22 protein-coding genes and 1 pseudogene (2 of these 23 only partly in view) are annotated in these 57,671 nt (G+C 73.5%); 13 read left to right on the top strand and 10 right to left on the bottom strand.

The window, feature by feature from the left end:
• From NMK44_RS12260 to NMK44_RS12240, 5 genes are all read right to left on the bottom strand, one after another.
• Positions 1 to 19,574, bottom strand: the 5' portion of a protein-coding gene (locus NMK44_RS12260; protein WP_254741613.1) for a non-ribosomal peptide synthase/polyketide synthase. Its footprint begins 403 nt before the window's first position; only the first 19,574 of its 19,977 coding nucleotides appear in the window; it begins with the start codon at positions 19,572 to 19,574; its stop codon lies off the left edge, out of view.
• Positions 19,575 to 19,589: 15 nt separating this feature from the next.
• Entirely contained in the window at positions 19,590 to 38,255 is an 18,666-nt protein-coding gene (locus NMK44_RS12255) for a non-ribosomal peptide synthetase (protein WP_254741610.1), read from the bottom strand.
• A 143-nt stretch (positions 38,256 to 38,398) separates the two neighbouring features.
• Positions 38,399 to 39,763 carry a serine hydrolase domain-containing protein gene (locus tag NMK44_RS12250; RefSeq protein WP_254741607.1) on the bottom strand — a complete coding sequence of 455 codons (1,365 nt, stop codon included), beginning with the start codon at positions 39,761 to 39,763 and terminating at the stop codon, positions 38,399 to 38,401.
• Between the two features lie 44 nt (positions 39,764 to 39,807).
• Positions 39,808 to 41,028 carry a copper amine oxidase gene (locus tag NMK44_RS12245; protein WP_254741605.1) on the bottom strand — a complete coding sequence of 407 codons (1,221 nt, stop codon included), beginning with the start codon at positions 41,026 to 41,028 and terminating at the stop codon, positions 39,808 to 39,810.
• A 14-nt stretch (positions 41,029 to 41,042) separates the two neighbouring features.
• The gene (locus tag NMK44_RS12240; RefSeq protein ID WP_254741603.1) at positions 41,043 to 41,774 is read right to left on the bottom strand and encodes a hypothetical protein; all 732 of its coding nucleotides are present in this window, start codon (positions 41,772 to 41,774) and stop codon (positions 41,043 to 41,045) included.
• A 374-nt stretch (positions 41,775 to 42,148) separates the two neighbouring features.
• Between NMK44_RS12240 and NMK44_RS12235 the strand changes: the two genes are divergently transcribed.
• From NMK44_RS12235 to NMK44_RS12210, 6 genes are all read left to right on the top strand, one after another.
• Positions 42,149 to 42,568: a hypothetical protein gene (locus tag NMK44_RS12235; RefSeq protein ID WP_254741601.1), complete on the top strand. Its 420-nt coding sequence runs from the start codon at positions 42,149 to 42,151 to the stop codon at positions 42,566 to 42,568.
• A 38-nt stretch (positions 42,569 to 42,606) separates the two neighbouring features.
• Entirely contained in the window at positions 42,607 to 42,915 is a 309-nt protein-coding gene (locus NMK44_RS12230) for a hypothetical protein (protein ID WP_254741599.1), read from the top strand.
• Positions 42,916 to 42,976: 61 nt separating this feature from the next.
• On the top strand, positions 42,977 to 43,843 hold the full coding sequence (locus NMK44_RS12225) for a helix-turn-helix domain-containing protein (RefSeq protein ID WP_254741597.1): 867 nt from the start codon (positions 42,977 to 42,979) through the stop codon (positions 43,841 to 43,843).
• Complete coding sequence (locus tag NMK44_RS12220) at positions 43,840 to 44,292, top strand: VOC family protein (RefSeq protein ID WP_254741595.1); 453 nt, start codon at positions 43,840 to 43,842, stop codon at positions 44,290 to 44,292. Before NMK44_RS12225 ends, NMK44_RS12220 begins: the two co-directional genes overlap by 4 nt.
• Before the next feature lie 146 nt (positions 44,293 to 44,438).
• Positions 44,439 to 45,062 carry a flavin reductase family protein gene (locus NMK44_RS12215; RefSeq protein WP_254741592.1) on the top strand — a complete coding sequence of 208 codons (624 nt, stop codon included), beginning with the start codon at positions 44,439 to 44,441 and terminating at the stop codon, positions 45,060 to 45,062.
• A gap of 52 nt (positions 45,063 to 45,114) precedes the next feature.
• On the top strand, positions 45,115 to 45,750 hold the full coding sequence (locus NMK44_RS12210) for an HAD family hydrolase (RefSeq protein WP_302888122.1): 636 nt from the start codon (positions 45,115 to 45,117) through the stop codon (positions 45,748 to 45,750).
• A 322-nt stretch (positions 45,751 to 46,072) separates the two neighbouring features.
• Here NMK44_RS12210 and NMK44_RS12205 read toward each other — a convergent pair whose 3' ends face one another.
• Positions 46,073 to 46,945, bottom strand: coding sequence for an undecaprenyl-diphosphate phosphatase (locus NMK44_RS12205; RefSeq protein ID WP_254741586.1), 873 nt, complete (start codon positions 46,943 to 46,945; stop codon positions 46,073 to 46,075).
• A gap of 259 nt (positions 46,946 to 47,204) precedes the next feature.
• Here NMK44_RS12205 and NMK44_RS12200 point away from each other — a divergent pair, with 259 nt between their 5' ends.
• Positions 47,205 to 48,758, top strand: coding sequence for an MFS transporter (locus tag NMK44_RS12200; protein WP_254741583.1), 1,554 nt, complete (start codon positions 47,205 to 47,207; stop codon positions 48,756 to 48,758).
• A 10-nt stretch (positions 48,759 to 48,768) separates the two neighbouring features.
• Here NMK44_RS12200 and NMK44_RS12195 read toward each other — a convergent pair whose 3' ends face one another.
• Positions 48,769 to 49,575 carry a TVP38/TMEM64 family protein gene (locus tag NMK44_RS12195; RefSeq protein WP_254741580.1) on the bottom strand — a complete coding sequence of 269 codons (807 nt, stop codon included), beginning with the start codon at positions 49,573 to 49,575 and terminating at the stop codon, positions 48,769 to 48,771.
• A gap of 203 nt (positions 49,576 to 49,778) precedes the next feature.
• Here NMK44_RS12195 and NMK44_RS12190 point away from each other — a divergent pair, with 203 nt between their 5' ends.
• The 4 genes from NMK44_RS12190 (at position 49,779) to NMK44_RS12175 (ending at position 53,601) form a co-directional block, all read left to right on the top strand.
• Complete coding sequence (locus tag NMK44_RS12190) at positions 49,779 to 49,940, top strand: hypothetical protein (RefSeq protein WP_254741578.1); 162 nt, start codon at positions 49,779 to 49,781, stop codon at positions 49,938 to 49,940.
• Between the two features lie 96 nt (positions 49,941 to 50,036).
• A complete protein-coding gene (tuf, locus tag NMK44_RS12185; protein ID WP_254741575.1) occupies positions 50,037 to 51,218 on the top strand; it encodes an elongation factor Tu in 1,182 nt (393 codons plus the stop codon).
• Between the two features lie 168 nt (positions 51,219 to 51,386).
• Positions 51,387 to 52,232, top strand: a complete 846-nt coding sequence (locus NMK44_RS12180; RefSeq protein WP_254741573.1) for a spermidine synthase — start codon at positions 51,387 to 51,389, stop codon at positions 52,230 to 52,232.
• Between the two features lie 208 nt (positions 52,233 to 52,440).
• Entirely contained in the window at positions 52,441 to 53,601 is a 1,161-nt protein-coding gene (locus NMK44_RS12175; RefSeq protein ID WP_254741571.1) for a glycoside hydrolase family 113 protein, read from the top strand.
• Here the strand turns inward: NMK44_RS12175 and NMK44_RS12170 are convergent.
• Together NMK44_RS12170 and NMK44_RS12165 are read right to left on the bottom strand one after the other, a co-directional pair.
• Entirely contained in the window at positions 53,580 to 54,935 is a 1,356-nt protein-coding gene (locus tag NMK44_RS12170; protein WP_254741568.1) for an MFS transporter, read from the bottom strand. The two genes, NMK44_RS12175 and NMK44_RS12170, sit on opposite strands and share 22 nt — an antisense overlap.
• A 57-nt stretch (positions 54,936 to 54,992) precedes the next feature.
• Positions 54,993 to 56,108: a DUF8017 domain-containing protein gene (locus NMK44_RS12165; protein WP_254741566.1), complete on the bottom strand. Its 1,116-nt coding sequence runs from the start codon at positions 56,106 to 56,108 to the stop codon at positions 54,993 to 54,995.
• 84 nt (positions 56,109 to 56,192) lie between these two features.
• Here NMK44_RS12165 and NMK44_RS12160 point away from each other — a divergent pair, with 84 nt between their 5' ends.
• Both NMK44_RS12160 and NMK44_RS12155 read left to right on the top strand, forming a co-directional pair.
• Positions 56,193 to 56,645, top strand: a complete 453-nt coding sequence (locus NMK44_RS12160) for a DUF4442 domain-containing protein (RefSeq protein WP_254741564.1) — start codon at positions 56,193 to 56,195, stop codon at positions 56,643 to 56,645.
• Between the two features lie 145 nt (positions 56,646 to 56,790).
• A complete protein-coding gene (locus NMK44_RS12155; RefSeq protein ID WP_254741562.1) occupies positions 56,791 to 57,459 on the top strand; it encodes a DedA family protein in 669 nt (222 codons plus the stop codon).
• A gap of 10 nt (positions 57,460 to 57,469) precedes the next feature.
• On the opposite strand, the pseudogene NMK44_RS12150 reads toward NMK44_RS12155, so the two are convergent.
• Positions 57,470 to 57,671, bottom strand: a pseudogene (locus NMK44_RS12150) (gamma carbonic anhydrase family protein); its annotated part runs 182 nt beyond the window's last position; the annotation flags it as partial.

Here is a 57,671-nt window from a genome sequence, read left to right as displayed (position 1 = left end):
CCGCGCCAGTCGGTCGCGGCGAGGTCGCCGCCCTCGCCCCCGCCGGGCACCTCGAAGGAGACCGGGTACATCGTGGTGAACCAGCCGACCGTACGGGAGAGATCGGCGCCCTCGACGATGTCCTCCCGGCCGTGGCCCTCGAGTTCGACGGCCACCCGGCCCCGCCCCGTCCAGCGCGCGAGCGCCAGTGCCAGCGCGGCCAGCAGCACGTCGTTGATCCGGGTGCGGTAGGCGGTGGGAGCCGAACGCAGCAGCGCCTCGGTGTCCGTCTCACCGACCTCGACCGGCACCGTGTCCTTCGCCGCGCCCGGGGTGTCGACGGTGTGGTCGACGGGCAGCGGCCGGGCCCCCAGCGCGGCGGCCCAGTGGTCGGTCTCGTGGTCCAGGCCGCCGTCGGCGACATGGGCGGCGAGCCCGGTGGCCCAGTCGCGGAACGAGGTCGTCTTCGGGCCGAGGTCCACCGGTTCGCCCCGGAGGGCCTGCTGGTACGCGGTGTCCAGGTCGTCCAGCACGATCCGCCAGGACACCCCGTCGATCACCAGGTGATGGGCGGTCAGGAAGAGGAAGGGACGCCGGGTGTCCCCGCGCCGGAACAGCGCCGCCTTCAGCAGCGGTCCCCGGTCCAGCGCGAAGCCCGCGTGAGCCGCGTCGGCCGCCTGCTCCATCGCCGCGTCGGCCTCCGCCGGTGGCAGTGCGGACAGATCGTGCCGGATCAGCACGGTGGCGGTGGGGTCGGGCCCCGGGTTCTCCTGCCGCCACTCCTCCGCGTCCCGTACGAAGCGCATCCGCAGCGCGTCATGGTGCGTCAGCAGGGCGGTGAGGGCCCGCTCCAGCGCCGCCTCGTCCGGATACTGGTGCAGTTCCAGCAGCGCGGACTGGTTGAAGTGGTGCGGATGGACGGTGTGGGTGGTGAAGAACCAGTCCTGGATCGGGGTGAGCGGAAGGGACCCGGTGACCGGCCCCGACCGCTCCGCGGCCCGCTCGGCCGTCACCACCTCCGCCAGCGCCGCCACCGTCTGATGGGTGAACAGGTCCTTGGTGGACATGTGCAGACCGGACTGCCGGGCCCGCGAGACCACCTGGATGGAGAGGATGGAGTCCCCGCCCAGGTCGAAGAAGTTGTCGTGGGCGCCGACCCGTTCAAGACCCAGGACATCTGCCCAGATCGCCGCGATCCGGCTCTCCAGGGGAGTGCGCGGCGCGAGATGTCCGGCGCCGGAGGAGGCCGGTGCCGGATCGGGATCCGGCAGCGCCCGCCGGTCCACCTTGCCGTTCGGGGTGAGCGGCAGGGCGTCCAGGGTGGCGTACGCCGAGGGCACCAGGTGGTCCGGCAGGATCCGGCCCAGGAAGTCACGCAGGGACGCGGCGGTGGGGGTGGCGCCCGGCGCCGGGACCACATAGCCGACCAGCCGCTTCAGACCCGAAGGGGATTCCGCCGCGGCGGAGGTGTCCCGGACCGCCACGACCGCCTCGCGCACCTCGGGGCTGCGCCGCAACGCGGCCTCCACCTCGCCGGGTTCGATACGGAACCCGCGCACCTTGACCTGGTCGTCCGCCCGGCCGAGGAACCGCAGGGTCCCGTCCGCCTCCCAGCGCACCACATCGCCGGTGCGGTACATCCGCCCGCCCGCGGGGCCGAAGGGATCGGCGGTGAACCGCGCGGCGGTCAGCCCTGCCCGGCCCAGATAGCCGCGCGCCAGTCCGGGGCCCGCCACATACAGCTCCCCGGCCACTCCGACCGGCACCGGGCGCAGCGCCTCGTCCAGGACGTAGGCACGGCTGCCGGGGATCGGACGGCCGATCGGGGGCGCCGGGGAACCGGCGGTCAGCGGCCCGGACCAGGTGCTCACCACCGTGGCCTCGGTCGGGCCGTAGGAGTTGACCATCCTGCGGCCGGGCGCCCAGCGGTCCACCAGCGCGGCCGTGCACGCGTCACCGCCGACGATCAGGGTGCGCAGCCCGGGCAGGTCCGTCTCCGGAACGGTGGCCAGGGCCGCCGGGGGGATCAGGGCGTGGGTGATCCGCTGGTCCCGGAGGACCCCGGCCAGCCGGTCGCCCAGCAGCGGGCCCTCGTCCGCGACCACCAGGGTGGCCCCGCAGGTCAGCGCGGCGCACAGCTCCAGGACGGAGGCGTCGAAGCTGGGCGAGGCGAACTGGAGCACCCGGTCCCCGGCGCGGACCTCGTAGTGCGCGGTGACCGCGGCCGAGAAGTTCGCAAGACCGGTGTGGGCGACCACCACGGCCTTGGGCACCCCGGTGGATCCGGAGGTGTAGATGATGTACGCCGGGTGGTCCGGTGTCAGCTGCGCCGTGTCCGGCGGGTCCGCCGGACCCTCCTCGACCCAGACCGACGCGGGGTCGTCCAGCACCACCGCGGGTGCGGCGTCCCGGAGCATGAACGCCTTCCGCTCCTCGGGGTAGGCCGGGTCGACGGGCAGGAACGCACCGCCCGCCTTCACCACGGCAAGCTGGGCCACCACCATTTCCACCGACCGCGGCAGCACCAGCGCGACGAGCCGCTCCGGGCCCACGCCCCGCCCGGCCAGCCGGTGGGCCAGCCGGTTCGCCGCCGAGTCCAGCGCGGCGTAGCTGAGTTCACCTGCCGGGTGCCGGACGGCCGTGGCCTCCGGCGCCGCCGCCACCTGCCGTGCGAACAGCTCGGGCAGGGTGGCGGGCGGCACCGGCCGTCCGGTGTCGTTCCACTCCACCAGGGTGCGCCGCAGCTCCTCCGCGGTGGTCAGCGGCAGTGCGCCCACCGGCCGGTCTGGATTCTCGGCGATCCCGGTGAGCAGGGACGTCAGGGCGCCCGCCATCCGCTCGGCGGTCGGGGTGTCGAACAGATCGGTGTTGTACCCGATCAGTCCGCGCAGCGCGCCGTCCGCCCCCTCGGCGAACTCCAGGGTGAGGTCGAAGCTGGCGGTGTGCACATCGAGTTCGACGTCCTCCAGCGTCAGACCGGGCAGCTCCATCGCCGGGGCGGGGATGTTCTGGAGGACCACCATCGCCTGGAACAGCGGTGTCCGGCTGGTGTCCCGCGCCGGCTGCACCTCGTCCACCACCCGCTCGAACGGCACGCTCTGATGCGCGAAGGCGTCCAGGACCGTGCCGCGCACCTCGGTCAGGAAGTCGCCGTACCCACGCCGGGGGTCCACCGTGGACCGCAGCACCAGGGTGTTGACGAAGAACCCGATCAGCCGCTCCACCTCGGTGCGGTCCCGGCCCGAGGTCACCGTGCCCACGGCGATGTCCCGCTGCCCCGACAGCCGGGCCAGCAGGATCTGGGACGCCGCCACCAGGGTCATGAACAGGGTGGTGCCCCGGGCCCGGCCGTCGGCCTTCAGCCGTCCGGTCACGTCCACGGGCAGACGGAACTCCACCGTGGCGCCGTTGCGGGTCTGGACCGCCGGACGGGGCCGGTCGGTGGGCAGCTCCAGCGGTGGCACCCCGGCCAACTGATGCTTCCAGTAGGCGAGTTCCTCCTCGGCATGCGGTCCGGCCAGTTCGGCGCGCTGCCAGGACGCGTAGTCCGGGTACCCGACCGGCAGCGGCGGCAGGGCGGCGGGCTCCCCGGTCAGCTCCGCCCGGTACAGCTCCCGCAGATCGCCGGTGAGCACCCCGGTGGACCAGCCGTCCGTGATGATGTGGTGCAGCGTCAGGGCGAGGACATGGTCGTGGGCGTCCATCCGGATCAGCGCCACGCGCAGCAGCGGACCGCGCCGCAGGTCGAACGGGCGGGCCCGCTCGTACGCCAGCAGCTCCGCCAGTTCGGCCTTGCGCGCCTCGTCGGCCAGCGACGACAGATCGGTGGGGTCGAGCCGGACCTCGGCCGGCGGGTGCACGATCTGTGTGCCCCGGCCGTCCACCGCGTCGAAGGTGGTCCGCAGCGACTCGTGCCGGGCGACCAGGGCGGTCAGCGCCCGGCCCAGCGCCCCGAGGTCGAGCTCCCCGCGCATCCGCAGCGCCAGCGGGGTGATGTACTCCGCGCTGTCCGGTTCGAAGGAGTCCAGGAACCACAGACGCTGCTGGGGATACGACAGCGGCAGCTCCCCGTCCCGGCGCACCGACACCATCGGGGTGGGCCGCCGTCCGGTGCGGGCCTCGGGCGCGCCGAGGGCCGCGGCGAGCGCGGCGACGGTCGGATGCGTGAACACCATCCGGGGCGACAGTTCCCGGCCGAACGCCTCCCGCAGCCGGGAGGTGAGCCGGATGCTGAGGATCGAATCACCGCCCAGCGCGAAGAAGTCGTCCTCGGCGCCGACCCGTTCCACCCCCAGCACCTCGGCCCAGACCTCCGCCGTCACCCGCTCCGCCGCACCGCGCGGCTCCCGTGAGGGAACACCGCCCGCGGCCGGGGCCGGGGCGGGCAGCGCACCGCGGTCCACCTTGCCGTTGCGGCTCAGCGGCAGCGCTGCGAGGGTCACCACGGCCGACGGCACCATGTAGTCGGGCAGCCGCTCCGCGGCGTGGGAGCGCAGGAGCTCACCGTCCACCGCGCCGCCGTCCGGCGCCACCACATACGCCACCAGCCGCTTCGCGCCCGGCCGGTCCTCCCGGGCCACCACCGCCGCGTCGGCCACGTCCGGGCGGGCGGTCAGGACCGCCTCGATCTCACCGGGCTCGATCCGGAAACCCCGCACCTTCACCTGGTCGTCGGCGCGTCCGGCGAACTCCACCGCACCGTCCGGCCGGCGCCGCGCCAGGTCCCCGGTGCGGTACATCCGCTCGCCGGGCGGCCCGTAGGGGTCGGCCACGAACGACGCGGCGGTCGTGCCGGGCCGGTCCAGATAGCCACGGGCCACGCCCTCCCCGGCCACGTACAGCTCGCCGACCACACCGGGGGGCACGATCCGCAGCCGTGCGTCCAGTACATGGACCCGGGTGTGGTCCAGCGGACGGCCGATAGGCACGATCTCCGGCACCGTGTCCGCCCCGGACATCGCGAAGGACGTGGCGAACGTCGTGGTCTCCGTCGGCCCGTAGCCGTCCACCACGGTCAGCCCGGGGCACCGGGCCAGCACCCGGCGCACCGAGGCGGCGGGCACCACGTCACCACCGGTCCACACCTCGCGCAGCCCCGCGAAACAGTCCGGGGCGTCCTGGGCCAGCAGCCGGAACAGCCCGGCGGTCAGCCACAGACCCGTCACCCCGTGCGCGGCCACCAGCGTCCGCAAGCCCCCGGCGTCCAGTTCGCCCGGCGGTGCCACGACCACCTGTCCGCCGCGCAGCAGCGGCACCCACACCTCGTAGGTGGCGGCGTCGAACGCCACCGGCGAATGCAGCGGCACCCGCTGGTGTCCGACGCCGTCGAAACCACGGTGGCGGGCGAGCGCCACCACATCGCGGTGGCGCACCCCCACCGCCTTCGGCTCCCCGGTCGATCCGGAGGTGAACATCACGTACGCCAGCTGATCCCGGTGGGCCGGGGCGGACGGCGGGGCCGGATCGGCGTCCCGCGCCGCCGCCACCTCGGCGGCGGTCAGTGTCACCGCCGCGCCCGCGCTCTCCAGCAGCGCCCGCCGCCGCTCACCCGGGGCCCGGGTGTCCACCGGTACGTACACCCCGCCCGCCTTGACCACCGCGAGCTGTGCCACGACCAGTTCGGCCGACCGGTCCATGAGCAGCCCGACCCGCTCCTCGGTCCGCACCCCGGACCGCACCAGCACCCCCGCCAGCCGGTCCGACCAGTCCTCCAGCGCGCGGTAGTCGAGGGTGGTGGCGCCGTCGGTGACCGCCACCGCGTCCGGGGTCAGCGCGGCCTGTGCGGTGAACGCCCCGGGGAGCGAGGTGGCGGGCGGCGGCGGGGCCGAGGTGTGCCACTGCGCCGCGGCCGCCCGGCGCTCCGGCCCGGTCAGCAGCTCCAGCGCGTCCACGGTGCCACCGGCGCCGTCGGCGATACCGGTCAGCAGGGTCCGCAGATGGCCCGCCGCCCGCTCCGCCGTGGAGGCGTCGAACAGCGCCGGGTCATAGGCGATGTCGAAGCCGAGCGTCTCGCCCAGATAGGCCCGCAGACACAGCGGGAAACTGGTGGAGTCCTCGGCCCGCACCTCGTGGAGGACGATCCCGGCCCCGGCCGCGGAGGACTCGTCGAAGGGGTAGTTCTCGAAGACCACCATGCTGTCGAAGAGCGCCTCACCCGGTGGCAGCGCGCTCAGCGCCTGGATCCGCGGCAGCGATACGAAGTCGAAGCGGCGGGAGTCGCTCTGGTGCTCCTGGAGCTCCCGCAGCCACGCCGCCACCTCCCGGCCGCCCTCCACCACGGCCCTGGTCGGCACCGTGTTGATGAACATGCCGACCATCGTCTCCACACCCGGCAGTTCGGCCGGACGGCCCGAGACGGTGGTGCCGAACACCACGTCGGACACCCCGCCGTAGCGGGACAGCAGCAGCGCCCATGCGCCCTGCACCACCGTGTTGACGGTCAGCCCGTGGCGGCGCGCGGTCTCCCGCAGCCGTGCGGACACCTCGCGGCTCAGCTCCAGCCGGGTCAGCTCACCGGAGTCGGCGCGGTGCGCCCCGGCCGGCTGCCGGTCGTACGGCAGCGGGGTGCGCGCGGTGAACCCCGCCAGCGCCTCCCGCCACCAGCCCTCGGCCCGCTCCTGGTCCTGTTCGCCCAGCCAGTGCAGGAAGTCCCGGAACGGACGGCGGGCGGGCGGCTGGGGTGTGCGGCCCTCGGTGAGCGCGGCGTAGCCCTCGCACACCTCGGCGAACACCTGGCCGGTGCTCCAGCCGTCCAGCATCACATGGTGCGAGGTCCACACCAGGGTGATCTCGTCGTCGGAGAGCCTGGCCAGCGCGATCCGGCTCAGCGGAGCCGCCGTCAGCTCCATCCCGGCCGCCCGGTCCTCGGCCAGCAGCCGCCGCAGCGCCGCCTCCCGCGCCGCCGGGGACAGTTCCCGCCAGTCGTGGTGCGCCACTGGCAGCACCGCCTCGCGGTACACCACCTGCACCGGGGCGGCCAGCCCCTGCCAGCGCACCGCGCTGCGCAGCACCGGCGTCCGGTCCACCACGGCCTGCCAGGCGGCGGCGAAGGCGTGCGGATCGCTGATCCCGCCGATGCGCAGCGCCATCTGGTCGACGTAGGCGCCACCGCCCTCGCCGGTGTCCGTCTCCACCAGCCCGTGGAAGACCATCCCGGACTGCAGCGGCGTCAGCGGACAGATGTCCTCCACCGCGGCGCCGTCGCCCGCGAGCAGATCCACCTGGCGCTGGTCCAGCCCGGCGAGCGGGAAGTCGGACGGGGTGCGGCCGCCCGCACCGGGCGTGGCGCAGTGCTCCACGATCTCCCGCAGCGCGGCCATCACGCCATCGGCCAGCCCCCGCACCGTCGCCTCGTCGTACATCCGGGACGGATAGGTCCAGCCCAGCTCCAGCCGGCCGTCCTGGACCGCGCCGGTGATCTCCAGCAGACAGCCGCGGGTCTCCCCGTCCGGCGCCTCCCGGCCGGTCACCGGCAGCGTCTCGCGGCAGAGGCCGGACGCGGCGCCGCCGTCGGACACCTCCCAGCGGCCGTGGTAGTTGAAGGACACCTGTGGCTCCGGACCGGCGCGCAGCGCCCCGGCCCCGGACCCCTCCGCCGCGAGGTGGCGCAGCGCGCCGTAGCCCACACCGCGCCGCGGCACCGCCCGCAGCTGCTCCTTGACCGACCGCAGGGTGTCCCGCCAGTCGGCTTCGCCCGCCACGGTCAGCGCGAGCGGGAACTCGGCGGTGAACCAGCCGACCGCGCGCGACAGATCGATGTCGTCGAACAGATCCTCACGGCCGTGGCCCTCCATCCCGATCAGCACGGTGTCCCCACCGGTCCACCGGGCCAGGGTCCGGCCGAGGGCGCTGAGCAGCACATCGTTGATCCGGGTGTGGTACACCCCGGGGACGTCGCGCAGCAGCGCACCGGTCTCGGCCCGCCCGAGGACGGCGGTCACCGTGGCGGCGGTCTCCTGGGTGTTGACCCCGTCCCGGTCCACCGGCAGTGCGGTGGCCGGTGTCCGCGCGGTGCGCGTCCAGTACGCCCGCTCGTCGTCGAGGCTGCCGGAGCGTACGTGTTCCGCCAGCCGGGCCGCCCACTGGGCGCAGCCACTGCCCACCGGCGGGAGTCCGGGCGTGCCGCCGTCGGCCGCCTGCCGGTACGCGGTCTCCAGATCGCCCAGGAGGACGCGCCACGACACCCCGTCCACCACCAGGTGGTGGGCGGTGAGCAGCAGCTCGGGCGGCTGCTGGTGGCCGGCGGTGAACAGCAGCGCGCGCACCACCGCTCCCGCGCCGATGTCCAGACCGGTCCGGGCCCGGACGGTGGCCTCCCGCACCGCCTCCTCCCGCGCCTCGTCACCGAGTCCGGACAGGTCGTAGCGCTGGAACACCTCGTCGGGGGCCGTGGGAAGCACTTCCTGCCGCCACCGCCCGTCGGAGACGGTGAACCGGGTGCGAAGCGCGGGATGGTGGGTCACCAGGGCGTGTACCGCCCGCCGCAGCGCGGCCACATCGAGGTCATCGGTGAGCCGCAGCCGGTGGGTCATGGTGAAGTGGTGGGCCTCGCCGGGCCGCCGGTGTTCCAGATACGCCTGCTGGATCGGGGTCAGCGGTGCCGGCCCTGACGGTGCCGCGGCGGCCACGGGCCCCGGGGCGGCGAGCGCGACGGTGCCGACCGCGAGTTCCGCGACGGTCTGGTGGCGGAAGATGTCCTTGGAGGTCAGCCGCAGACCGGCCTGACGGGCCCGGGAGACGATCTGGATGCTGAGGATCGAATCGCCGCCCAGCGCGAAGAAGTTGTCCGCCACACCGACCCGGGGGACGCCCAGCACCTCGGCCCAGATCCGGGCCAGTTCGGCCTCGACCGGGGTGCGCGGCGCGGTGTACTCCCCGTCCTCGGACGGGAGCGGCGGTGCGGGCAGCGCCCGCCGGTCCACCTTCCCGCTGTCCGACCGCGGGATCCGCTCCAGGGCGACGAAGGCGGAGGGGACCATGTAGTCGGGCAGGGTCCGCTTCAGCCAGGCGCGCAAGGCCACCGGATCGCACGGAGATCCCGGCTCCCCGGCCACCAGATAGGCCACCAGCCGCCGGTGGCCGGTGTCCTCCCGGACCACCACCACGGTGTCCGCCACCGCCGGATGGTCGCGCAGCGCCGACTCGATCTCACCGGGCTCGATCCGGAAGCCACGGATCTTGACCTGCTCGTCGGTGCGGCCCAGGAACTCCAGCGTCCCGTCCGCGGTCCAGCGGGCCCGGTCGCCGGTGCGGTACATCCGGGTGCCGGGCGGACCGTACGGATCCGCCACGAACCGCTCCGCGGTGAGCCCGGGGCGGCCGTGGTAGCCACGGGCGATCTGGGCACCGGCCAGATGCAGTTCACCCGGTATCCCCGGTGGCACCGGCCGCAGCGCGCCGTCCAGGACATAGGCACGCAGATTGCGCCCGGGCCGCCCGATGAGCGGCCGGTCGCCGAGCCCGGACAGCGGTCCGTACACCGCGTCCACCGTGCACTCGGTGGGTCCGTAGAAGTTGTACGCGGCCGTCTCCGGCAGGGCGCGCAGCTCCCGCCACAGCGCCGGGTCCAGGGCCTCACCGCCCACCATCACCACGCGCGGGTGGTGATGTCCCGGAGTGAACAGTCCGGCGGCCACCAGCTCGTGCAGATAGGACGGGGTGAGGTCGAGGAAGTCCAGTTCGCGGCCGCGGATCAGCTCCACCAGCGCGGCCGGGTCGAGCCGTTCGGCATCGCCGATCAGATGCACCTCCTGGCCCAGGGCCAGCATCAGCGGGCCCTCCCAGGAGGTGTCGAAGGAGAACGCGGCGGTGAGCGCGGTACGCATCGGGCGGCCGCCCGCGGCGGTGTGCGGCTCGACCAGTGCGGTCCGGTGGTCATGGCAGAGATTGACCAGCTGGCGGTGTTCCACGGCCACGCCCTTGGGGCGGCCGGTGGAGCCCGAGGTGTAGTTGAGGTACGCGGTGTGCTCCGGGCGCAGCGGGGCCCGCCGGTCGCCGTCCGCCGGATCGGTGGCGGGCAGTCCGTCGAGGGACGCGGTGGCCAGGCTCTCCGGGGTGAGGACCACCTCCGGGCCCGCGTCCCCGAGCAGGAACCGCAGCCGCTCCTCGGGCAGTTCGGGGTCCAGATACAGATAGGTCCCGCCCGCCTTGAGGACGGCGAGCAGCGCCACCGGCAGCGCGGAGGTGCGCGGCAGCCGGACCGCGACCACCGTCTCCGGGGCGACCCCGAGGCCGATCAGATGGTGGGCCAGCCGGTTGGCGCGGGCGTTGAGCTCCGCGAAGTCGTACGCCGCGTCCTCGGCCACCAGCGCGGTGGCGTGCGGGGTCCGGGCCGCCTGCTCCTCGAACAGCCGGGGGAAGGTGGTGTCCGGCACCGGGAGCGCGGTGGCGTTCCACTCCTCCAGCACCGTGTGGCGCTCATTCTCCGAGAGCAGCGGCAGTTCGCCCACCGTGCGCTCCGGGTCCCGTGCCACCGCCGCCAGCAGCAGCCGCAGCGATGCGCACATCCGCTCCACGGTCTCCCGGTCGAACAGATCGGTGCTGTACTCCACGAACGCGGTGACGGTGTCCCCGTGCTCCACGAAGTCGATCCCGAGGTCGAACCCCGTGGTGCGGCCGGGCATCCGGACGGCCTCCACGCTCAGACCGGGCAGCCGCGGCACCTCGCCGCCCAGGTTGTGCAGGGCCACCATCACCTGGAACAGCGGGCTGCGGCTGGTGTCCCGCTCCGGCTGGAGCTCGTCCACGATCCGCTCGAACGGCACGTCCTGGTGGGCGAAGGCGTCCAGCACGGTGGCGCGCACCTCGGCCAGCAGCTCCGGGAACGGCCGGTCGGCGCGCACCCGGTTCCGCAGCACCAGGGTGTGCACGAACATGCCCACCAGGTGTTCCAGTTCGGGCCGCTCCCGGCCGGAGGTCACCGTGCCGACGGTGATGTCCTCCTGTCCCGACCAGCGGGCGAACAGCACCTGGCAGGTGGCGAGGAGAGCGGTGAACAGGGTGCCGTCCGCGCGGCGGCCGGTCTCCCGCAACCCCGCCACCAGCTCCGCGTCCAGGGCGAACTCCAGCAGCGCCCCGTTCCGGGTCTGGACCGGCGGCCTGGGGCGGTCGGTCGGCAGCTCCAGCGGGACCAGCCCTGCCAGCCGCTCCCGCCAGTGCGCCAGCTGCGGCTCCACCAGCGCGGCCCCGCCGTCCGGATCGCGCTGCCAGGCCGCGTAGTCGGCGTAACCGATGGGCAGTGCGGGCAGTGCGGCGGGCCGTCCGGCCAGCGCCGCCGCGTACAGCTCGGTCAGATCGGTGCCGATGACGGCGGTGGACCAGCCGTCCGTGACGATGTGATGCATCGTCAGGGTGAGGATGTGCTCGGTGTCCGCCAGCCGGATCAGGGATGCCCGCAGCGGGGGTCCGGTGCGCAGGTCGACAGGGGTCGTGGTCTCCCGCGCCAGCAGCTCCTCCAGCTCCCGCGCACGCCCGGCCCCGTCCCTCCCGCTCAGGTCGCGCAGCGGCAGCTCCACCCGGTAGGGCTCCCGCACCCGCTGCACACCGCGCCCGTCCACCTCGGCGAAGGTGGTGCGCAGCGGTTCGTGCCGGGCCACCAGCCCGTCCAGCGCGGCGCCCAGCGCGGTGGTGTCCAGCTCTCCGCGCAGCCGCAGTCCGAACGGGGTGAGGTACTCGGTGCCGTCGTCGTCGAAGGAGTCGAGGAACCAAAGCCGTTGCTGAGCGAAGGACAGCGGCAGATCCCCGCCGCGCGGGACGGCCGGGATGGCCCGCCCGGCCTCCGCCGCGGCGGGCGCGGTGAGCGCGGCGGCCAGGGCGGCCACCGTGGCATGGGTGAACAGGGCGCGCGGGGACACCTCGGTGCCGAAGGCCGTCCGCAGCCGGGAGGCCACCCGGATCGCCAGGATCGAATCCCCGCCCAGCGCGAAGAAGTTGTCCTCCGCGCCGACCTCCGTGACACCCAGCACCTCGGCCAGCGCCCCGGCCACCGTCCGTTCGGCCGGGGTGCGCGGGGCGATGCGCTCCCCGCTGGTGGCGAAGCCCTCCGCGCCGGGCGCGGGCAGCGCCGCCCGGTCCAGTTTGCCGTTGACGGTCAGCGGCAGCGCGTCCAGCGGGACGTACGCGGCCGGGACCATATGCGCGGGCAGGGTACGGCCGAGCGCCTCGCGCAGCTCGGCGGCGGACGGCCGGGCGGACTGCTCCGCCGCCACCGTGTACGCCACCAGCCGTCGCACCCCGGGCTGGTCCTCGCGTACGGTCACCACCGCGTCGGCCACGTCCGGACGGGCGGTCAGGGCCGCCTCGATCTCACCGGGCTCGATCCGGAAGCCACGGATCTTCACCTGGTGGTCGGCGCGGCCCAGGTACTCCAAGGTGCCGTCCGCGGTCCACCGCGCCCGGTCGCCGGTGCGGTACATCCGGGTGCCGGGCGGACCGAACGGGTCCGCGACGAAACGGGACGCGGTCAGCCCCGGGCGGCGCAGATAGCCGCGGGCCAGCCCCGCCCCGGCCACGTACAGCTCACCTGCCGCACCCGGCGGCACCGGTTCCAGACCCTCGTCGAGCACATACACCCGCAGATCGGGGATGCCGGTGCCGATCCCGCTGCCGGTGGCGCGGGCCGCGCCCGCCCGGTCCAGCGCGGTGTGGGTGACATGGACGGTGGTCTCGGTGATGCCGTACATGTTGACCAGCACCGGCGCGGTGTCGCCGTGGCGCGCGTACCAGCCCGCAAGCCGCCGGGGGTCCAGCGCCTCACCGCCGAACACCACGGTGCGCAGGGCCAGTTCGGTGCCCGGACGTTCCTCGTCGGCACGCGCCAGCGCGGCGAACGCCGAGGGTGTCTGGCTGAGGACGGTGACCCGCTCCTCGGCCAGCAGCCGCAGGAACTCCTCCGGGGAGCGCGAGACGGCGTAGGGCACCACCACGAGCCGTCCGCCGTGCAGCAGCGGGCCCCAGATCTCCCACACCGAGAAGTCGAAGGCATAGGAGTGGAACATCGTCCACACATCGTCCGGGCCGAAGCCGAACCAGGGGTCGGTGGCGGTGAACAGCCGCACCACGTTGCGGTGCGGCACCACCACGCCCTTCGGCAGTCCGGTCGAGCCGGAGGTGTAGATGGCGTAGGCGGGGCTGTCCGGCAGCGGTCCGCACCCGGCCGGGACGGTGGCGGGACGGCCCGCCAGGTCCCCGGACACCGCCGGGTCGTCCAGGCACAGCGCCGCCACCTCCCCGGCACACCGTGGCGCCAGCTCCCGGGTGGTCACCACCAGCACCGGTGCGGTGTCGGCGAGCAGATGCGCGATCCGGGCGGCGGGCAGATCGGGGTCCACCGGCAGATAGGCCGCACCCGTCTTCAGCACCGCCACGATGGTCACGACCATGTCGAGTGACCGGGGGAGCGCCAGCGCCACATACCGCTCCCGGCCGGCGCCCTCGGCGACCAGCCGGTGGGCCAGCCGTCCGGACCGCGCGTCGAGTTCGGCGTAGGACAGTGCCTCCCCGGCGCAGCCGACGGCGATGGTACCGGGGGTGCGGGCCACCTGCTCGGCGAACGCCTCCACCACGGTCCGCTCGGGTGACGGCCACCGTGCGGTGTCCCCTCCGGCCCATGCGCCCACCAGCCGGGCGCGCTCCGCGTCGGTGGTCCACGGCAGCGCCCGCAAGGGGCGGGCCGGGTCGGCCGCCATCTGCCGGAGCAGCAGACACAGCCGGTCGGCGAGGTCGGCCGCGGTCCGCTCGTCGAACAGACCGGGGTCGTAGCCCAGGTCGAAGCCGAGCCGGTCGGACAGATGGGCCCGCAGGCTCAGCGGAAAGTTGGTGGCGTCGGTCGACCGCACCTCGGCGATCCGCAGACCCGCCTCGCGCGCCGAGGAGTCGTCGAACGGGTAGTTCTCGAAGGCCACCATGCTGTCGAAGAGCGCGGTGCCCGCCGGGAGCTCGCTCCAGCCGGTGAGCTGGGCCAGCGAGACCGCCTCGTACCGCCGTGACCCGGCCTGCGCCATCTGGAGCTCCCGCAGCCACTCCACGGTGTTGCGGGTCCCGTCCACCCGGACCCGGGTGGGCAGGGTGTTGATGAACATGCCCACCATCGCCTCCACCCCGGCCAGTTCGGCCGGGCGGCCCGAGACGGTGGTGCCGAAGACCACGTCCCGCTCACCGCTGTACCGCGACAGCAGCAGCGCCCAGGCGCCCTGCACCAGGGTGTTGACGGTGAGCCCGTGGCTCTGCGCGGTACGGCGCAGCTCGTCCGAGGCGTCCTTGCCAAGTGCAACCGACAGGGTGGCGGAGGACCGGGCCCCGTGCGACTCCAGGGGACCGCGGTCCCAGGGCAGCGGGGTGGGCGCGGTGAAGCCCGCGAGCAGCGCACGCCAGTGTTCCCGCGCCTCCGCCTCGTCCTGGCCGTCCAGCCACTGGAGGTAGTCGCGGAACGGACGGCGGGAGGGCAGGACGGGGCGGTCGCCCCGGACCCCCGCGGCATACCGCTCGCACACCTCGGTGAACACCTGCGCCAGGCTCCAGCCGTCCAGGACCAGATGGTGCGAGGTCCAGATCAGTGCCACCCGGTCGTCGGTGAGCCGGGCCAGCGTCAGCCGCATCAGCGGTGGCGCGCTCAGCTCGACACCGTGCGCCAGGTCCTCGGCCCGGACCCGCTCCAGCTCCTCCTCGCGTCGCTCCCCGGACAGCGCGCGCCAGTCGGTGTGGGTCACTGGGACGTCCACCCGCCGGTGGACGACCTGCACCGGCCGTTCGACGTCCTCCCACACCACACCGCCGCGCAGCACCGGGGTGCGGTCCACCGTCTCCTGCCAGGCAGCGGCGAACGCCCGCGGGTCGGCCACCCCGTCCAGGACCAGGGTGGCCTGGTCGAGGTAGACGTCCTCGGCGCCGCCGACCAGCCGGTGGAAGAGCATGCCCTCCTGGAGGGGGGTCAGCGGATGGATGTCCTCGATCGCGCGGCCGTCCCCGGCCAGCCGGTCCACGGCCGCCTGGTCCAGCCGGGCGAGCGGGAAGTCGGAGGGGGTACGGCCGCCGGCGTCCGGCCGTCCGCAGTGCCACACGATCTCCCGCAGCGCGCCGAGCATGGCCTCGGCCAGCCGACGCACCGTGGCGGCGTGATGCACCTGGTCGGAGTAGAGCCAGGTCAGCTCCAGTTCGCCGTCGGCCACCAGACCGGACACATCGAGTGCGTAGGTGGACGGCTCCCCGGCCGCGAGGTCCGGTCCCAGGCTCTCGCCGGTGAGGGTGAACCCGTCCTCGTCCCCGGAGGACTCCCACTGGCCGTGGTAGTTGAAGCACACCTCGGGCAGCGGCAGCCCGGCCAGCGCGCGGGCGGGGGAGCCGGGCGCGCCGAGGTGGGCCAGCGCCTCGAAGCTCAGCCCCCGGTGGGGCAGGGCGCGCAACTGCTCCTTGACCGACTTCAGCACCGCGCCCCAGTCCTGGCCGGGCAGGGTGAGCGCCACCGGGTACTGGGTGGTGAACCAGCCGACGGTCCGGGACAGGTCGACCGTCTCGTCGATCTCCTCCCGGCCGTGGCCCTCCATGGCCACCAGCACCCGGTCATCGCGCGTCCAGTCGGCCAGCACCCGCCCGAGCGCGCTCAACAGCACATCGTTGACCTGGGTGCGGTACACCCCGGGCACCCGGCGCAGCAGTGCGCCGGTGGTCTCCCGGTCCAGCCGCACCCGGACGGTACGGGTGGAGCCCGCGGTCGCCCGGCCCGGGAGGTCCACCGGGAGCGGGGCGCCGCCGGTACGGCCGACGCCCTCCCAGTACGGCAGCGCGCCGTCCAGTGCGCCACCGCGCACCTGGGCGGTGAGCCGGTGCGCCCAGCGGGTGAAGGGGGTTCCGGCCGCTTCGAGCCGTATCGGCTCCCCGGCGGCCGCCTGGCGGTAGGCGCCCTCCAGATCGCCGAGCAGGATGCGCCAGGAGACGCTGTCCACGGCGAGGTGGTGCGCGGTCAGGAACAGCCGCGGCCGGGCCCCGGCACCGCGCAGCAGCAGCGCGGCGCGCAGCAAGGAGCCGCTCGCCAGGTCGAGTCCGGCACGGGCGGCCCCGGCCGCCGCCTCCGCGGCGGTGTGCTCCTCCTCGCCGTCCAGCGCCGACAGGTCGTGGCGGCGCAGCAGGGGGCCGGACGCGGCGCCGTCGGTCCGCTGCCACCAGGTGTCCTCGGCGGCGGTGAACCGGGTGCGCAGGGCCGGATGGTGGGCCACCACGGCGTCCAGGGCAGCGGCGAGCGCGGTCTCGTCCAGGTCATGGGGCAGATCGGCCACCATGGACATGGTGAAGTGGCGCAGCGGACCGTGGGTGGCGAAGAACCAGTGCTGGATCGGGGTCAGCGGTGCGGGCCCGGTGTCGTCGGTGGGTCCGGTGTCCGTGGTGTCCGGCGCGCTGCGCTCGGCCACCGCGGCGGCGAGCTCGGCCACGGTCTGATGGAGGAAGACATCGCGTGAGGTGAGCCGCAGCCCGGCCTGGCGGGCCCGGGAGACGGTCTGGATGCTGAGGATCGAATCCCCGCCGAGCTCGAAGAAGTTGTCGGTGGCGCCCACCGGCCCGGCGCCGAGCACCTCGGCCCAGATCCGCGCGAGCTCCTTCTCCACCGGTGTGCGCGGCGGTACGTAGCCGTGCTCCCGCCGGTCCGCCTCGGCGCGGGGGGCGGGCAGGGCCCGCCGGTCCAGTTTGCCGCTGGTGGTCAGCGGCATGGTGGCCAGCGCGGTGAAGACCGCCGGGACCATATGGCCCGGCAGGGTCCGCCCCAGGGCGGCCCGCAACTCGGCGGCGGCCGGGGGCTCCCCGCCGGGCGACGGGACGTAGTACGCGGCCAGCCGGGCGTGGCCCCGGTCGTCGGCCACGGCGATGACGGCCGCCTCGGCCACGGACGGTACATCGAGCAACGCGGCCTCGATCTCGCCCGGTTCGATCCGGTGGCCGCGGATCTTCACCTGGTCGTCCACCCGGCCGAGGTAGTCCAGTTCCCCGTCGGCGGTCCAGCGGGCCAGATCGCCGGTGCGGTACATCCGGCTGCCGGGCGGCCCCCAGGGGTCGGCCATGAAGCGCTCCGCGGTCAGTCCGGGGCGGCGCACATAGCCGCGGGCGAGCTGCTCACCGGACAGATACAGCTCACCCGCCACGCCCACCGGCACCGGGCGGAGCCGGGCGTCCAGCACCTGCGCGCGCAGATTGCCCAGCGGCCGCCCCACCACCGGCCGCCCGGTCCCCGTGACGCGGGCGGAGAGCGCGTCGACCGCGCATTCGGTGGGGCCGTAGAAGTTGTAGGCGGTGGTGCCGTCCACCTCGGCCAGCTCGCGCCACAGCGCCTCGCCGACGGCCTCGCCGCCCAGCATCAGCACCCGCGGGCGGTGGCGGGAATCGCCGAGCAGTCCGGCCGGGAGGAGCTGGCGCAGATAGGAGGGGGTGAGATCGAGGAAGTCGACGCGGCGCTCGACGACCCGGCGGACCAGGGCGGCCGGATCCAGCCGGGTGGCCTCGTCGATCAGGTGCAGCTCATGGCCGTCGGCCATCAGCAGCAGGCCCTCCAGCGAGGTGTCGAAGGAGAACGAGGCGGTCAGCGCGGCACGCAGCCGTCCGCCACCTGCCTCGGCCACCAGTCCATGACGGTGGTTGACCAGCAGGTTCACCATCGCCCGATGGGACACCGCCACTCCCTTGGGGCGGCCGGTCGAACCGGAGGTGTAGATGATGTACGCCGCGCCGTCCGGGTGCGGGGCGGTGGTCCGGCCGGTGTCGGTCGCCGGCGCCTCGGCGGACAGCTCCCGCAGCGCGGCCTCGTCCAGCACCAGCGCCGGTTCCGCGTCGGCGACCAGGAATGCCAGGCGCTCCTCGGGGAGTTCGGGGTCGAGCGGCAGATAGACCCCGCCGGCCTTCAGGACGGCCAGGATCGCCACCACCACCTCGGCGGTGCGCGGCAGGCGCACCCCCACGACCCGCTCGGGGCCCACCCCGCGCCCGGTCAGCAGACGGGCCAGCCGGTCGGCGGCCGCGTCCAGCTCCGCGAAGGTGTACTCCGTCTCCCCGGCGACCAGGGCGATGGCCTCCGGGGTACGGGCCGCCTGTGCCGCGAACACCTCCGGGAACGTGGTCGGCCGGATCGCGCGGAGGGGACCGCGCCCGGCCTCGGTGACCCGGCGCCGCTCCTCGTCGGTCAGCAGCGGCACCTCCCGCAGCGGCCGCTCCGGCTCGGCCGTCACCCCGTCGAGCAGGGTCAGCAGATGGCCCGCCATCCGCTCGACGGTCGCCGCGTCGAACAGCTCGGTGCTGTACTCCAGCAGCCCCCGCAGCTCCCCGCCGTCCGCCCCGTCGTCCACGAACTCGACGCTGAGGTCGAAGGTCGAGGACCGCCGGGGCACCTCCACGCCCTCCGCCGTCAGCCCGGCGGGGCGGGGTGTGCTCCGCGGGGTGCTGTGCAGCAGCACCATCACATCGAACAGCGGGTTGCGGCCCGCGTCCCGGCGCGCCCCCACCGCCTCCACCAGCCGTTCGAAGGGGGTGTCGTCGTGTGCGAAGGCGTCCAGCACCAGGGCACCCGCGTCATCGAGGAGCTCCTGGAACGGGCGCGCGGTGTCCACCGCCGACCGCAGCACCACCGTGTTCACGAAGAAGCCGACGGCGCGCTCCAGTTCGGTACGGCTCCGCCCCGAGGTGACCGTGCCGATCGCGATGTCGTCCTGTCCCGACCAGCGGGCGAACAGCCCCTGGCAGACCGCCACCAGCGCGGCGAAGAGGGTGGTGCGCCGTTCGGTGGCCAGCCCCCGCAGCCGGGACGCGGTGGCCGCCGACACGGTGAAGGTGTGCACCGCGCCCGCCGAGGTGCGCACCGCGGGCCGCGGCCGGTCGGTGGGCAGCTCCAGCGGCACGGTGTCCTTCAGCCGCTCCGTCCAGTAGCCGAGCTGACGCTCCAGCGTCTCCCCGGACAGCCGGTCCCGCTGCCACACCGCGAAGTCCGGGTACTGCACCGGCACCGGCGGCAGCGGATCCGCGGACCCGGGAGTGGCCTCGGCGCCGTACAGCGCGCACAGCTCGTCGGTGAGGACCCCCATCGACCACCCGTCGGTGATGATGTGATGGGCCGTCAGCAGCAGGACGTGCGCCTCGTCGGCCACCCGGATCAGCAGCGCCCGCAGCAGCGGTCCGGTCCGCAGGTCGAACGGCCGGGAGTACTCCTGGAGCAGCAGCCGGTCCAGCTCCGCCGCGCCGTCCGCCGCACCGCCGAGGTCCGCCACCGACAGCGGCAGCGGGGCGGGTTCGGACACCACCTGTACGGGGCGGCCGCCGCTCTCCTCGAACGTGGTCCGCAGCGCCTCGTGCCGGGTCACCAGACCGTCCAGCGCCCGCGAGAGCGCCGGACGGTCCAGGACACCGGTCAGCCGCAGCGCCACCGCGCTGTTGTACCCCGCCTCGTCCGGCTGGAGGGTGTGCAGGAACCACAGGCGGGTCTGCGCGAAGGACAGCGGAAGCGGCCGGGCGCGGTCCGCGCGGGGGATCGCCTCGGCGCGTCCGGCCCTGCCCGCCAGCCGGCGCCGCAGCGCCTCCTGCAGCTCCTCCGGCAGGGCGGCGGCGCGGCTCTTCCTCGAAGACGTCATCGTCTGTTGTGTCCTCTACCGTTCGTCGTGGTCGCCGCTCACGGCGGCGTCTTCGAGTTCGCGCAGGACGTACTCCTCGACCAGATCGGCGAGGCCGCGGACGGTGCGCGCGGTCAGGATGTCCCGCGGGGTCAGCTCGACACCGAACGTCTCCTTCGCTCTGGAGGCGATCAGCAGACTGCGCACCGAGTCACCGCCCAGGGCGAAGAAGTCGTCCTCCGCGCCGACCCGTACCGCGCCCAGCACCTCGGCCCAGATCTCCGCGACCACCTCCTCGGTGGGGGTGCTCGGGGCGACGAAGCGGGCGGCGGGGGCGGTCGCGGGGGTGGGCGCGGGCAGCGCCGTCCGGTCGGTCTTCCCGTTCTCCGTGAGCGGCAGCCGGTCCAGGACGGCGAAGGCCGACGGGATCATGTGGTCCGGCAGGGTGCGGGCCAGCAGGGCGCGCAGCTCGGCTCCGTCCGGGGCGGTGGCCCCGTCGCCGGGGACCACATGGGCCACCAGACGGCGCACCCCTGGCTCGTCCTCCCGGACCGTCACCACCGCCTCCACCAGGTCCGGATGGCCGCACAGCGCGGTCTCCACCTCCCCGGCCTCGATCCGGTAACCGTGCAGTTTGAGCTGGTGGTCGGTGCGCCCCAGGTGGTGGATCCGGCCCCGGGAGTCCTGGCGGGCCAGATCGCCGGTGCGGTACATCCGGCTCCCGGGCGGTCCGTAGGGGTCCGCCACGAACCGTTCCGCGGTCAGTCCCGGACGGCCCAGATAGCCGCGGGCCAGCGACGGGCCGGAGATCCACAGCTCACCGGGGACCCCCGGGGGCACCGGCCGCAGCCGCCGGTCGAGCACCCGCGCCCGGGTGCCCGGCACCGGCCGTCCGATCGGCGGTGGGGTGCCGTCCGGCTCCAGCGGGTCGGACCAGGTGGCCACCACCGTGGCCTCGGTGGGGCCATAGGAGTTGATCATGCGGTGGTGCGGGGCCCAGCGGCCCGCCAGCTCCGCACCGCAGGCGTCCCCTCCCACGATCAGCGTGCGCAGCTCCGGCAGGTCCTCCTCGGTGCCCGGGGGCAGCGTGGCCAGGGCCGCGGGCGGAATGAGGGTGTGGGTGATCCGCCGCTCCCGCAGCACCCGGGCCAGATAACCGCCCAGCAGCGGACCGGGTTCCGGTACCACCAGGGTGGCCCCGGCCGGCAGCGACATGCACAGCTCCAGCACGGAGGCGTCGAAGCTGGGCGAGGCGAACTGCAGCACCCGGTCGCCCGGCCGCACGTGATAGTGCTCGGCCTCGGCGGCGGCGAAGCCACCGAGCCCGCGGTGGGTGACCACCACCCCCTTGGGGGTCCCGGTGGAGCCCGAGGTGTAGATGACGTACGCCGCGTCGTCCGGGCCGACGGGCCCGCGCCGGTCCGCCTCGCCGGGCCGGTGGTCCGGTCCGCCGGGCACGTCCACCGCGTCCGGGCCCTCCAGGGTGACCAGCGGTGCGGCGTCCCGGAGCATCAGGTCGATCCGCCCGGCCGGGTAGTCGGGGTCGACGGGCAGGTAGGCGCCCCCCGCCTTGGCCACCGCGAGCTGGGCCACCACGATCTCCACCGAACGCGGCAGGACCAGCGCCACGATCTCGCCCGGGCCGACCCCCCGGGCGATGAGGTGATGGGCGAGCCGGTTGGCCCGCCGCTCCAGCCCGGCGTAGGTCAGCTCGGCGCCGGGGGAGAGGACCGCGGGCGCGTCGGGATGGCGGTCCACCGCCGCCTCGAACAGTTCGGCCAGGGTGGCGAGCGGCGCCTCGGGGGCGGTGTCGTCCCCCTCGGCGAGGATCCGCCGCCGCTCGGCGGCGGGCAGGATGTCGATCCGGTCCAGGGGCAGTTCGTCGGGGGCCGCGGCGAGAGCGCCGAGCACCTGGGTGAGCTGGCCGGCCAGCCGCTCGGCGGTGATCTCGTCGAACAGCCGCGGGTCATAGCCGAGTTCCACCGCCAGCTCGGCACCGGGGGAGACCGCCACGGTCAGCGCGTAGTTGGTGCTCTCCAGGGCGTGGAGGTCGCGGACGGCGAGTCCGTGGTCCGCCGCCGCCGAGCTGTTGATGGGGTAGTTCTCGAACACCACCAGGCTCTCGAAGAGGTTGGCACCGCCCGGCACCCCGCTCCAGCCCTGGATCCGGGACAGCGGTACATGACCGAAGCCGCGCGCCTCCGCCTGCTGGGTCTGGAGCGTCCGCAGCCAGGCCGCGGTGGGGGCGTCGCCGTCCACCTCGGTCCGCACCGGCAGGGTGTTGATGAAGATGCCGGTGATGTCGTCGGCGCCGGGCAGTTCGGTCGGCCGTCCGGAGACCGTGGCCCCGAAGCACACGTCACGCTCACCGCTCCAGCGCGCCACCAGCAGCGCCCAGGCGCCCTGGACCACGGTGTTCAGGGTGAGCCGGTGGCGGCGGGCGAACTCCTGGAGCGCCGTGGTCTGCCGCTCGGCGAGCCGCTGGGAGAGCCAGCGCGAGGAGCGGGTCGGGGTGTGCGGCGCGGGCCTGCGGTCGTACGGCAGCGCGGTGGCCGCCGCGAACCCCGCCATCGCCGTCCGCCAGTGCTCCTCGGCCCGGCTGCGGTCCTGACGGCCCAGCCAGGCCACGTAGTCCGCGAACGGCCTGCGGGACGGCAGGCGGGGTGGGGTCCCCGCGGCCAGCGCGGCATGCGCGGCGAACACGTCCGACAGCACCTGGAAGACGCTCCACCCGTCGAGCAGCACATGGTGGAAGGTCCACAGCACCCGCACCTCGGTGGGCGACAGCCGGGCCAGGGCGACCCGCAGCAGCGGCGCCGCGGTGAGGTCGAGCCCGCGGGCGCGGTCCTCCTCGAGCAGCCGCTCCAGCGCGGTGGCGCGGCCGTCCTCGTCCAGCGCCGTCCAGTCGTGTTCCTCAACGGGCACGGTGGCGGCGGGCCGCACGATCTGGAGGGGTTCGGGCACCCCGCGCACCACCACCTCGCTGCGCAGCACCGGGGTGCGGTCGACCACGTGCTGCCATGCGGCGGCGAGCACGGCCATGTCCCGGACCCCGTCCAGGACGAAGGTCGCCTGCTCCACGTAGAGCCCCTGGCCCCGCTGGGCCAGTCCGTGGAAGACCAGCCCGGACTGGGTCGGGGTGAGCGGATAGATGTCCGCCACGTCCCGTCCGTCACCCGCCAGCCGGTCCACGGTCTCCTGGTCCAGGGCGGCCAGCGGGAAGTCCGACGGCGTCCGGCCGCCCGCGTCCGGAGCGGCGCACAGCGCGACGATCGACCGCAGCTCCGCGGCCATCTCCTCGGCCAGCCGCAGGACGGTGTCGCGCCGGTGCAGACTGCGCGAGTACGCCCAGGACAGCTCCAGTTCGCCACCGGTCACCCGGCCGACCACGTCGATCAGATGGGTCCGGGGCGCGTCCGCGCTCATCCCGCCGTCCAGACCGTCCCGCAGGGAGTGCAGCAGCCCGCCGTCCGGGCCCGCCCCGGGCAGCTTCCAGTCGAGCTGCCCCAGGTAGTTGAAGCTGATCCGCGGTGTCGCGGCCGGGAGGTCCGCGCCGCCGGGCAGCAGATGGCGCAGCGCGCCGTGGCCCAGTCCGCCCCGCGGCACCGCCCGCAGCCGCTCCTTGACCGCCTTCAGCGACTCCGCGAGTCCGTCCCCGCCGCAACTCTTCAGCGCGACCGGGAACATGCTGGTGAACCAGCCGACGGTACGGGAGAGGTCGACGCCTTCGAAGATCTCCTCGCGGCCGTGCGCCTCCAGGTTCACCAGCACCCGGTCCCGGCCGGTCCAGCGGCCCAGCACCCGCCCCAGCGCACACAGCAGGACGTCGTTGATCCGGGTCCGATAGACCCCGGGCACGTCCTGGAGCAGGGCACGGGTGGTGCCGGTGTCCAGCCGGACGGCCACGGACTCCTCGAAGGCCACCGTGTTGGGCCCCTCGCTGTCCGTGGGCAGTTCACCGTGGCCGTCCACCGCCGCCCAGTGGTCCCGCTCGGCGGCGAAGCCCCCGGCCGCGGTGTGGTCGCGCAGCCGCAGCGACCACTCGCGGAACGAGGTGGTCTTCGGGCCGAGTCCGGGTGTGCGGCCCTCGGACAGCGCCCGGTAGGCGGTGTCCAGGTCCTCCAGCAGGATGCGCCAGGAGACGGCGTCCACCACCAGATGGTGGGCGGTGAGCAGCAGGACGGGGCGCTCCCCGTCGCCCCGGGTGAACAGGGCGGCCCGCAGCAACGGGCCCCGGGCCAGGTCGAATCCGGCCTCGATCCGTGCCGTGGCCTCCCGCAGCGCCGCTTCCCGGTGCGCGGGCCGGTGGCCGGACAGATCGATCCGTTCGAGCACCGGCTCCGCACCGGGCGGGGCGCTGTGCTGCCGCCACGGACCGTCCCCGGTGCGCTCGAACCGCAGCCGCAGGGCGTCGTGGTGTTCCAGCAGGGCGGCCAGCGCGGCGCCGAGCGCGGTGGTGTCCACCGGCCCGGCCAGCTCGGCGGAGAGCGACTGGGTGAAGTGCCAGGGGCTCTCCGGCAGGCTCTCGAACAGCCAGTGCTGGATGGGGGTGAGCGGCACCTCGCCGAGGACCGGCCCCTGTTCCGCGGTGGCCGCGGAGGACACCGCGCCCTCCGTGGCGGCGGCCAGCGCCGCCACGGTCTGGTGGACGAAGAGATGGCGCGGTGTCAGCTCGATCCCGGCACGGCGGGCCGAGGACACGATCTGGATGCTGAGGATGGAATCGCCGCCGAGGGCGAAGTAGTTGTCCTCGGCCCCGACCGACTCCAGCCCCAGCACCTCGGCCCAGATCCCGGCCAGCGCCTTCTCGGTCTCCGTGCGCGGCGCCACGTGTCCCGCCGCGGGGGCGGCCCAGTCCGGCGCGGGCAGTGCCCGTCGGTCGAGTTTGCCGCTCGGCCCCAGCGGCAGCCGCTCCAGCGGGACCATGGCCGCCGGGACCATGTGGTCGGGCAGCGTACGGGCGAGGAACGCCCGCAGCGCCGCCGGGTCCACCGACGCGCCCGGGGCCGGGACCACATAGCCGGCCAGCCGCTTGTGGCCCGCGGTGTCCACCACCGACGCGGCCGCCTCCGCCACGTCCGGGTGGCGCGCCAGCGCCGCCTCGACCTCGCCCAGTTCGATGCGGAACCCCCGCACCTTGACCTGGTCGTCGGTCCGGCCCAGATACTCGAGCTGCCCTTCGGTGTCCCAGCGCACCAGATCGCCGGTGCGGTACATCCGGCCCCCCGCGGGGCCGAAGGGGTCGGCGGTGAACCGGTCCGCGGTCAGCCCTGGCCGTCCGGCGTAGCCGCGGGCCAGTCCGGCCCCGGCCAGGTACAGCTCCCCGGGTACGCCGACCGGCACCGGCCGCAGCCGCGCGTCCAGGACGTACGCCCGGGTGGCGGCGACCGGCGACCCGATGGGCGGGGTGCGGCCGGGGTCCGCCGGGTCACAGGTCCACGCGGTGGCGTAGACGGTGGCCTCGGTGGGCCCGTAGATATTGGCCACCCGGCAGCCCGGGATGGCCGCGCGCACCTCCTGGACGGTGCGGGCGGCGAGCCCCTCGCCCGCCAGCACCACGGTGTCGGCGGACACCGACACCGCGCCCCTGCCGAGCACCTGGCCCAGCGCGGACGGCACCGCGCTCAGCAGACTCGCCGACCACGGGCCGGTCCGCTCGGTGAGGGTGAGCAGGTCGCGGACGATCTCCAGGGAGCCCCCGGCCAGCAGCGGACAGAGGATCTCGAACACCGACACATCGAAGTTGAGCGAGGTGGAGGCCACCACATGGGAGAGCCCCTCCGCGCCGAACTCCGCCGCCGCCCAGGCCGCCAGGGCCGCCACACTGGCGTGCGTGACCACCACGCCCTTGGGGGTGCCGGTCGAGCCCGAGGTGTGGATGACGTAGGCGGGGTGGGCGGGGTCCAGCGGGCGGTGCCGCGCGGCGTCGGTGAGGTCGTGGGCGTCCTCCGCGGCCATCCGCTGCGCGCACTCCGGGCCGTCCAGCAGGAGGAGCGCGGCGCTCCCGGCCGGGATCCGCGCCGCCTGCTCCCCGGTGGTGAGCACGATGTCGGGGGCGATGTCCCCGAGCATGAAGGCGATGCGCTCCGCCGGGTACGCCGGATCCACCGGGAGGTATCCGGCCCCCGACTTCAGCACCGCCAGCACCGCCACCACCAGGTCCGGGGTGCGCGGCAGGGAGAGCGCCACGAAGCGCTCGGGTCCCGCGCCCCGCGCGATCAGCAGCCGGGCCAGCCGGTTGGCGCGCTCGTTCAGCTCCCGGTAGGTGAGGGATCCGCCCTCCCCGCGGACGGCCACCGCCTCCGGCGTCAGGGCCGCCCGCGCCTGGAACAGCTCCGGCAGCACCGCGTGCGGCGCCGGGGCCACCGGTCCGCTGAACTCCTCCAGGATCCGCCGGGTCTCCTCCGCGTCCGCCGGCGGCAGCTCCGCCACCCGGCGCGCCGGATCGGCCGCCATCTCCGCCAGCAGTCCGCGCAGCGTGGCGCCCAGCCGCTGGACCGTCGGCGCGTCGAACGCGGCCGGGTCGTAGTCCAGCGATACCGACAGCCGCTCCTCGGGCGCCACCACCACACTGAGCGCGTAGTTCGTCGGCTCCAGATCCCGTTCCTGCCGGATGCCCAGACCGTGCGCGGCGATGGCCTCGCTGTCGAAGGGGTAGTTCTCGAACACCACGATGCTGTCGAAGAGGTTGCTCCCGCCGGGCACATCGCTCCAGCTCCGAAGCTGCGCCAGGGACACGAAGTCGAAGCGGCGGGACTCCGACTGGGCGGTCTGGAGCTCCCGCAGCCAGGCCAGCAGCGGTGTGCCGCCGTCCACCCGGACCCGGGTGGGCACCGTGTTGATGAACACCCCGACCATCGACTCCACACCCGCCAGCGCCGCCGGACGCCCGGAGACCGTGGTGCCGAACACCACGTCGTCGGTGCCGCTGTAGCGCGCCAGCAGCAGCGCCCAGGCCCCCTGCACCACCGTGTTCATGGTCAGCCCGTTGCGCTGGGCCGCGGTCCGCAGCCGGGCCGACTCCTCGGCCCCGAGGGTGACCTTGTGGGTGCCCGAGGAGGCCGTGCGGTGCGCCTCCACCGCGGGCCGGTCGCGGGGCAGTCCGGTGGGCGAGGTGAAGCCCGCCAGCGCCTCCCGCCAGAACCGCTCGGCCTCCGCGGTGTCCTGTTCGGCCAGCCAGCCCAGATAGGCCCGGAAGGGCTGCCGGGACGGGACCACCGCGGCGCGTCCGGTGGTGAGTTCGGTGTACCGCTCGCAGATCTCGTCGAAGACCTGCGCCGCACTCCACCCGTCCAGCAGGACATGGTGGAAGGTCCAGATCAGCCGCACCTCGTCGGGGGACAGCCGGATCAGGGCCAGCCGCATCAGCGGGGCGGTCCCCAGGTCGATCCCCTCGGCCCGGTCCTCGGCGAGCAGCCGGTCCAGTTCGGCGTCCCGCCACCGCTCCGGCCGCTCGGTCCAGTCGTGGTGGACGATCCGCAGCGCGGCCCGCCGCCGGACGACCTGGAGCGGTTCGGGGGTGTCCGCCCACACCAGATGGGTGCGCAGGATCGGGTTGGCGTCGGCGGTCCGCTGCCAGGCGGTGGCCAGTGCACCGGGGTCGGTCACCCCGGTCATCGTGAGCTGCACCTGGTTGACGTAGGCGTCCGAGGCCGGGTCCACCAGGTGGTGGAAGAGCATGCCCGCCTGCATCGGGGTCAGCGGGTAGATGTCCGCCACCTCCCGGCCGTCGGCGGCGATCCGGTCCACCGCGCCCTGGTCCAGCCGGGCCAGCGGGAAGTCCGACGGGGTGCGCCCCCCGGCGCCGGGTCCTGCGCAGTGGCCGACGATCTCCTCCAGCGCGCGGAGGGTCTCCCGGGCCAGCCGGGAGACCGTCTCCTCGGTGTGCGTGGCCGTGCCGTAGTACCAGGTGAGTTCCAGCCGCCGCTGTTCCACCCGGCCCACCACGTCCAGCAGATGGGCGCGCGCGGACTGAGGCGCGGCGTCGCCGCCCAGCCCGCCCCGTACGCCGCGCACCAGGGACGTGCTGTCCTCCCCGGCGTCCGACCAGTCGAACTGCCCGAGGTAGTTGAAGCTGATCCGGGGCGCCGGGGCGTCCCGGAGCACCCCGGCCGCGGGATGGTCCGCCGGGGCGAGGTGGCGCAGCGCCCCGTAGCCGATACCGCGCGCGGGCACCGCCCGCAACTGCTCCTTGACGGACTTCAGCGTCTCGCCCCAGCCGCCCGCCGGAACGTCCAGGGCCACCGGGAAGATGGTGGTGAACCAGCCGACGGTGCGGGACAGGTCCGCCCCGTCGAGCAGGTGCTCCTCCCGGCCGTGGCCCTCCAGGTCGACGGCGACCCGGCGGCGCCCGGTCCAGTCGGCCAGCACCCGGCCCAGCGCCGCCAGCAGGACGTCGTCGATCCGGGTGCGGTAGACCCCGGGCACCCGCTGGAGCAGCGCGGTGGTCAGCTCACGGTCCAGCCGCACGGTGACCGTCCCCATGGCGGCCACCGTGTTCTCCCCGGCGCCGTCCACCGGGAGTTCGGTGGCGCACTCCGCCGCCACCGCCGCCCAGTGGGGCAGTTCGCTGTCGAAGCCGCCCGCGGCGGTGTGCTCGGCCAGCCGCCGGGACCAGTCCCGCAGCGAGGTGGTCCGCGCGCCGAGGGCGACCGGCTCCCCCCGGACGGTCCGGCGGTAGGCGGTGTCCAGGTCCTCCAGCAGCACCCGCCAGGAGACCCCGTCCACCACCAGGTGGTGCACGGTCAGGAAGAGCGAGAGGGGCTCACCGGGGGCGCCGCGCAGCAGCAGCGCGGCCAGCAACGGCCCCTGCTCCAGGGCGAGTCCGGCGTTTGCCGCGGCCATGGCCGCGTCCCGCGCGGCCTTTCGCTCCGCCACGTCCAGGCCGGACAGGTCCACCTCGCGCAGCGGTACCTCGGCCGCCGGGTCCGGGAGCGGGCAGTACTGCCGTACGCCGCCGTCCGCCCGCCGTTCGAAACGCATCCGCAGCGCGTCGTGGTGAACGGTCAGCGCGGCCAGGGCCGTACGCAGCGCCGGCACATCGGTGTCCGGGGTGAGTTCGGCCACCACGGACTGGTTGAAGTGGTCGGGCCGGGCGGTCTGGGTGGCGAAGAACCAGTGCTGGATCGGGGTGAGCGGAAGCTCCCCGGAGACCGGCCCGGTGTCGGCCGCGGGACGGGTGTCGCTGCGCGCCACGGCCGCCAGCGAGGCGATCGTGGGGTGCCGGAACAGCTCCCGGGGCGTCAGCGAGAGCCCCGCCTGCCGGGCCCGGGACGCCACCTGGATGCTGAGGATCGAATCCCCGCCCAGCATGAAGAAGTTGTCCTCGACCCCGATCCGCTCCCGGCCCAGCAGGGTGGCCCAGATCTCCGCGAGCACGCGTTCGGCGTCGGTGCGGGGCGCCACGTATCCGGCGCCGGCCGCCGCGGTCCAGTCCGGTGCGGGCAGCCGCCGCCGGTCCACCTTGCCGTTGCCGGTGAGCGGCAGTTCGTCCAGGGCCGTGAAGACCGCGGGCACCATGTAGTCCGGCAGGGCGGCGCCCAGGAACGCCCGCAGCTCCTCGGCGCCGGGCAGCACACCGCCGCGGACCGGGACCGCGTAGGCCACCAGCAGGGCCCGTTCACCGTCCCGGGCGAGGTTCACCACAGCCTCCGCCACGGCCTCGTGGCGGACGAGCGCGGCCTCGATCTCGCCCGGTTCGATCCGGAAGCCCCGGATCTTCAGCTGGTCGTCGGCCCGCCCCACGAAGGTCAGTTCACCGTCGTCGGTCCACGCCACGATGTCCCCGGTGCGGTACATCCGGGACCCCGGCGGACCGAACGGATCGGCCACGTACCGCTCGGCCGTGGCCCCCGGGCGGTTGCGGTAGCCGCGCGCGAGACCGGCCCCCGCGATGTACAACTCGCCCGGGATACCCGGCGGCTGGGGCTGGAGCGCGGTGTCCAGGACATGCACCCGGGTGTTGTCCAGCGGCCGTCCGATGGGCAGCGTGCGCGGCAGCTCCTCCCCGGCGCGGAAGGCCCGCCGGGTGGCGAAGGTGGTGGTCTCGGTGGGTCCGTAGCCGTCGACGACCGTCAGCTCCGGGCAGGCGTCCAGCACCCGGCGCACCGCCGCGGCGGGCACCACGTCACCGCCCGTCCACACCTCCCGGGCACCGCGCAGACACTCCGGCGCGTCCTGCGCGAGCAGCCGGAACAGCCCGGCGGTCAGCCACAGACAGCTCACCCCGTGGTCGTCGATCGCCCGGCGCACGGTGTCCGCGTCCACGTCCCCCTCGGGCGCGAGGACCGCGGTGCCGCCGCGCAGCAGCGGCACCCACACCTCGTAGGTGGAGGCGTCGAACGCCTGCGGGGAGTGCACCAGCACCCGGTCGTGCCCGGCGAAGGCGCGGTCGGCGGCGAGCGCGGCCACGTCGCGGTGGCGCACCGCGACCCCCTTGGGCCGCCCGGTGGACCCGGAGGTGAACATCAGATACGCGGCGGAGTCGGGGAAGACCGCCACCCGCGGCGGATCCGACGGACCGTCGTCCTCCGCGCCGTCCTGCCCGGGCGCCACCACCACGGTCCGTCCGCCGTGCGGGATCCCGTCGGCCGTGCGCTCCCAGGCGCGGTCGGTGAGCAGCACCTGCGCCGACGCCTCGGCCAGCACCGTGCGCAGCCGGTCCTCGGGCGCGCGCACATCCAGCGGGACGTACACCCCGCCCGCCTTCACGACCGCGAGCTGCGCCACGATCAGCTCCGCAGAACGGTCCATGAGCACCGCCACCGGGTGCTCGGGACGCACCCCGAGTCCGGTCAGCCGGTGGGCCAGCCGGTTGGCGCGCAGGTCCAGCTCCCGGTAGGTCACCGGACCGGACGCGCCGTCCAGCGCGATGGCGCCGGGGGTCTCGCGGACCCGGTCGGCGAAGAGCTGCGGCAGGGTGCCCCCGGTCACCGGGACCGCGGTGTCGTTCCACTCCTGGAGCACCCGCAGCCGCTCCGGGGTGAGCATCGGCAGCCGGGCAGGTGCCCGGTCCGGGCTCTCGGCCATGGCGGAGAGCAGCACCGACAGGTACTCCGCCATCCGCTCCACGGTGACCGCGTCGAACAGCGCCGGGTCGTAGCCGAGCCGCAGCGTCAGCTCCTCACCCGGGTAGACCACCAGGCTCAGCGGGTAGTTGGTGGTCTCGACACCGTCGAGCTCCCGCAGCTCAAGACCGTGGGCTGCGGCCAGGTCACCGCCCACCGGATAGTTCTCGAACACCACGATGCTGTCGAACAGGTTGACCCGCTCGGCCAGCCCGGTCCACGACCGCAGCCGGGGCAGGCCGACGAAGTCGAACCGCCGGTCCTCGGTCTGCGCCGACTGCAGCTCGCGCAGCCAGCTCAGCACGGTGGCACCGGAGGGCACCCGCACCCGGGTGGGCAGGGTGGCGATGAACAGCCCGTTCATATCCGGCGCGCCCGGGAGTTCGGCGGGGCGGCCGGACACCGTCGTGCCGAACACCACGTCCGCCCGGCCGGTCTGCCGGGACAGCAGCAGCGCCCACGCCCCCTGGAGGAGCGTGTTCACCGTCAGCCCCTCGTCCCGCGCCAGGCCGGCCAGCCGCCGTGAGGTGTCGGCGGACAGGGTCGTCCGCACCGCCTCGGTGGACTCCGCGTGATGGGTCTCGGTGGGCTCCCGGTCGAACGGCAGCGCGGTGGGTTCCGACAGCCCGGCGAGCCGGGACCGCCAGTGGTGCTCGGCCCGCTCCCCGTCGCGCTCCCGCAGCCACGCCACATAGTCGCTGAACGGACGACGGCTGGGCAGTCCGTCGGCCATCGCCGCCCCGGCCGCGCCCTCACGGGCCCGCGCATGGCAGTGGAAGACGTCCGACAGCACCTGGAACAGGCTCCAGCCGTCCAGGATCAGATGGTCGAAGGTCCACACGAGCTGGACCTGGGTGGCCGACAGCCGGGCCAGCGCCAGCCGCGACAGCGGTGCGGTGCCCGGGTCGAGACCGCGCTCCCGGTCCTCGGCCAGGAAGCGCCGCAGCTCCTCCCGGCGGCCGTCCCCGGCCAGCCCCCGCCAGTCGAGATGGGTGACCGGCACCCGTACCGCGCGCTCCACCACCTGGAGCGGTTCGGCCACCCCGTCCCACACCGCGCGGCTGCGCAGCACCGGGGTGCGGTCGGTGACCCGCTGCCAGGCCGCGGCCAGCGCCTGCGGGTCCGGCACCCCGTCGAGTACGAACGCCAACTGCTGGAAGTAGACGCGCCGGTCGTCCTGGGACAGCCGGTGGAACAGCATGCCCGCCTGGGTGGGGGTGAGCGGATAGATGTCCTCCACCCCGGAGCCGTCGCCCGCCAGCCGGTCCACGGTGGCCTGGTCGAGCGTGGCGAGCGGGAAGTCCGACGGGGTGCGGCCGCCGGCGCCGGGTGAGGTGCCGTGCCGGGCGATCTCCACCAGCGCCCGGCGGAACTCCTCGGCCAGCCCGGCCACGGTCTCCTCGTGGTGCAGCCCGGCCGAGTAGAACCAGGTGAACTCCAGCGTCCGCCCCTCGACCCGGCCGACCACCTCCAGCGGATGCGGCCGCGGGCTGCCGGGGTCGGCGTCCAGGGACAGTTCGCGGTGGGTGTCCCGGAACAGCCCGTCGCCACCGCCCGGCAGCTCGAACTGGCCCAGGTAGTTGAAGCTGATCCCCGCCGTCGGTCCGTCCGGGAACCCGTCGGGACGCAAGCGGTGGCGGCGCACCCCGTAGCCGAGACCGCGCCGCGGCACCGCCCGCAGCTGCTCCTTGACGGACTTGAGCACCGCGCCCCAGTCACCGTCGGGCAGTTCCAGCGCGACGGGGAAGCGGGTGGTGAACCAGCCGACCGTACGCGACAGGTCCACGTCCTCGAAGAGCTCCTCGCGGCCGTGCCCCTCCAGGTCCACCGGCACCCGGGACCGGCCGGTCCACCCGGTCAGCACCCGCGCCAGCGCACTCAGCAGCACATCGTTGACCTGCGTCCGGTACACCTCGGGGAGGGTCTGGAGCAGGGCGGCGGTCTCGTCCTCGCCCAGCCGGACGGTGACCGAGCGGGCCGAGGCGTAGGTGTTCTCGCCCTGACGGTCCGTCGGCAGCGCCGGATCGCATCCGGCGACCACCCCGTTCCAGTACGCCGTCTCGTCGTCGAACCCGCCGGTCTCCGCGTGCCGGGTCAGTCGCAGCGCCCAGTGGCGCAGCGCCGACGACTTCGCGGGCAGCCGGACCGTGCCGCCCCGGGCCAGGGCGCGGTAGGCGGTGTCCAGATCCTCCAGCAGGACGCGCCAGGACACCCCGTCCACCACCGCGTGGTGCACGGTGAGGTGGAGCACCGGCCGCCGCCCGTCGCCGCCCGCCTCGAACACCGCGCGCAGCGGCGGTTCCTCCGCCAGGTCGAAGCCGCCGAGGTGGCGGCCGCTGTCCGCGGTGGCGCGGCGCAGTACCTCGGTGGACCCGACACGGTCGATCCACTGGGCGCGGTCCGGACCGCCGTCGCGCAGCGGGAACCGGGAGCGCAGCGCGTCATGGTGGGCCAGCAGCTCCGCCAGGGCGCCGCGCAGCGCCTCCTCGTCCACGTCCTCCGCCAGCTCCAGGGACACCGTCTGGTTGAAGTGTCCGGCCCGCTCGGCGTCATGCTCGAACAGCCACTGCTGGATGGGCGTCAGCGGCAGTTCCCCGGTGGCCTCCTGGTCGGCGCCCGCGGCGGGCCGCCCGGCCGGGGCGGCGGTGTCCAGGTGCAGCGCGAGCGCGGCGATCGTCTGGTGGCGGTAGACATCGCGCGAGGTGAGCGGAAGCCCGGCCTGCCGTGCCTGGGACACCACCTGGATGCTGAGGATCGAATCGCCGCCCAGGGAGAAGAAGTTGTCCTCCACGCCGACCCGCTCGACCCGCAGGATCGCCGCCCACACCCCCGCGAGGGTGCGCTCGGTCGCCGTCCTCGGCGCCACGTAGCCGCCGGCCGCGGTGGCGCTCCAGTCCGGGTCGGGCAACCGGCCGCGGTCCAGTTTGCCGTTGGGGCTGAGCGGCATCCGGTCCAGCACCAGCACGGTGGCGGGCACCATGTAGTCGGGCAGCCCGCGCCGCAGGAAGCGGCGCAGCCCGGCCGGGTCCGGTGCGGCGCCCGGCGCGGCCACCACATAGGCGATCAGCCGTTTGACGTCGCCGGACTCCTTGGCCACGGCGGCCGCCCCGGCCACGTCGGGATGGCGCATCAGCGCCGTCTCGACCTCACCCAGCTCGATGCGGAAACCGCGGATCTTGACCTGGTCGTCGGCCCGGCCCATGTATTCCAGCTGGCCGTCGCCGTTCCACCGCACCAGGTCCCCGGTGCGGTACATCCGGCTGCCGGGCGGGCCGAAGGGGTCCGCCACGAAGCGACGGGCGGTCAGCTCGGGCCGGTTGAGGTAGCCGCGCGCCAGCCCCCGGCCACCGAGGTAGAGCTCCCCGGTCACCCCCTGCGGCACCAGCCGCAGGGTGGGGTCCAGGACATAGGCGCGGGTGTCCGCCACCGGACGTCCGATCGGCGGGGCCTGCTCGGGCGCCTCGCCGTCGCAGAACCAGGCGGTGGCGTACACCGTGGCCTCGGTCGGCCCGTACAGATTGGCGATCCGGCTGGACGGCAGGGCCGCGCGGACGTCCCGTACGGTCTGGGCGGGCAGCGCCTCTCCCGCCAGCACCACCGTCCCGGCGGCCCCTTCCGCCCAGGCCGCCGCGTCCGCGCCCAGGATCCGGGCGAACACCGACGGCACCCCGCTGATCAGCCCGGGGGTACGCGGCCGCTCCCGCGGATCGACCAGCGCGGGCAGGTCCCGGACCACCTCGACGCTGCCCCCGGCCAGCAGCGGGCAGAGGATCTCGAAGACCGACACATCGAAGTTGAGCGAGGTGGAGGCCACCACATCGGTCAGCCGCTCCCGCCCCAGCTCCGCCTCGGCCCACGCCGCGAGCCCCGCCACACTGCGGTGGGTTACCACCACACCCTTGGGCCTGCCGGTGGATCCTGAGGTGTAGATGACATACGCCGGGTGCGACGGATCCAGCGGCCGTATCCGCTCACCGTCGGTGATGTCGCCGTCCGCGCGCGAGCCCAGGTCGGCGTGGACCGCGGGGTCGTCCAGGACCAGGATCTCCGTGCCCGGGGGCAGACTTCCGGCCGCCTCACCGGTGGTCAGCACCACCGCGGGCGCCGCGTCGTCCAGCATCAGCGCGATCCGCTGGGCCGGATAGCCGGGGTCCACCGGCAGATAGCCCGCGCCCGCCTTGAGCACCGCCAGCACCACCACGACCAGATCGGCGGAGCGCGGCAGCGCCAGCGCCACCAGGCGCTCCGGACCGATCCCGCGGTCGATCAGCAGCCGGGCCAGCCGGTTGGCGCGCCGGTTCACCTCGCCGTAGGTGAGCCGGACGTCCCCGTGGGCCACCGCGGGGGCCGAGGGACGGCGGGCCGCCTGGGCCTCGAACAGCTCGGGCAGGGTGGTGTCCGGGGCCGGACGGCCCCGGCCGTTCCAGGAGTCGAGCAGGGTGTGCCACTCGGCGTCGGTGAGCATCTGGAGCTCGATCAGGGGTGTTTCCGGCGCCGCCGCCATCCCGGTCAGCAGCCGGTGCAGATGGGTGGCCATCCGCTCCATCGTCCCGGCGTCGAACAGATCGGAGTTGTACTCCACGGTGAGCCCCAGCGAACCGCTCTCCCGCGGCAGGAACTCCAGCACCAGGTCGAACCGGGCGGCGGGGCGCGGCAGCGCATGCTCGGTGATCCGCAGCTCCCCGGCGTCCCGGGTCGGCACCATCGCGCCCTGCTGCACCACCAGCGCCTGCACCAGCGGGTTGCGGCTGGGGTCGCGCTGCGGGGCCAGCTCCTCCACGACCCGCTCGAACGGCAGCCCGTCATGGCCGAACGCGTCCAGCACCGTTTCCCGCATGGTGTCGAGGAACTGCTCGACGGTGGTGTCCCCGTCCACCTCGGAGCGCAGCACCAGGGTGTTGACGAAGAACCCGGCGACGGACTCCAGTTCGCTGCGGTGGCGTCCGTTGGTGACGGTGCCGAAGGAGATGTCCCGCTGTCCCGAATACCGCGCGAACAGCACCGAGACGGCCGCCGCGAGCAGGGTGAACAGCGTGGTGGAGCGCTCCCGGCCCAGCCGGACCAGATCCGCCACCAGATCGGCGGGCAGCTCGTGCCGGTGGACCGCGCCCGCGGTGGTGCGCACCGGCGGCCGGGGCCGGTCGGTGGGCAGCTCCAGCATCTGCATCCCGGCCAGCTTGCTGCGCCAGTACTTCAGATCGGTCTCCTGCCACGGCGGGGCCGGACGGTCCCGCTCCCACACCGCGTAGTCCGGGTACTGGAGCGGCAGCGGCGGCAGTCCGGCGTCCGTACCCGCCACCTGCGCCCCGTAGAGCGCGGCCAGTTCGCGCACCAGCACCCCGACCGACCAGCCGTCGGTGACGATGTGGTGCTGGGCCAGCAGCAGGACATGGTCCTCGTCGGCGAGCCGGAACAGCGAGGCCCGGGTCAGCGGCCCGTGTTCCAGGTCGTAGGGGCGGTTCAACTCGTCGGTGAGCAGCCGCTCGACGGCGCCGTCCCGCTCGGTGGCGGGCAGCCCGGCCAGATCGGTGCACTCCAGCGGTAAGGCGCTCCGCTCGGCCACCCGCTGCACCCCGTGGCCGTCCACGGTGGCGAAGGTGGTGCGCAGCGCGTCATGGCGGGCGGCCAGCGCGTCCAGCGCCCGGGACAGCGCCTCCTCGTCCAGCGGGCCGCTCAGCCGCAGCCCGGCCCCGGTGTTGTACTCGGTGCCGCCGGAGGTCAGGTCGTCCAGGAACCACAGCCGCCGCTGGGCGGCGGACAGCGGCAGCGGGCGGTCCCGCGGTACGGCCGGGATCGGCGGGTCCGCGGCCGGGGGTTCGGCGGGCAGCGCCCGCGCCAGCCGCGCCACCGTCCGGGCGTCCAGCAGCTCCCGCAAGCTCAGGTCCACGCCCAGTTCGGCCCGGACCCGGGACAGCAGCCGCACGCCCAGGATCGAATCGCCGCCGAGCCCGAGGAAGTCGTCCTCCACGCCCACGGTGTCCACCGGCAGCACCTCGGCCCAGATCCGGGCCAGGGCGGCCTCGGCCGCGGTGCGCGGGGCGATGTGACGGGCGTCCCCGCCGGGCGCGGAGCGCGGCGCGGGCAGCGCCGCACGGTCGATCTTGCGGTGCGGGGTGAGCGGGAAGGCGTCGAGGACGACATAGGCGGACGGCACCATATGGGCGGGCAGCGACCGGCTCACCGCCGCCCGCAGTCCGGCGGCGGAGGGCGGGGTGCCCCCGCCGGCGGGCACCACGTACCCGACCAGCCGGCGCATGCCCGGCTCGTCCTCCCGGACGGTGACGACCGCGGCCCCCACCTCCGGGTGGCGGGCGAGCGCCGCCTCCACCTCGCCCAGCTCGATACGGAACCCGCGCACCTTCACCTGGTGGTCGGTCCGGCCGAGGAACTCCAGCTCACCGTCGGCCGTCCAGCGCGCCAGGTCGCCGGTGCGGTACATCCGGGCGCCGGGCGGACCGGAGGGTGCGGCGACGAAGCGGTCCGCGGTCAGCCCGGGCCGGTCCAGATAGCCACGGGCCACCCCCGCACCGGTGATGTACAGCTCACCGGCGGTGCCGACGGGCACCTCCCGCATCGCCCCGTCCAGTACGTACACCCGGGTGTTGGGCAGCGGACGGCCGATCGCCGGGGTGCCGGAGCCCGCGCGCAGCGCACCGGTCCAGGTGGCCACGACGGTGGCCTCGGTCGGACCGTAGGAGTTGACCAGTCTGCGGTCCGGTGCCCACAGGTCCACCAGACCGGCCGGGCACGCCTCGGCGCCCACGATCAGCGTGCGCAGGGACGGCAGCCCCCGGCGCACCTCCTCGGCGGGCACCGTCGCCAGCGCCGCCGGGGGGACCAGCGCGTGTGTCACCTCGTGGTCCCGCAGCACGGCGGCCAGCTCCGCCCCCAGCAGCGGCCCTTCCGGGGGGACCACCAGCGCCGCGCCCGCGAGCAGCGAGGAGCACAGCTCCAGCACCGAGGCGTCGAAGCTGGGCGAGGAGAACTGGAGCACCCGGTCGCCCGGCGTGACGGCGTAGTGCTCGGCGGTCGCGGCCGAGAAGTTGCCCAGTCCGCCGTGGGCCACCACCACCCCCTTGGGCACACCGGTGGACCCCGAGGTGTAGATGACATACGCCGGGTGCTCGGGCAGCAGCGGCGCCAGCCGGTCCGTATCGCCCGGTGCATGGCCGGGGCCGGTCACCGCGCGGATGGCCGCCGGGTCGTCCAGGACCGCGACGGGCCGGGCGTCGGCCAGCATCATGGCCCGGCGCTCCTCGGGATGGGCCGGGTCCACCGGGAGGAACGCGCCCCCGGCCTTGGCCACCGCCAGTTCCGCCACGACCAGTTCGGCCGAGCGCGGCAGCACCAGGGCCACCACCCCCTCGGGCCCCACCCCCTGCCCGATCAGCCGGTGGGCCAGCCGGTTCGCCCACTCCTCGACCTCGCCGAAGGACCAGGTGCGGTCCTGTGCCACCAGCGCCGCGGCGTCCGGGGTGCGCGCCGCCCACACCGCGAAGAGCGCGTCCAGCGGGGCGCGGGAGGCGTCCCGGCCGGTGGCGTTCCACTCCGCCGGAGGCAGGCCCGGGGCCCCCGGGGACGCGGTGGCCGGACCGGCGGTTGCCTGACCGGATGATGTCTCGTGGCGGTCCATCATGATGGGGCGGCCCTTCGGAGCGGGTGTTCGGGCGGGGACGGGGGACGTGGTGCCGCGCGGCCCGGCGGTGGGCGTGGGGGAGTGCGCCGTGGCGGTGCGCTGGGGGTGATGCGGTCCGGTGCGGGGAGGACCGGACGCGGCCGTCAGACCAGGGCGCTCTTGCGGGCCATCCGGCCCGAGAGCTGGATGCGGTCGACCGCGCCGGTCCGCGGATCGCGCACGAAACGGCCACCGGGCATCCGGCGTCCCGAGTGCGGGTCCACCAGGTCACAGGTGAGGTCCTCGTGACAGACCAGGGGCGCGGGCAGATCGCCGTCCACGGACAGGGCCAGACTGCCGCTGTCGTTCATCGTCACCTGGTACTCGACGTCACCGTTCAGATAGGTCCCGGTGCACTGGGCCGTCGCGGCCATCGGGGTGGCCGCGGCCGGCCGGGCGGGTGTCGCGGGCACCCGGATGCCGGTGATGTCCTCGAGCCCGTCGGCCAGTTCGTGCCACAGCTCGGTGCCGCCGCTGGCGTTGCTGGTGAACGCGACCACGGCGCCACTGGCCGGATCCGCCCGCAGATGGCAGGAGGTTCCCTGGGCGTTGCCGTCGTGGCCGAACCACAGGGTGTCGTCCCGCCGGAAGAGCGCGAGGCCCAGCCCCCAGCCGTCGGCGAGCACCCCGGGGTCGGCGCCGGACACCGGGCGGCGCGCATATGTCGCGAGCTCGGGCGGCAGCAGCCCCGGGGGACCGTCGCCGGTGTGCACCCGGGCCAGCGCCACCAGATCGAGCGCACTGGCCGCCAGCGCCCCGGCGGCGGCCTCCGCCGCGGCGAGGTTCTGGCGCACCGGGCGGATCCTGCCGGTGGCGGTGTTTCCCGCGTGGCCGTGTGCCAGCGGGCGGCGCGCGGTGCCGGTGGCGCCGATGAAGCACGGCACCGTGCCCAGCGGTTCCAGCAGCACCGAGCGCACGGCCTCCGCCCAGCTCATCCCGGTGACCGTCTCGATCAGCCGGCCCGCCGCCACATAACCGGCGTTGGAGTAGGAGAAGTCGGTGCCGGGCGCCATCACCAGGCTGCGGTCGGTGCAGTGGTCCAGCAGATAGCGCGAGGCGGTGAGCGCGGCCACCTGGTCGGAGTCGGGACCGGACGGCAGCCCGGCGGTGTGGCTGAGCACCTGGCCCACCGTGCACGGCGGTCCGGCCCGGCGCAGCTCCGGTACGTGGTCGCCGAGCTGGTCGTCGAGTTCCAGGTCCCCGTCGGCCACCAGCAGCATCACCACCGTCGCGGTGTAGCACTTGGTGATCGAGCCGATGGGCACGGCCGTGTCGGCGGTGAACGGCTCCGCCGTGCCGGCGTCCAGCACTCCGGTCTCCACGGCGATCGTGGATCCCCCGGTGTGCACGGCCAGTTGGGCGCCCGGCACCCGGTGGGCGCGGGCCAGGGCGGTCAGACGGTCTTCGAGGAGGCGGCGGTCTTTGGGACGCCGCTCCTCTCTGGAGGCGGTCTCGGACCGGTGGAACACGGTGTACTCCTTGACGCACGAGGGGACGGTCGGCGTACCGGGCGTCACGGCAGCCGGCTGGTGGCGGTCACATCGCGGGGGACGATCCGGAAGCCCTGCCAGTGGGTGGGCATGGGGTCCTCGTCCTCGTCCCGGGGGACGTGGTGGAAGTCGACACTGACCCAGGCCACCGGGTCGGTCAGCTTCTCGCCGTTGACGTACTTGTCCACCGAGGCGGCACACCCGGACGCGCCGGTGCCGTTGGCGTTGGCGGTGTTGCCGTAGGCCAGCCGTTCGCACGTCCGGTACTGCGTGAAGTACATGTCGTGGTGGGTGAAGTCCTCGGTGTGGTCCGGCCCCCGGTACTGATCGCTCTCGTGGTTGTCGATCTCCCACGACTTCGGGTGGCCGTCGGCGTTCTCGGCGGTCGGGTTCAGCACCCGCCAGAAGCGGCTGGGGGCGATGTCCGCCGCCGTCTCACGGGAGAGCACGGAGCGTTTGGTGGTGCGCTTCGCGGTACCGCTGCCGGGGAAGTCGTACTGCTCGACGGCGTTCTTCTTCTCCCCGTCGACATCGAAGTCCATCCGCCAGAACACGTTGTGCGTGTGGTTCTCGCTGAACCGGGTGGAGCCCACCCCGGTCGGCCAGCCACGGCTCGCGTCGGAGAACTGGAACGGCGACAGGGACCCGGTGGCGCCCGCCCGGGGGGAGATCGAGCCGTCGTCGGCGAAGCGCCACTCGATGATGTAGTCGTACCAGCCGATCTCCGAGACCGAGAACACGGTCAGATCGCTGCCGTGCAACACCCCCTTCTCCACCGCGCTCTTGTAGGCGAAGGGCCTGGGCTGCTCCTCGCTGCACAGCACGGCGGTGTCCCGGAAGCTGCCGAGCCGCCCGGTGGGGCAGTCCTTCTTGCCGAGCTCGGTGAGAGTGCCCTGTTCCAGGTCGCCGAAACCGATGGCGGACACGTCGTAGAAGCGCGGCTGACCGCTGTCGTAGGGCACATGCACCTCGGCCAGCGACGCGCTCTTCAGCACCCGGGTGGGGGTGCCGCGCAGCGGGGTGTACGTCACATCGCTCAGCACCACACCGGTGTTGCGGTCGACGTCCCAGCACATCTGCCAACGGGCGCCGTTCTTCAGGGTCTTGTCGATGCGGCCGGCCGCGGGACACCCGGCCGCCGCCGAGCGCTCCCGGGGCGCCGCCGAGGCCGGGACCGGCAGCCCCAGGCCCAGCAGGACCGCCGCTGCCACCAGTACACGGGCACGCCGAAGGACACGGAACACGAACGGGGCTCCCCTCAGAGGCCGATGACGGCGGCGCGCCGGGCCGACAGATCGATGACGATGCGGCTGGTGTCGATCCACTTGCCGCCGCGGCCCCGCTCACCCGGGACGCGTACGAAGAGCTGCACACATCGGTGCGTACCGCACCGGGACACCTGGCGGGCCCCCTTGACGCCGTCGGCGCGGGCGGCCAGGAACGCAAGGCCCTGGAGCTTGAGCTGGGCGGGCGAGGTGAGCTTCTCATGCGTCACGGACGCGTACGACGCGCGCATCCCCGGACCGAGCCGGCGGTCGGCGAGCAGGATCCGCACCGCCTGCCGGACCTCCGCGAGGCTGGGCGGCGGCTGCACACCACGGCGCCGGTCGGAGGCCAGCACCTTCCCGGAGCGCAGATCGACCCGGCGGGTGATCAGGCTATCCGAGGCGTAGTCGTAGAGCTGGACCTCGGCCTCACCGTCGGGGGCCGCGGACGCGGACTTGGCCCGTGGTGGACGGTGGGTGTCCAGCAGTTCGGCCCCGGCCGCACCCGCGGCGTTCCGTTCCCGGCCGGTGCCCTTTCCTCCCCGGCGGGAGGCGGTGTGATCGAGGGCGATCCGGGCGGCCTTGCCGGCCTCCTCCGAGGTCAGCGGACCGTTGTGGGAGGCGATCACGGCGGCGGGTGCGGGGGAGGTGCCGGGTGCGGATCCGGTCGCCTTCAGGACCGCCGTGCCCCCGGCGGCCAGCAGGGCCGTCAGGCCCAGGGCCACGGGTATTCGCCATCGTCGTGTGCGGCCGCCCTTCGCATCGGCCGCACCGTTGTGAGTGGCGTTGCTTCTCATCACCCAGCCGTTCCGGTCGTCGGTCAGTCGAGCCCGGGTGGGGCTCGGGGAGGACAGCACGGCGATCGCCGTCCCACCAGCGCGATTCGAGACGCTTCCGACGGCTCGCCCGGACACCTCCGAGGCGCATCGCTGTCCACTGTCGGCTCACGTTTTCACCACTCCGGGCGGCGTAACAGTTGCTTTTGTAATCAAGCGACTGTGAGAAACGCATGTTCTGGCCGGAATCCGCTGGGGACGGGGGAGACTTCAAAGCGACTACGGAGCAAGCCCGCCCGCAACCCGTCTGCCATCATGCGCTCATGAGCCATTGGATCATCATTCGATGTGACCTCTGTGGCGCCACTCATTCATCCCACGCGGCCGAGAGCGTCAGCGCGGTACGGGAGGCCATGGCCCTCATGGGCTGGGCGGTAGCGCGACAGGACGGCCGGATGATCGATGTGTGCTCAGCGTGCACCACCCTGCGGAACACACCGGACAACCCCGGTGGGAAACCCCGCTGCTCATGCGAGGGCGGTGAACTCTTCGACGCGCTCGGCCACGACAGGATCGGGCACCGGCTCGCCAACACCCTGCTGCGGGCGGGCGTCGACAACCTCGAACTCCTGTGCAGTTTATCGGCGCGCCAGCTCCTCAGTCTGGAGGGGATCGGCACCGCCGGGGCCCACCACGCGCTCAGCCGGCTGCGTCCCGAACCGGAACGGGACACCACGGGTTGAGCCGTTCGACGACCACGCCCACGGCCGAGAGGTGACCCATGACCGATGTCCCCACCCGCGCGACCACCACCACCTTCTACGCCACCGGCCGGAGCCGGACGCTGTGGGTGCTGGGGGTGGTGTTCTCCGCCGGGTTGCTCGGGCCGGTACTGTTCCTCGCCGCCGCCCGGAAAGGTGTCGTCCGCCCGGCCGTCCCCGCGGTGTACGCGGCCCTGATCTACCCCATCGCGCTGGGCCGCACCTGGCTGCCCAACCCGGGCGACTGGATCCCGTGGGTGCTCGGCGCGGTGGTGCTGACGGCGGCGGCACACGCCGCCCTGCGGGCGGGGGGGGGGCCCGGGGGGTGACCGGTCCCGCCGCCGCGCCGGGACCGGCATCCCCGGCGCGGCGGTGGCCCATACTGGACCCATGAGCACCCGCGAGTTCGTGCGGGCCACTCCCGGACTCGACGGCATGGTCGTGTCCGCGGTCGGTTACCGCTCCGCCGGGGTCACCCCGGCCCTGCACCGCGGACTGCCCTCGCCCTCGCTGACGCTGATCTTCTCCCTCGAGGTACCGGTGATCACCGGCAGCAGCCCCGAGCAGGTGTACGGCGCCGGCGCCGCGCGGACCGACATCGTGGTCGCCGGGCTGCACCAGGCCCCCGCGTACGTGGCTCAGGAGAGCCACGAGGCAGGGGTCCAGCTCGCGCTGCACCCGCTGGCCGCCCGTGCGCTCCTCGGGCTGCCCGCCGCCGAACTCACCTCCCAGCTGGTCGTGTCCGGCACGGACGTCCTCGGCGCGGAGGCCGCCGAGGTGCGCGAGCGGATGTGCGCCCAGGACACCTGGGACGAGCGCTTCGCCACCCTCACCGGCTATCTGCGGCGGCGCGTCGCGTCGGCCCGGCACACCACGGTGCGCCCGGAGGTGGCCGGGGCATGGGCCTGGCTGGCGCGCCACCGCGGCACCGGCACGCTCTCCGGACTCGCGGACCACGTGGCCCTCAGCCCGCGCCGGCTGACCACCCTGTTCCGCGCCGAGACCGGACTCGCCCCCAAACAGGCCGCCCGGCTGATGCGCTTCCAGCGCGCCAGGTCGGCGGTGGCCCGCGCGGCCGCCGGGAACCGCCCGCCGGAGCTGTCCCGTATCGCCGCCGGATGCGGCTACTACGACCACTCCCACCTCGTCCGTGACTTCCGCCAGTACACCGGGCTCAGCCCGAGCGGCTGGCTCGCCGAGGAGTGCCGGAATATCCAAGCCGGGGCGCACGGCGACGGCGAAGAGTGGGAGCCATGAACACCACGCGTACCACGGACAGCACACAGGCCCCCGGGGAGCGGCGGCTCCGCGCCCCCGACGTCTGGCCCACCTTCCAGGCGCACGACGCCCCCGCCTTGATCGACTTCCTGACCGGCACGGTCGGCTTCGAGCGCACGGCCGTGTACCAGGACGGCGACCGGGTCGCCCATGCCCAGCTCGACTGGCCCGAGGGCGGCGGCATCATGCTCGGCTCCTACGACCCGTCCGGGGAGAAGGGCTGCCTCCAGCCCGGGAGCTCCGGCGCGTACATCGTCACCGCCCATGTCGACGCGCTCCACGAGCGGCTGACCGCGGCCGGGGCGAGGATCGTCCGCCCCATCGAGGACCAGCCCTACGGCAGCCGGGAGTTCGCCATCGCGGACCCGGAAGGCAACACCTGGTCCTTCGGCACCTACCCCGGTGAACCCCGCCGCGGCCAGGACTGACGGCCCTGCCGCCAGGTCCCTGCTCGCCGGGCGCCCGCGCCCGTCCGGACACCGGCCGGGCGCGGGTGTGCCGTGGCGGCGGGGTGGGAGAGCGCCGGAGCGGCCCACGGTTGGGGTCCGCGGCACGGGCGCGGATACTGGGCGGCATGCGTATCGACTTTGATCCCGAGGCCATGGACCGGTACCCCTTCTACAAGCTGCTGACCTCGGTCGTCGTGCCCCGGCCGATCGCCTGGGTGTCGACGATGTCGGCCGACGGGACGGCCAACCTGGCCCCGCACTCCTTCTACTCCGTCTCCTGTGTCTCACCGCCGATCGTGCAGTTCACCTCCGTGGGGCGGAAGGACTCGCTGCGCAATGTCGAGGAGACCGGGGAGTTCGTGGTGAACTTCGCCCCCGAGCGGCTCTTTGAGCAGATCAATGCCACGGCGACGGACTTTCCGCACGGGGTGAGCGAATTCGAGAAGGTGGGGATCGAGCAGGAGACGAGCCTGCGGGTGAAGCCGCCGCGGGTGGCCGCCTCGCCGGTGGCGCTCGAGTGCGTGCTGCACAGCACGCTGGGGCTGGGCGACTCCACGGTGGTCTTCGGCCGGGTGGTGCACGCCGCCGTCGACGATGCCGTGCTGAGCGACGGCCACCCCGAGATCGAGCGGCTCAAGCCGCTGGCCCGGCTGGGCAAGAACGAGTGGGGGACCACCGGCGAGGTGCTGGACCGCGCCCGGATCCGTTACGCGGACTGGGAGGCCGGCCGGAGCGAGCCCCGGGGCTGAACGGAGCGCCCCCGGGGCGGGAGGGCGGTCGGCCCGTAGGGTGCTGCCGGTGATGGAGACCTTCGTGTTCGACGTCGGCTCGACCCTCATCCGCGAGGACCGCCACTGGGCCGCGTGGGCCGACTGGTTCGGTGTTCCGCGGCACACCCTCTCCGCCCTGGTGGGCGCCGTGGTCGCGCAGGGGCGCGCGGACACCGACGCGCTCCGGCTGGTGAAGCCGGGGATGGACCTCGCCGCCGAGTGGCGGGCGCGCGAGGCGGCCGGACACGGTGAACGGCTGGACGAGGCGGATCTGTATCCGGACGTCCGGACCGCGCTCGGCCGGCTGCGCGGGACCGGGGCGCGGATCGTCGTCGCCGGGAACCAGACCGTCCGGATGGGCGAGCTGCTGCGGACGCTGGAGCTGCCGGTCGACGCCGTCGGGACATCCGGCGGATGGGGTGTCGCCAAGCCCGAGGCCGGATTCTTCCACCGGGTGCGGGAGCTCGCGGGCAGCGCGCCCGACCGCACCGTCTACGTGGGCGACCATCCGGCGCTCGATATCCGTCCGGCGAAGGCCGCCGGGCTGCGGGCCGCGCATATCCGGCGCGGACCGTGGGGACATCTGTGGTCCGGGACCCCGGACGCCGCCCTCGCGGACTGGCGGATCGACGCCCTGGACGAACTGATCGGCACCGCCGCCGGGTGAAGCGGGCGGGGTGAAGCAGGGTGAAGCCGGGCGGGGGCCGGGGAGTCGACAGAAGGGCGCAGCTCAGGGCAGGGTTTCACGGTGTGTGAGCTATTCACACCCCGTGTGACCAGAGCGCTTGCATATATCTACCGCACACCCTTCCCGGTCCGTACCACGGGGCGATTGACTCTTCCCATGCCGCTCAGGGGGCGCCAGACCTGAGCGAAGGGGCCGCCGGACTCCTCCCTCCTCGGCCGGCGGCCCATCTCCTTCCGTACACGGCTGTCCGCGGCTGTCCGCGGTGCGGATCAGCGCCCGCTCGCGGTGCCGGTCAGGCGTGTCAGCCGGCCGACTCGGCCGCGTGGGCGCTCAGCACGCCGAAGCCGATCAGGGCGAAGAGGACCAGGCCCAGCACGATCCGGTAGATCACGAACGGCATGAAGCTCTTGGTGGAAATGAATTTCATGAACCAGGCGATGACCGCGTATCCGACGACGAAGGCGATCACCGTCGCGAAGATGGTGGGGCCCCAGGAGGTGTGCCCCTCGGACGCGTCCTTGAGCTCGAAGAGCCCGGACGCCAGCACCGCCGGGACGGCGAGGAGGAAGGAGTAGCGGGCGGCGGCCTCACGGGTGTAGCCCATCAGCAGACCGCCGCTGATGGTCGCTCCCGACCGGGAGACGCCCGGGACCAGGGCCATCGCCTGGCAGACACCGAAGATCAGCCCGTCCTTGACCCCGAGCTCCTTGAGCGTCTTGCGCTGCTTGGCGACCCGGTGCTTCCCGCCCGTTTCATCGCGTGCCGCCTGCCGGTCCGCGAAGCCCAGCACCAGACCCATGACCACCAGGGTGGTGGCGATCAGCCGCAGATCACGGAACGGACCCTCGATCTGGTCCTGGAGCGTGAGGCCGAGCACGCCGATGGGTATGGAGCCGACGATCACCAGCCAGCCCATCTGCGCGTCGTGGTCGGACCGCCACTCCTTGCTGAAGAGCGAGCGGAACCAGGCCGAGACGATCCGGACGATGTCCTTGCGGAAGTAGATGAGCACCGCGAGCTCGGTCCCGATCTGGGTGATCGCGGTGAAGGCGGGCCCCGGGTCGTTCCAGCCCGCGAAGGCGGCCGTGAGCCGCAGATGCGCACTGGAGGAAATCGGAAGGAACTCGGTCAGCCCCTGGACAAGTCCAAGAATGAAAGATTCAAACCACGACATCGCGTCTACGCTATCCAAAGGCTGATCATGCGCTGTCCCGGGGCATGGCAGGGCATGACCGGGTCAGGCGGGGGTGGCCGACGGGAGGAAGCCGGGGGTCGACGATCAACCTCCGGGTCCGTGAGGCAGCGTAGCGCCCCCGGGTGACCGCCCACCAAGGGCCCGGTCCGCTCACCCGTTAATCGCATGGATCATGGGGTACCCGGCCGCTCGGCACACCGCGTCCGCGATGCCGAGGACCTGCCGAGGAGCCATGCCTATGACCGCGACCGGGCACGCAGCGTCAGGCGGCGGGAACGGCCGCGCGCAGGCCGGTACGGTCACGACCGAGGTCCCGGCCCGGCTGGACCGGCTGCCCTGGTCCCGCTGGCACTGGATGATCGTCATCGGACTCGGCACGGTGTGGATCCTCGACGGTCTGGAAGTGACCGTCGTCGGCAATATCGCCAGCCGCCTCTCCGAGCCCGGCAGTGGGCTGCCCATCACCGATGCGCAGGTCACCGGTATGGCCGCGGCCCTCTACGTCGCCGGTGCGTGCTGCGGGGCGCTGTTCTTCGGCTGGCTCACCGACCGGTACGGCCGTAAAAGACTGTTCATGATCACGCTGGTGGTCTATCTCGTGGCGACGGCCCTGACCGCCGTCTCCTTCTCCGTCTGGTGGTTCTTCCTCTGCCGTTTCATCACCGGTCTGGGCATCGGCGGCGAGTACGCGGCGATCAACTCCGCGATCGACGAGCTGATCCCCAGCCGCTACCGGGGCCGGGTGGACCTGATCATCAACGGCAGCTTCTGGCTGGGCGCGATGGGCGGCTCACTGCTGTCCGTCCTGATGCTGAACACCAGCATCTTCCCGCAGGACATCGGATGGCGGCTGACCTTCGCCCTCGGAGTGGTCCTGGGGCTGGTGATCCTCCTGGTGCGCCGCCACGTCCCGGAGAGCCCGCGCTGGATGTTCATCCACGGCAGGTCGGAGGGGGCCGAGCAACTGGTCGCGGACGTCGAACGGAGCGTCGAGGACGAGACCGGCCGTCCGCTCCCCGCACCGGCCCGGTCGATCACCATCCGGACCCGCAAGAGCACCGGCTTCATCGACATCGGCCAGACCCTCTTCCGCTCCTACCCCCGGCGTGCCGTGCTGGGCCTGGCCCTCTTCATCGGGCAGGCATTCCTCTACAACGCCATCACCTTCGGCTTCGGCTCGATCCTGGTGAAGTTCTTCTCCGTGTCCAGCGGCACCACCGGCTACTTCTTCGCGGTGATCGCACTGGGCAACTTCCTCGGTCCGCTGCTCCTCGGCAAGCTCTTCGACACGGTGGGACGGCGGCCGATGATCGCGGGCACCTATGTCCTCTCCGGTCTGCTGCTGTACGTCACCGCCTGGTTCTTCGGGCAGGGCTGGCTCACCGCGACGACGATGACCGCGTGCTGGTGCGTGGTGCTGTTCTTCGCCTCGGCCGGCGCCAGCTCCGCCTATCTGACGGTGAGCGAGATCTTCCCCATGGAGACGCGGGCGCTGGCCATCGCCTTCTTCTACGCGATCGGTACGGCGGCCGGAGGGATCACCGGCCCACTGATCTTCGCGGAACTGACCGCGAGCGGTGTGGTCGCCGACACGGTGCTGGCCTTCTGCATCGGGGCGTCGCTGATGGTGGTGGCCGGACTGATCGCCGCGTTCCTGGCGGTACCGGCGGAGCGCCGTTCCCTCGAGGACATCGCCGAGCCGCTGTCCGCCCGTGCCGCGGCGGCGTCCCCGGCGTCCGGCGCGCGACCGGCACCCGGCGCGGGCCCGGCTCCGGAGGCGGGCGCCACCTGACCGTTCCGGCCTAGCGCCGCCCGGGTACGGAGCAGACCTGGGGCACGGAGTTCTCCGGTGCGGCGACATCCGCGGCGGCCACCGGGACTTCGGCGGCGGCGCCCCCGGCAGTCTCCGCGGCGCGCAGTCCACCGCGTTTGCGCCAGGCCACGACCACCCCGGCCAGTGCGGGAACGGCGATGCACGCCATCGCGATGAGGAACACGGGCGAGGTGGGCGTGGTCGCGTGGCTGCCCGCCACGACGTACGCGGCGGTGTTGGGCACACAGCCGACACCGGTCGCCAGCAGGAACGACGGCCAGCCCATCCGGGAGACCGCGGCACAGTAGTTGGCGGCCGCGAACGGTACGCCGGGGAAGAGCCGGATCGCGAGCATCGAACGGAAGCCATGACGGCTCAGGAGCCGGTCGGCCGAGGTCAGCCAGCGGCCCCGGAGCAGCGGGCGCAGGGCGTCCTGGCCCAGCAGCCGGCCCAGACCGAAGGAGATTCCGGCGCCGATCACCGTACCGGCGGCCGCCGCGGCCAGTCCTGCCTGCCAGCCGAAGAGCGCACCCGCCGCCAGGTTCAGCAGCGGCCGCGGCACCAGCGCCGCGGTGCACAGCCCGTACGCGACGGTGAACAGCACGACGGCGGCCGGACCGGACAGCTGAGGCGGCCAGCCGTGGGACAGCAGCCGGTGCGGCTGCCACATCCAGACCGATGTCGCCGAGCCCACCAGCAGTGCGGCGAGCAGCCCCAGCCGCGACCACGGCGACAGCAGCACCGCACGGGCGCGGCGCACGGCCGGTTTCGGGGAGGGGGCGGCGATATCGAGCATCGGTGGAGCGTAACCGACCGGCCGTGATCGCCGCTGTGACGTCGTCCTTTCGTCGCGGGATCGTCGGCCGATCGTCGGGTGACCGTCGGACTTCCGTCATGGGTGAGGACGCCATAACGACCCCTCCCGCACCACGGGTTCGTTCCCGGCACACTGAACCCAGCCGCCCCGAAAACCATTCGACGCGGATCGTACGGTGCGCAATGATCAACGACATGTTCCGGTACGCCTTCCTCCCGCCGGCGTCCGCCTTCGCGGACGCGCCGAAGGCTGCCGCCGTTCCCCGGACCGTGACCACGGCCACCGCCGCGAAGGCCCTTGGCGTCGTCACCGATCCCGCCTGCCTCGACGGCGCCCGAAGCTGACCCTCCTCGGACAACTCCGACGGATCCCGCAAGGGGAGGGTCGGAGGGGCCCTGGGGTCCGCGCTTCCCTTCGCCGTTCCGAGGAGGAACCGCAGCATGTCCAAGCAGACGTACGTGCGCACCAAGCCGCATCTGAACATCGGCACCATGGGCCACGTCGACCACGGCAAGACCACCCTGACCGCCGCCATCACCAAGGTGCTCAGCGAGCGCGGCAGCGGCGGCACCTATGTGCCCTTCGACCGCATCGACCGGGCGCCGGAGGAGGCCGCGCGCGGTATCACGATCAACATCGCCCATGTCGAGTACGAGACCGACACCCGGCACTACGCCCATGTCGACATGCCCGGTCACGCCGACTTCATCAAGAACATGGTGACCGGTGCGGCCCAGCTCGACGGCGCGATCCTCGTGGTCTCCGCGCTCGACGGCGTCATGCCGCAGACCGCCGAGCATGTGCTCCTCGCCCGTCAGGTCGGGGTCGACCACGTCGTGGTCGCCCTCAACAAGGCCGACGCGGGCGACCCCGAGCTCACCGACCTGGTCGAGCTGGAGGTGCGGGACCTGCTGTCGGCGCACGGCTACCCCGGTGAGAGCACGCCCGTCGTACGCGTCTCCGGGCTGCGGGCGCTGGAGGGTGATCCACGCTGGACCGGTGCCATCGAGGCGCTCCTGGACGCCGTGGACTTCTACGTGCCGACGCCGGTGCGCTACACCGACGCCCCGTTCCTGCTCCCGGTGGAGAACGTGCTGACCATCACCGGGCGCGGCACGGTGGTCACGGGAGCCATCGAGCGCGGCACGGTACGCGTCGGCGACCGGGTCGAGGTGCCCGGCGCCGATGTGGCGACCGTCGTCACGGGGGTCGAGACCTTCGGCAAACCGATGGAGATCGCCGAGGCGGGCGACAACGTCGCCCTGCTGTTGCGCGGTGTGCCGCGTGACGCGGTGCGCCGTGGCCATGTGCTCGCCGAGCCCGGCAGCGTGGTGCCCCGGCGGCACTTCACCGCGCGGGTCCACGTCCTGTCCGCGGACGAGGGCGGGCGGCGCACACCGGTCTCCACCGGCTACCGGCCGCAGTTCCACCTCCGTACGGCGGATGTGGTCGGTGCCGTCGACCTCGGGCTCACGGGGGTGGCGCGCCCCGGGGACACCGTCACCATGGCGGTCGAGCTGGGCCGCGCGCTGCCGCTGGAGCCGGGGCTCGGTTTCGCGATCCGGGAGGGAGGCCGCACGGTGGGTGCGGGAACGGTGACCACCGTTTCCGACCGGCTGTGACACCTCGCTGAACGATCTGTCCGCGTCCCATGCGCCTTATGGGGCGCGGACAGATCAACGCTGGGCAGAGCCGGACAGGAAGGAAAGAGAACGGTCAGGAAAGAGCGAGGGAGCCGTCGTGCCCCGGGCCGGGCCGCGGCAGGGCGTCCGGCCCGGCAGAATGAGAGCGTGGACGAGCCCATACCCGTGACCCGCGCCGTGGACGGCGGCACCGCCAAGCTGATGCCGGACCTCGACCGGCCGCACTCCTGGCTGCTCACGGTGGACGACGCCCCGCAGTCGTACGTCGACCTGAACGACCCCAACCACCTCGAGTTCGAGTACGCGCAACGGCTCGCGCACGTCCTCGACGAGACCGGTGGGCCCGGCACCCCGCTCGACGTCCTGCACCTCGGCGGCGGGGCGCTCACCCTGCCGCGGTACGTGGCCGCGACCCGGCCCGGATCGCGTCAAGAGGTGATCGAAGCCGACCGCGGGTTGCTGGAACTCGTCGGCGAACATCTGCCGCTGCCGCCCGGCTCGGGGATCACGGTACGCCGCGCGGACGCGCGGAAGGCCCTGGAAGCCGCGCCCGAAGCGTCCGCCGACATCGTCATCGCCGATGTCTTCGGCGGCTCCCGGGTACCCGCCCATCTCACCTCGGTGGAGTACGCGCGCGCCGCCGAGCGGGTGCTGCGGCCGCACGGCCGCTACGCCGCCAATCTCGCCGACGGGGCACCCTTCACGTTCCTCCGCTCCCAGCTCGCCTCGCTGCGGGCGGTCTTCGCGCATCTGTGTCTGATCGCCGAGCCGGCGGTGCTGCGCGGCCGACGGTTCGGCAACGCCGTGCTGGTGGCCTCGCACAGCGAGCTGCCCGTCGCCGCGCTGGCCCGCCGCGCCGCGGCCGACGCCTTCCCGGCCCGCGTCGAGCACGGCGAGGCGCTGGAGCGCTTCATGGGTGGGGCGGCGCCGGTGGCGGACGCCGACGCGGTGCCCTCGCCCGAACCGCCCGGAGGTGCGTTCAGCGTGGGCTGAAGTGCCGTTCGGCCGAGGCGACATGACCGAAGTCGCTGTCCGACGCTACTCATGTCGCTTTCCGCGCGGACGGGTTCCTCCTTCGGTCGCCGGGGCGCAGACCTTCGGCCGACGACAGCGCGTACCACCGCTTGCCAGAGTGGAGTCGTACCGCGGCACCGAGGACGCCGTGGCGGACGGACGATACGCAGGGCACAGCGGGGGAGACATGGCGCACAGCAGGGGGATCAGCCGGGCCGGATTTCTGGCCAGGGCGGGGGCGGTCGGTGTTGCGGGGGCGATGGGACCGTTGCTGACAGCGGGCCCGGCGGGGGCCGGAGGGGTGCCCAAGGAGACCGGGACGCTGCACACACCGGGCGGTCGGCGGGGGCTGACCCACCGCGGGGTGTCCTACGAGGTCATCGACGGAGAGACACCGTTCACCGGCTGGGACGCCACCCGGATGCGACGGGACATCCGAGTGATCAAGGACGAGCTGCACGCGAGCTCGGTCTCGGTCTTCGGCACCGGTGTCGAGCGGCTGGCGGCCACCTCGTCGGAGGCGGCCGAGCGCGGGCTGCACGTATGGCTCCAGCCACGGCTGGCCAATGTTCCTCGGGCGGAGATCCTCGAGCACCTGGCCGAAACGGGGCGCCATGCCGAGCAGATGCGGCGTCAGGGGGCCGAGGTCCACCTCAGCGTCGGCGCCGAGTTCATGCTCTTCGTGCCCGGCATCGTGCCCGGTGCCGACGCGGTGGAGCGCATCAGGAACCTGACGAGCGGGAACTACGACCCGCGGACGCTGGTGCGGGAGCTGCGCTCGTTCACCGCGCAGGCCGCGAAGGTCGGCAGATCCGTCTTCCGGGGCCGGATGACCTACGGCGCGGCACAGGACGAGGAAGTGGACTGGAGCCTCTTCGACCTGGTCGGCGTCAATTATTACGCGTCCCGCCCCCGCCGGGCCGACCATGTCCGTGAGCTGGCGCCGTACCAGCGGTGGGGCAAGCCGGTGGTCATCTCCGAGTTCGGCACCTGCACCTACCGGGGAGCCCCGGAGCGGGGCGGGATGGGCTGGGACACCGTCGACTACGACAAGGAGCCTCCCGAGATCATCGGCGACCTGGTCCGCAGTGAGCGTACCCAGGCCGCCTATCTCACCGATCTGGTCGATGTGTTCGAGTCAATGGGCCTCTACGCGGCCCTGGTGTATCAGTTCGTCACCCCTGACGCCCCGCACCGGCACCAGCCGCGCTACGACCTCGACATGGCCGGCTACAGCCTGGTGAAGGCGATCTGGAAGACGCCCGAGGAGCCCACGGCCCACTGGCACTGGGAGCCGAAGGAGGCGTTCCACGCACTGGCACGGCACTACGGCAGGGCGCGGTGCTGACCCTCGTCCGTCGTCGGGTCGGGGAGGATGGACTCCACACGGAGCGGTCTCTCGGCGGCGGGCATCCCCTCCGCGACCGGCCCCTTGACGACGGGTTCCGATTCCCGCCGCCGCAGTCGGCGGACGTCCGGCACGGTCAGCACGGCCAGGGTCAGCAGCAGGATCAGCGCCGAACAGCCCCACAGCGAGGCCGTCCGGCCGAAGGCGCCCTCGGCCGGGCCCGCGAGGGACATGGCCACGGGGAGGAAGGCGATCGAGCCGAACATGTCGTAGGCCGCGACCCGCGACAGCTTGTTCTCCGGAATCTCCTGGTGCAGCGCGGTCATCCAGGACACTCCGAACACCTCGATGGCGGTCCCGCTGAGGAACATCACCACGGCCAGCAGCGGCACCGGGAGCGGGACGGCGAGCGCGGCCGACGGCATGGTCAGGGGCAGGACGCACAGCGTGCCCGCGAGCAGCATTCTCTGCGGCCGCCAGCGCGTCATCAGCACTCCGCCGAGGACGGTTCCGGCGCCGAACGCGGCCAGGGCCAAGCCCCACGGCCGGGCCCCGCCCAGATGCTCCTCGGCGACCAGCGGACCGTAGACCGCCTCGGCCGCGCCCACCACGGCGTTGACCACGGAGAACTGCAGCACGATGCTCCACAGCCAGGGCCGGGTGGCGAACTCCCGCCATCCATCGCGCAGATCGGCCAGCATCCCGCCGCCCGGCTCGCGCGGGGCCACCTCACTGACGTCGAGAAAAGCGCGCAGGGAGCCCGCGACGGCGAAGGCGACGGCGTCCACGGCCAGCATCCACCCGGGGCCCACGACCGCGATGAGCGCGCCGCCGAGTGCGGCGCCGCCGATCTGCGAGCCGTTCACCCCGATCCGGAAGAACGCGAAGGCGCGGCCCGCCTGTTCGCTGGTGACGGTGGACAGCAGCATGCCCTCGGCGGCGGGGGAGAAGAAGGCGTGTCCGGTGCCGCCGATCGCGGAGAGCAGGGCCATCTGCCACAGCTGTGCCTCACCGGAGAGCACCAGGGCCGCGAAGGCCGCCTGCGACAGGCAGTTCACGGCGTTGGCCGCGACCATCACCCGATGCCGCGGCAGCCGGTCCGCCAGGGCTCCGCCGATCAGCAGGAACACCACGAGCGGCACGGTGCGGGCCGCGGCCACCAGACCGACGTCACCGCTGTCCCCGCCCGCGTCGAGCACCGCGAACGCCGCGGCGATGAGGGCCCCGGCGTTTCCGAGGCCCGTCGCCACGGCGGCGGCGGTCAGCAGTGTGTAGTTGCGTCCGGCCCACGAGGGGCGGCGGGGTCGGGAGCGCGGGGCCCGGGGAGTGGTCACCAGCGGACTATCCCCGGGAGCGGGGCCCGGCGTCCAACCGGAATCCGGCCACGGCGGTCAGAAGCCGGTCTCGGACTTCAGCGGACGCAGACTGCTCATGATCTTCTTGATGGTCGCGTCCGGGACCTCGTTCTTGGTCCCCTTCTCGGAGTAGAGCACCCATGTCGCGAAGTCGCCGTTGGTGTCGGTGTAGGAGACGGCCACCGACTTCCCGTCCGTGGTGCACTTGTCGGTCTTCTTGACCCCGGTGACGGTGGCGGAGGCGGTGTAGCCCTTGAGCCCGTGGTCGCTGGTGAACTTCTTGGACTGGCCGACCTTGAGCTTGCCGGTCTTGTCCTGGTCGAAGGCGGCGAAGGCCCAGTTGCCCGCCTCGATCCGGGCGGCGGACGCCTCGCTCTTGGCTCCCTGGGCGCCCTTGGAGCCCGCCCCGGCGGCGTCGCTCTTGTTCTCGTAGCCGTCCTCGTCCTTGACCGTGCAGTAGTCCTTCTTGTAGATCCCGGGGGCGGACATGACGACGAGCGGCTTGCCGTTGTCGTCCTCGAAGCCGATGCTCAGACCGGAGGACTCGACCCCCCAGTTCGCGGGCACGTCGAAGGCGTTGTGCCGCTTGGCGCTGACCACCGTCTTCCAGCCGGGTATGACGGGCTTGACGTCCTCCTCGTCCTCCCCGTCCCGCGGGTTGTCGTCCCCCCGGTCACTACCGGAAGGGGCCTCGGAGGAGGCGGGGGCGGAGGAGCCGCTGGGCTTCTTGCCGTTCGACTCGTCGTTCTCGCCGTCGTCCTTGCCCAGGACGAACACCGCGGCCACCGCGGCGGCCGCCACCACCGCCACCGCCGTGACGACCGCGATGGTGGCCGTGCGCTTCTTGTGCGGAGGCTGCGGTGCCCCGGGCGGCGCGGAGGGGCCACCCCATCCCTGCGGCGGCTGCTGCGGGTGCGGCTGCTGATGCGGTCCGGCGTACCCCGGCTGCTGCTGCGGCTGACCGGGATAGGCGGGCTGGCCCGGCTGCGGCTGCTGCTGGGGCTGCTGTTGCTGCGGCGGCTGCTGATAGGGATTCGGCTGTTGATAGCCCGGCTGCTGATACGGGTTGGGCTGGTGGTACCCCGGCTGCTGATAGGGGTTCTGCTCGTGCGGGTTCTGCTCGCCCCCGGGCGGCTGCTGTCCTGGCCACATGGCCAGCAACCCTAAGGGTGGGTGCTGACCGCGGCTACGGCTGCCCCTTTCCCCGCTTTGCTACCGGGTGGTAACTTCCGGGGCATGTCACAGACCATGCCGTCCATCGGCGAGATGCTCGCTGCCACCGTTCCCATGGTGCGCACCCTGAACCTGGAGATCGTCGAGGCGACGGCCGAGAGCGCCGTCCTGCGCCTGCCGGACCAGCCCGACTTCCACAACCACGTCGGTGGGCCGCACGCGGGCGCGATGTTCACCCTCGCCGAGTCCGCGAGCGGCGCGATCGTGATCGCCGCCTTCGGCGACCAGCTCGGCCGTGCCGTACCGCTGGCCGTGCGCTCCGAGATCGCCTTCAAGAAGCTGGCCATGGGCCCCGTCACCGCGACGGCCCGGCTCGGCCGCCCGGTCGCCGATGTGATCGCCGAGCTGGACGCGGGGGAGCGTCCGGAATTCCCGGTGAACGTCGAGATCACCCGTGAGGACGGGGCGGTGACCGGCGAGATGTCGATCACATGGACCCTGAGGCCGCAGTCCTGAAGCCGCCCCTTCCGCAGTACGCCGACGCGCCCCGGAGCACGACCTGGGGATGATGGCGACGGCTCGCCGATTGAGTAGGCTTCCCGGGCGTGCGCCGAAAGCGGTGCGCGCCCGGCAGGGATCGGCACACGGGGAGGAACCGGCGTTGCACATCGAGGAATGGCTCGAGAGCGTACCCGCGGTCAGCGTCTATCTTCTCGTGGGCCTCGTCATCGGCCTGGAGAGCCTGGGTATCCCGCTTCCAGGAGAGATCATCCTCGTCAGCGCGACGCTGCTGGCGGCCTCGCAGGACCACATCAACCCCTACATCCTGGGGTCGTGCGCCATCGCGGGCGCGGTGATCGGCGACTCCATCGGCTATCTGATCGGCCGGAAGGGCGGCGAACCACTCCTGGAGTGGCTGGGGCGCAAGTTCCCCCGGCACTTCAGCGCCGAGCATGTGGCCACCGCTGAGCGCTCCTTCCAGAAGTGGGGCATGTGGGCGGTTTTCTTCGGCCGTTTCATCGCCCTGCTGCGGATCTTCGCGGGCCCGCTCGCCGGTGTGCTGCGCATGCCGTACTGGAAGTTCTTCATCGCCAATGTGCTCGGCGGCATCATCTGGGCGGGCGGCACCACGGCGGTCATCTACTCGGTCGGCAAGGTCGCCGAGGACTGGCTCAAGCGCTTCTCCTGGCTCGGTCTGGTCATCGCCCTGCTCTTCGGCCTCGGCTCGATGCTCATCATGAAGCGGCGCTCGAAGAAGGCCAATGCGGCGGCGGCCGCCAAGGCCGGAACCGAGGCGGCCGAGCCGGAGCCCGTCCCGGCCGCCGACTGAGCGGTTCCGCTCAGCTGGGCAGGCCCTCCTGCCGCGCCCGCTCCTCCGCGGCCGCGCGGTGCTGGCGGGCCAGCTCGACATAGCCCGTGGCGTTGAACCGGATCGACTCGCGCTCCTCCTCGGTGAGCTCGCGCCTGACCTTCGCCGGGACCCCGGCCACCAGTGAGTTCGGCGGCACCTGCATCCCCTGCGGCACCAGCGCCTGGGCGGCC

The organism is Streptomyces cucumeris, from assembly GCF_024295805.1.
Taxonomy (GTDB): Bacteria; Actinomycetota; Actinomycetes; order Streptomycetales; family Streptomycetaceae; genus Streptomyces; species Streptomyces cucumeris.
Note: the sequence above shows the minus strand (reverse complement) of the source record. Positions and strands in the feature narration are given on the sequence as shown.

What these genes read in the sequence shown, in the direction of transcription:
- NMK44_RS12255 (WP_254741610.1), bottom strand. Translation starts at nt 38,255, where the DNA reads ATGATGGACCGCCACGAGACATCATCCGGTCAGGCAACCGCCGGTCCG.
- NMK44_RS12235 (WP_254741601.1), top strand. Translation starts at nt 42,149, where the DNA reads ATGAGCCATTGGATCATCATTCGATGTGACCTCTGTGGCGCCACTCAT.
- NMK44_RS12230 (WP_254741599.1), top strand. Translation starts at nt 42,607, where the DNA reads ATGACCGATGTCCCCACCCGCGCGACCACCACCACCTTCTACGCCACC.
- NMK44_RS12225 (WP_254741597.1), top strand. Translation starts at nt 42,977, where the DNA reads ATGAGCACCCGCGAGTTCGTGCGGGCCACTCCCGGACTCGACGGCATG.
- NMK44_RS12220 (WP_254741595.1), top strand. Translation starts at nt 43,840, where the DNA reads ATGAACACCACGCGTACCACGGACAGCACACAGGCCCCCGGGGAGCGG.
- NMK44_RS12215 (WP_254741592.1), top strand. Translation starts at nt 44,439, where the DNA reads ATGCGTATCGACTTTGATCCCGAGGCCATGGACCGGTACCCCTTCTAC.
- NMK44_RS12210 (WP_302888122.1), top strand. Translation starts at nt 45,115, where the DNA reads ATGGAGACCTTCGTGTTCGACGTCGGCTCGACCCTCATCCGCGAGGAC.
- NMK44_RS12205 (WP_254741586.1), bottom strand. Translation starts at nt 46,945, where the DNA reads ATGTCGTGGTTTGAATCTTTCATTCTTGGACTTGTCCAGGGGCTGACC.
- NMK44_RS12200 (WP_254741583.1), top strand. Translation starts at nt 47,205, where the DNA reads ATGACCGCGACCGGGCACGCAGCGTCAGGCGGCGGGAACGGCCGCGCG.
- NMK44_RS12195 (WP_254741580.1), bottom strand. Translation starts at nt 49,575, where the DNA reads ATGCTCGATATCGCCGCCCCCTCCCCGAAACCGGCCGTGCGCCGCGCC.
- NMK44_RS12190 (WP_254741578.1), top strand. Translation starts at nt 49,779, where the DNA reads ATGATCAACGACATGTTCCGGTACGCCTTCCTCCCGCCGGCGTCCGCC.
- tuf (WP_254741575.1), top strand. Translation starts at nt 50,037, where the DNA reads ATGTCCAAGCAGACGTACGTGCGCACCAAGCCGCATCTGAACATCGGC.
- NMK44_RS12175 (WP_254741571.1), top strand. Translation starts at nt 52,441, where the DNA reads ATGGCGCACAGCAGGGGGATCAGCCGGGCCGGATTTCTGGCCAGGGCG.
- NMK44_RS12165 (WP_254741566.1), bottom strand. Translation starts at nt 56,108, where the DNA reads ATGTGGCCAGGACAGCAGCCGCCCGGGGGCGAGCAGAACCCGCACGAG.
- NMK44_RS12160 (WP_254741564.1), top strand. Translation starts at nt 56,193, where the DNA reads ATGTCACAGACCATGCCGTCCATCGGCGAGATGCTCGCTGCCACCGTT.